The organism is Pseudomonas sp. MYb2, assembly GCF_002979955.1.
GTDB lineage: Bacteria > Pseudomonadota > Gammaproteobacteria > Pseudomonadales > Pseudomonadaceae > Aquipseudomonas.
The window spans coordinates 1-57341 of sequence record NZ_PCQC01000007.1; the positions used below are offsets into that span (position 1 = coordinate 1).

Genomic DNA, 57341 nt, shown 5'->3' on the forward strand with positions numbered 1-57341 from the left:
TGACTTCGATGAACTGAAGCAACCTGCTGCCGAAACCTACATAACTCTTTGAATCTCAAGGAGTTTTCCGTTTCGACTGCGCCGGAAGTGGGGCGAATTATAGACATCTCAAATCTGCCGTCAACCGTTAATTTCAATTTTCTATCGAAACGCCGGAAAAACTGCCGTCATGCCGTCATATAGACAGAACGCCTGAAATCGAGCCGAAACCAAGAGGAGCATCCGGCAGACACTGGAACCCACCATCACCGCATCCGCGCCCAAGAACATCAAGCAGCAAGAACACGAGAAGAGCACCAAAATACTGGCGGGCACTACTAATAGAAGGGGATTCAAACAATAGATGGTGTCCCAGGGCAGGTTCGAACTGCCAACCTTCCCCTTAGGAGGGGGATGCTCTATCCAATTGAGCTACTGAGACACGCGATTGTCGCAAGCAGAAGCAGCGCGACGGACGGCGTGCATGTTAACGGCCAAGTACCGGTTTGTCATGTCATCCGTAGCCATATTAAGTGTAGGCATGCGCACCGGCATGTCGCGGGAAGATTTACCGTGCATTTTGCACTCCCACCAAAAAGCCATCATTGCAGATTGCAACCCAAGCAATTCTATCAAGTCTCTCATATCCTTGTTTTTAAAGGACTTGCCAGCGATTAGACTATTGGCATGACGACTGCTTTGCCTGTTCTATAGAAGAACAATCGGAGCGCGGCCCCATGAACACCACCCTCTTGCTTGCAAATGCGACAGCACTAGCGGTTTTGCTGAGTTTTCACTTTATCCCCGCTAGCACCGCCCCGGAATCGATAGCCCAGCGCATGCCGCACTACCTGCAGGTGCAGAAGCAGCCCCAACTGGCAGTTCTGAGCGATAACAGCAACCTTGTCCCAGGGATCGTCAGCGCCTCTGAACAGGCTTTGCCAATCCAACCTACAGAACGTCTGGTTTTTTGAATTATCTTCAGGAGTACAGCATGTCCAAATCAGCCGCAGGATTTCTGATCCTCGCCTTTTTGAGTGGCGCTATGCATTTTTCGCTTTTCGAGGAAACCACAGTCACCCTGCCCCTGATTGTCTGCGGAGTATTTTCGATGCTGTTTGTCCTGGCGTTGGTTGCCGGACGCAAGATCAAGTTTGATCCAGTCCTGCGCTGAGCCGGATAAGGTCAAGCAACTGGTTCACCGCCCCCGCCAGCTCACCTGAGTTATCGATCATATGTACCGGCCCGTCACTTGACCTGCGGTCTTTAAATAAAGAGTTACGGGCAAGTCGGGCCTCAATCTGCTCAAGCGACTCTCTCCCACGCCTTAGCAGCCGCTTACGTAAAACCTCGTCACTTACCGTAAGCAGTACCGGCACCAGCTCAGGGTAACGGCTCATCGCTTGCCGCAGATTAGCGCGCGAGCCGTTAACCAACACATGGTGCCCCGCTGCCAAAATCCGATCCATTTCGGCCGGGATCCCATATGCAAGACCGTTCGCGTGCCATGCCAGGGAAAAGCCCCCCTCGTGCGCACGTCGCTCGAACTCCTCCGGCGTTACACCAACCGCATCTTCACCCACCGATTCAGCTGATCGCGTAATGACTCGCCGCATTACCTCGCCCCCCATTGCTCGCAGCGGTTCGCGCGCGGCTTCAATCAGGCTGTCTTTCCCTGATCCGGATGGACCCATCAGATAAATAAGCTTGCCATCCATCCTGAAAACGCCTCCACAACAACGTAGCCACTAGTAAATCGGCAATTTGCCACTATCCTTCACAGACAGGGAACAAGGATAGAAAGCCATAAAGCATGCACGCCTTCACGTCTTCAGACATCAACTGATAGCCACCAGGAGGCATACAGCGGTGCAGACCAAGGCAAAGTTTTCAAACCAGTCCGCATTTCTGATGATTGGTGCTGGCATTACGCCTTTACCCGGCTCAATATTTGTCACAGAATTGACGCCAATGATCTGGCAATTTTGAGGCATGATGCCGGCCTCTTAACAATTCAGGTTGAACCATTTGGCGCGGATGCTTGTCCTACCACACATCCTGCGGCCAATCCCGAGAACCGCTCCCCTGAACTAACCGGTTAAATATATGCGCCCATTGAAACAGGCAATTTATTCCAGCCGTACGGCTGACAAGTTCGTCGTACGTCTGCCAGACGGAATGCGTGAACGCATTGCCGAGGTGGCTCGCAATCATCATCGCAGCATGAACTCCGAGATCATTGCGCGCCTTGAGCAGAGTCTTATTCAGGAAGGTGCACTGGGCGAAGAGCTGAGCATGCGCCTGGACAGCCCGGAGCTGTCGCTGCATGAGCGCGAGCTGTTGCAACGATTCCGCCAACTGTCTCACCGCCAACAGAACGCTTTGGTATCCTTGATCGCACACGATGCCGAAATGGCAGCAGACGCGTCCTGAGCCACACCGAACACGTCAAGCCAGCTTAACCGCTGGCTTTTTTTTGCGCGGATTTTGAGTTTTCACAGACAAGAAAAAACCCGCCTAGGCGGGCTTTTTCGATGCAGCGGATCAGAGCAGGAAGATCGTCGCCAGCCCGAGGAAGATGAAGAAGCCGCCACTGTCGGTCATCGCAGTAATCATCACACTCGCCCCCATGGCCGGGTCGCGCCCCATTTTCGCCAGGGTCATCGGGATCAATACTCCCATCAACGCCGCCAGCAGCAAATTGAGCGTCATAGCCGCTGTCATTACCACGCCCAACGACCAACTGCCGTAGAGCAGATAAGCAACCACACCAATTACACCACCCCAGACCAGGCCATTGATCAGGCCTACCGCCAGCTCCTTGCGCATCAGGCGCGAAGTATTGCCGGTGCTGACCTGGTCGAGCGCCATGGCGCGAACAATCATGGTGATCGTCTGGTTACCGGAGTTACCACCAATACCGGCCACGATCGGCATCAGTGCTGCGAGCGCTACCAGTTTCTCGATCGAGCCTTCGAACAGACCGATCACTCGAGAGGCGACGAACGCAGTGATCAGGTTGACCGCCAGCCATGCCCAACGGTTGCGCAAAGACTTCCAGACCGAGGCGAAGATGTCTTCCTCTTCACGCAGACCGGCCATGTTGAGAACTTCGCTCTCACTCTCTTCACGAATCAGGTCGACCATTTCGTCGATGGTCAAACGGCCAATCAACTTGCCGTTCTTGTCGACCACCGGGGCCGAGATCAAGTCATAACGTTCGAACGCCTGAGCGGCGTCATAAGCATCTTCGTCCGGGTGGAAACTCACCGGGTCGCTCGCCATGACTTCGGCAACCTGCTTGTCCGGATCATTGACCAGCAGACGCTTGATCGGCAGCACACCTTTGAGCACACCGTCGTAATCCACCACGAACAGTTTGTCAGTATGGCCCGGAAGCTCCTTGAGGCGACGCAAGTAACGCAGTACCACTTCGAGACTGACATCTTCGCGGATGGTGACCATCTCGAAGTCCATCAGTGCGCCAACCTGCTCCTCGTCATAGGACAGAGCCGAACGCACGCGCTCGCGCTGCTGGTTATCCAGACTCTCCATCAGCTCATGGACGACGTCTCGCGGCAGCTCGGAAGCAAGGTCAGCAAGTTCGTCGGCGTCCATGTCCTTGGCCGCAGCCAGGAGCTCGTGATCATCCATGTCGGCGATCAGCGTTTCACGAACGGAGTCGGATACCTCAAGAAGAATGTCGCCGTCGCGATCGGCCTTGACCAATTGCCAGAGCGTAAGACGATCATCCAGCGGCAAGGCTTCAAGGATGTAGGCGACGTCAGCGGAGTGCAGATCATCGAGCTTGCGTTGCAGCTCGACAAGGTTCTGCCGGTGAACCAGGTTTTCAACCCGGTCGTGATGCGCGCCTTCCTGGCGATGAGTCAGGTCTTCGACGACCCGTTGACGCTGCAGCAGCTCGACGACTTGAGCCAGGCGATCCTGCAGGCTTTCCTGTGTTTTCTTTACTTCGATTTCAGACATAGGCGAACTCCACTCCCAGCAGCGGGGCACGCCGGAAGGATCAATCAGTCAATTCATGATTGGTGAAACTGTTTACTGAGTAACTACTGGGTAAGTCCATGGAGGTTTTCCATAAGCCCCGGCGGGGCTGACGGGCGCAATGATACACCGCCTGACGGTTTTAAACGTTAAAAAATCTCGGCCGAAACAAGTGCTTGCGAAACAAACCTGAGCACTGTCCTGATCCCTGCACATGCGACGACTCATCCTGAAAAGAAAACACACCAGCACTCGAAAATGTAGCGACTACCCTTGAGCGCAGATCGTCATGGAGGACATCGAATGCCATTGAAACCATCCCACCTTGTACTCACCAGCCTGCTCTGCCTGCCGCCGACCGGGGCCGCCCTCACCCTCCATCGCTGCGAAGCCGCCGATGGCAGCATCACCTTCACCTCGATGAGCTGTGCACAAGGCGAACGGCGCTCCGCACAGGAAGTCCACCCCTACTCGCCCGGATCAGTTGTGGCCGTGATGCCAGAGCACAACCATGAACAAACCTCCGGCATGACAGCCGCAGGCCGAGGACCGGGCATCGTTGGCCACACTCAAGACAAATGCGGAGATCTGATTAACGCCAGACAACGTCGCGAAGCAATCATCAATCGACGCATCATTGCCGGCATGAGCCAGAAAGACGTCGAAAGCGCGCTAGGCAAACCGGACAAGGTGAATATTCGAACATCGACGACGAGCTATCGATACGACCTCAAGCGAGGCCGTAGTGCTCAAATAGATTTTGATGAGAGGGGATGCGTGAAGGAAAAAGCCAAATCCCGGACAGCAAAAAGCCCGCGTTAAACGCGGGCTTTTCGGTATATGGTGCACTCGACAGGATTCGAACCTGTGACCGCTCGGTTCGTAGCCGAGTACTCTATCCAGCTGAGCTACGAGTGCATTTTGTGTTTTTAGCCCAGACCACAACTGGATAAAGCCAAGTTATTTGCATTACTGCAATTAACTCTTAAATGGTGCACTCGACAGGATTCGAACCTGTGACCGCTCGGTTCGTAGCCGAGTACTCTATCCAGCTGAGCTACGAGTGCATTTGTGTTTTTAGACCAGATCACATCTGGTTGAAGCCGAGTCATTTACATTGCTGCAACTAACTCTTAAATGGTGCACTCGACAGGATTCGAACCTGTGACCGCTCGGTTCGTAGCCGAGTACTCTATCCAGCTGAGCTACGAGTGCATTTGTTGCGCCGCATTATAGCCCGTCTAATCTCTATTCCAACCACTTTTTCTATTAATTTCAACAACTTACAGAAAAAGCCAGATTACGACGTACTAAGCAAATAATGGCGGAGAACGGGGGATTCGAACCCCCGACACCCTTGTGAGGTGTACTCCCTTAGCAGGGGAGCGCCTTCGGCCACTCGGCCAGCTCTCCGCAACACGGGGCGTATCTTAACCAACCTTTTCCCCGTTTGCAAACATAAAAATCGATAAAAATTAATGGCTTGGTTCTTCGTCCTTCTCTTTCTTTATACGCAGGTAAATTTCCTCACGGTGCACGGCAACCTCTTTCGGGGCATTGACGCCGATACGCACCTGATTTCCTTTAACGCCAAGCACGGTCACGGTGATTTCGCCGTCACCGATAATCAGGCTTTCTGCGCACCGACGGGTCAGAATCAGCATACCTTTCTCCTTACGCAATTCAGTTCAGGGACAACAGTCTGCAAAAAAAAGGCACCCGACCTACAACCGGAGCGATCGTAGCCCTACATGCCTGAGTATTGACCAGCGCGAGCAAAAGAACAGTTCAGGGCTCGCGCCATTCAAAAAATAAAGGGCGCGGTCAGACCGCGCCCTTCAAGAAGCGGAATTACTCGCCTTGACGGGCAGGAGCATCCAGTTCGAAAGCCGTGTGCAGGGCGCGCACAGCCAGTTCCAGGTACTTCTCTTCAATCACCACGGAAACCTTGATTTCCGACGTCGAGATCATCTGGATGTTGATGCTTTCTTTTGCCAGGGATTCGAACATGCGGCTGGCCACGCCTGCGTGGGAACGCATGCCGACGCCGACGATCGAGACCTTGGCAATCTTGGTGTCGCCAACCACTTCACGGGCACCGATCTCGCGAGCGGTGTTTTCCAGCACGGTCTGTGCGGCCTGGTAGTCGTTACGGTGCACGGTGAAGGTGAAGTCGGTGGTGTTATCGTGCGCGACGTTCTGCACGATCATGTCGACTTCGATGTTCGCGGCACTGATCGGGCCGAGAATCTTGAACGCCACGCCCGGGGTGTCTGGCACGCCACGGATGGTCAGCTTGGCTTCATCGCGGTTGAAAGCGATGCCGGAAATGATCGGCTGTTCCATGGTTTCCTCTTCATCAATAGTAATGAGGGTGCCCGGACCCTCCTTGAAGCTGTGCAGTACGCGCAGCGGAACGTTGTACTTGCCGGCGAATTCCACCGCACGGATCTGCAACACCTTGGAACCGAGGCTGGCCATTTCCAGCATCTCTTCGAAGGTGATCTTGTCCAGACGCTGAGCGACCGGCACAACGCGCGGGTCAGTGGTGTAAACACCGTCAACGTCGGTGTAGATCTGGCACTCGTCAGCCTTTAACGCAGCAGCCAGTGCCACGCCGGTGGTGTCGGAACCGCCACGACCCAGGGTGGTAATGTTGCCGTGCTCGTCGACGCCCTGGAAACCGGCGACAACCACCACGCGACCTGCCTTCAGATCACCACGAATCTTCTGGTCATCAATCTGCAAGATACGCGCTTTATTGTGTGCACTGTCCGTCAGGATCCGCACCTGATTACCGGTGTACGACACCGCCGGCACACCGCGCTTGATCAGCGCCATGGCCAACAGGGCAATTGTCACCTGCTCACCGGTGGAGACGATCACATCCAGTTCACGCGGAACCGGTTGGCCATCGCCACTGATTTGCTTGGCCAGATCGATCAGACGGTTGGTTTCGCCGCTCATTGCAGACAATACAACCACCAGGTCATCGCCGGCATCGCGGAATTTCTTAACCTTGTCGGCGACCTGCTCGATTCTCTCGACAGTACCGACCGAGGTGCCTCCAAATTTCTGTACGATCAAAGCCATTTCAAAGCCGCCTCTGCCCATGAAGGGCGCCCAATAATCACTCGAACAGCCGCCGGGCCCGCCACTAGACTGCGGGCCCGACGGGCCGTCTTATAAACCCTGCTCGACGAATGGAACGGTCAGCGCCAATGCGCCATCCAGCGCGCCGGCGTCGACACCGCCGCCCTGCGCCATGTCCGGACGACCACCGCCCTTCCCGCCCACTGCCGCAGCAGCCTGCTTCATCAAATCACCGGCTTTGAGTTGGCCAGTCAGGTCTTTGGTTACGCCTGCAACCAGAACGACCTTTTCCTCATGGACACTGCCGAGCAGGATCACTGCGCGGCCGAGTTTGTTTTTCAGCTGATCGACCAGCGCCAGCAGCGCCTTGGCGTCCTGACCATCCAGACGTGCGGCCAAAACCTTCACGCCTTTGATGTCCAGAGCCGAGGACGACAGATCGTCGCCCGCCGCGCTCGCCGCCTTGGCTTGCAACTGCTCGAGCTGCTTCTCCAGTTGGCGATTGCGCTCGAGCACAGCCGACAGCTTGTCGATCAGGTTGTCGCGGCTGCCCTTGACCAGGCTGGCCGCTTCCTTGAGTTGTTCTTCTGCAGCATTCAAGTAGGCCAGCGCCGCAGCACCGGTGACTGCTTCGATGCGACGCACGCCCGAAGCCACACCGCCTTCGCTGATGATTTTCAGCAGGCCGATGTCGCCGGTACGGCTGGCGTGGATACCGCCGCACAGCTCGACGGAGAAATCACCACCCATGCTCAGCACGCGTACGTTGTCGCCGTACTTCTCGCCGAACAGCGCCATCGCGCCTTTGTTCTTGGCGGTTTCGATGTCGGTTTCTTCGGTTTCAACGGCAGAATTCTTGCGTATCTCGGCGTTGACGATGTCTTCCAGCGCTTTGATTTGCTCAGGCTTGATCGCTTCAAAGTGGCTGAAGTCGAAGCGCAGACGCTGGCTGTCCACCAACGAACCTTTCTGCTGAACGTGCTCGCCCAGTACCTGACGCAGTGCAGCGTGCAGCAAGTGCGTGGCCGAGTGGTTCAGCGAAGTCGCGTGACGCACTTCGGCATCGACATGAGTTTCCACCGGCGCACCAATGGTCAGGCTGCCCGAATCCAAGACGCCGTGGTGCAGGAACGCACCGCCGGTCTTGGTGGTGTCACGCACGTCGAAACGGCTGCTGCCGGCCTGCAGATAACCGCAGTCGCCGATCTGGCCGCCGGATTCCGCGTAGAACGGCGTCTGGTTCAGCACAATCACCGCCTCTTCGCCTTCATTCAAGACGTCGACCGACTGGCCATCTTTATAGATAGCGACGATTTTTGCAGAACCGCTGGTGTCGGTGTAACCGGTGAACTCGGTGGCCACATCAACCTTGACCAGGGTGTTGTAGTCCAGACCGAACGAGCTGGCCGAACGCGCGCGAACTCGCTGGGCTTCCATCTCACGCTCGAAACCGGCTTCATCGACAGTCAGGCTGCGCTCGCGGGCGATGTCTGCAGTCAGGTCCATCGGGAAACCGTAGGTGTCGTAGAGTTTGAACACTACGTCGCCCGGCACCACAGTGCCTTTGAGTTCCAGCAGATCCTGCTCGAGAATCTTCAGGCCGTGCTCCAGGGTCTTGGAGAACTGCTCTTCTTCGGCCTTGAGCACGCGTTCGATGTTGCTCTGCTGCTTCTTCAGTTCCGGGAAGGCTTCGCCCATCTCGGCAACCAGCGCAGCGACGATCTTGTAGAAGAAGCTGCCGGTGGCGCCGAGCTTGTTACCGTGACGGCAGGCGCGACGGATGATCCGGCGCAGCACGTAACCGCGACCTTCGTTGGACGGCAGCACGCCGTCAGCGATCAGGAAACCGCACGAACGGATGTGGTCAGACACCACTTTCAGCGACGACTGGTCGCCGTTTTCGCAACCGATTGCCTCAGCCGAAGCTTTCAGCAGGTTCTTGAACAGGTCAATGTCGTAGTTGGAATTGACGTGCTGCATCACCGCACTGATCCGCTCCAGACCCATGCCGGTGTCGACCGACGGCGCTGGCAACGGATGCAACACGCCGTCGGCGGTGCGGTTGAACTGCATGAACACGTTGTTCCAGATCTCGATGTAACGGTCGCCGTCTTCTTCCGGCGAGCCCGGTGGGCCGCCCCAGATGTGGTCGCCGTGATCGTAGAAAATCTCGGTGCACGGGCCGCACGGGCCGGTATCGCCCATGGTCCAGAAGTTGTCGGAGGCGTACGGCGCGCCTTTGTTGTCGCCGATGCGGATCATGCGCTCGACCGGCACACCGATTTCTTTGGTCCAGATGTCATACGCTTCGTCGTCGGAGGCGTAGACGGTGACCCAGAGTTTTTCCTTCGGCAGTTGCAGAACGCCGGTCAGGAAGGTCCACGCGTAGGTAATCGCGTCCTTCTTGAAATAGTCACCGAAGCTGAAGTTACCGAGCATTTCGAAGAACGTGTGGTGACGAGCGGTATAACCGACGTTTTCCAGGTCGCTGTTCTTGCCACCGGCACGCACGCATTTCTGGCTGCTGGTCGCACGGGTGTACGCACGTTTTTCCTGGCCCAGGAAGCAGTCCTTGAACTGGTTCATCCCCGCGTTAGTGAACAGCAGGGTTGGGTCGTTGCCCGGAATCAAAGAGCTGGAGGCTACACGGGTGTGGCCTTGCTCTTCGAAGAAGCGAAGGAAGGCTTCACGGATTTCTGCGCTTTTCATTAGGTTCTTCCACGGAGGCTGCGGCCAAAGGCCTGTTCGAAACGTCAACAGACGAAGCGACGGCAAAGGGCCGCATTATATCGGCCCTGCGCGCGGGGTACAGCGTGTTTATACGATAGAAACGGTCAATTGGACGGCTAACGCTGTCACTTGCGCGAAAACTCGACGAATGTCGCGATCACTTGCTCGATTTGCGAGCGATTGACGTCCATGTGCGTGACCATGCGCAGGCGTGCGGCGGCGCTCAACTTGATCCCGCGATTGGCAGCAAACGCCTTGATCGCTTCGGCTTTGTCGCCCATTTGCACATAAACCATGTTGGTTTGCACGGGTTCGACGATGAAACCTGCTTCACGCAGACCGTCGGCCAAAAACTGTGCGTTGGCATGGTCGTCGGCCAGACGTTCAACGTTGTGATCCAGGGCGTACAGACCCGCCGCCGCCAACAGCCCGGCCTGGCGCATGCCGCCGCCGACCATTTTGCGCAGACGGCGAGCCTTGCCGATCAGTTGCTCAGAACCGCACAACACCGAGCCGACCGGTGCACCAAGGCCTTTGGACAGACACACCGACACCGAATCGAAATGTTTCGTGATTTCCCGCGCATCAACCCCGAGTTTGACCGCCGCGTTGTAAAGACGCGCGCCATCCAGATGTAACTGCAGGCTGTGCTCTTGGGTAAATTGGCGCGCCCGGGCGAGATATTCCAGCGGCAGCACTTTGCCTTGCATGGTGTTTTCCAGCGCCAGCAATCGAGTGCGGGCGAAGTGGAAGTCATCCGGTTTGATCGCTGCCGCGACCTGATCCAGGTCCAGCGAACCGTCGGCCAGCACTTCCAGCGGTTGCGGCTGGATCGAGCCAAGCACCGCAGCGCCACCGCCCTCGTATTTGTAAGTGTGCGCCTGCTGGCCGACGATGTATTCATCACCACGCTCGCAGTGCGCCATCAATCCCAGCAGGTTGCTCATGGTGCCTGTCGGTACGAACAGCGCTGCGGCGAAACCCAAACGTTTGGCCAGTTCTGCTTCCAGACGATTGACCGTCGGATCTTCGCCGTACACGTCATCACCGGTGTCCGCCGCAGTCATCGCGTCGAGCATGGCGGGGGTCGGTTGGGTGACGGTGTCGCTGCGAAGATCGATAACGCTCATGAACCTGGCCTCAAGTCAGCAGGGGAAATCCCTTTACGAAGTGGGATTACTGCGGTCATCGCATGGATTAATCAAGCCTTGCGCAAGGAAAAGTCGTTTCGAGCCTGCAAAAAATTCGATGACAATCATCAGAAAGGCGCAATGCACAGACACACAATCTGTGATAAAAACGCTGCGCCGCCCGAGAAAGGGCGGCAAAAACGTTCTCAGGGCGGGGTGCAATTCCCCACCGGCGGTAATTGCGCGCAATGCGCATAGCCCGCGAGCGCTTGGCGGCGAACACGACTTCGGTTGTGATCGACGGCAAGGTCAGCAGACCCGGTGTGATTCCGGGGCCGACGGTCATAGTCCGGATGAAGAGAGAACGGGATTAACGCCAAAGGGCCGTCCGCGCGATGTTGTGCGTGTGCGCACCCTTGAATCCCTTTCGATTCATAACGCCCTGTTTTTCACACAAACAGGAGTCAGAACATGCAACCCACCGCTATCGACAGCAAAAGCAAACACCCTCATGGCGAGCGCGTCGCGTTCATCCAGGCCTGCTGGCACAAGGAAATCGTCGACCAAAGCCGTAAAGGCTTCGTCGCCGAAATGATTGCCCTGGGTTATCAGGAATCGGACATCGACATCTTCGAAGTCGGCGGCGCCTTTGAAATGCCCCTGCACGCCAAGTTGCTGGCCAAGACCGGTCGTTATGCCGGCATCGTCGCCGCGGCCCTGGTGGTGGATGGCGGCATCTACCGTCACGAGTTCGTCGCCCAATCGGTGGTCAGTGGCCTGATGCAGGTGCAGCTGGAAACTGAAGTGCCGGTGTTCTCGGTGTCGTTGACGCCGCATCACTTCCATGCTGGCGACGAACATCAGAAGTTCTTCTTTGAGCACTTTGTGCATAAAGGCCAGGAAGCGGCGCGCACTTGCGCGGATACGCTGCGCAAGGTTCGCGCACTGCGCCGCACCGAGCCGCATGCGGTAGCCGTGTAAACACGGAACCAAACCTGTAGGAGTGAGCCTGCTCGCGATAGCGGAGTGTCAGTCGACCACTGTAGTGACTGATACATTGCAATCGCGAGCAGGCTCACTCCTACAGGGGTTTTGCGTAGGGTCAGGCGAGGTTTTCGTCGGTGGTCGGGACGATCAGGATGCCCGCGCGCAAGCCGTTCTTGACCTTGGGATTAGGGAAGATGATCCGTGCGCCCTGCTCTTCGATGATCCAGCGGGTATTGGCCAAGTCTTCAGCCAGGACGTAACCCACCTCCAACTCTGAAAAGTTCTCGATGTCCTGCGGCAGGTTCAAGCGGAACGCATCGCTGTGCTTGATGATTTCCCGCGCGACACTAAATAGCTGCAAACCGTCCAGTTGCGCTTCAGCCATTTCCGGCTCAGTGCCTTCGATGATCTGCTTCAGACGGGTTTCCAGCAGCGAGACATTGACTCCGTCGTTCTGTCCGAATGGCCGCGCCTTGCCCAGTTCCAGCGTGAAAGCCTCGGCACCGAGCTTGTCGTAGGTGTAGGAGCTGAATACGATTGACGGCTTGTTCTGCAGCAGTACGGCTTCCATCCCTGCCGCACGCAGACGTGCCAGTTCAAGGCGCGAATGCTGACGACCGTCCTTCCACGGGTACAGGGCAAACTGCTCGATCTTTGAACCGCGAATGGCGGTATGCAGGTCGTAGTGCAGGCGCTGGCGATCCGGCAGGCTGAAAAAACTCGCCGCCAGCCGTTCCAGCTCACAGGCTCGCAACGCTTCCGAGCCACTGCTTTGTTCATGACGGCCGTTGAATAGCCGATTGACGTCCTGCTCGATAAAACGCTCGCCTTTGCGAATCGCTTCCGGGTTACCGAACAGGAACAGAATGCGTGCGCGTGGCTTCAGATCGCCACGAGCGATGTCATGCAGCAGCCGATCGAGCAACTCGATCGGCGCTGTTTCGTTGCCGTGAATCCCCGCTGAAAGCAGCAGGTCCAGGCCATTGTCGCGCGCTTGCGGTGGCCGGACTTCCAGCGCACCTTCGCTCAACCAGCGCATACGCACGCCTTCGACAGTCAGTTGAGTCTTCTCCGCCGGTTCGCGGCCGGCGAGGGTCAGTTCAAGCAGTTTGCCGAGGGCGAGCATAGAGCGGTTTCCTTAGTGGTCGTGGTTGCAATCCGGGCCGTGCACGTGGTCTTCATCGTCGCCGACGTCAGCCGGTTCCATTTCCAGTTGCAGACTTACCAGATTAGTCGCCAATGGGCGCAGCAGCAGGTTGGCGTACTCGGCGTCACCTTCTTCAACGTCCACGCCGATCAGCAACTGGCCACGGCCGTCCTGCTGGATCCACAGCTCTTTGCCTTGCCACATGACCGCGACGCGGGTGCACGAGGTTTGCAGTTGCGTGCCATCGGTGTCTTCAAGGATCAGCTGCAGGGAATCGCTCATGTTTTTACTCTCTTGGTGAGACAAGCCGCGCGCCGCGTTCGGGCGACGCGCCGGCCATCAATTGATCTGGAATGGATAAACCGCGCCCAGTTTAAGGATTTGCGTCAGTTCATCCAGTGCCGTCCGGCATTCAAGCAGCAATTGCGGGTCCGCCAGATCGGTTTCGCTCAGGCGGTCGCGGTAGTGCTTTTCAACCCATGCGGTCAACGAACCGTACAACGGTGCCGTCATGATAACCCCTGGGTTGACCGCCGCCAGTTCGGTTTCGTTAAGCGCGACGCGAAGACGCAGGCACGCCGGGCCACCGCCGTTCTGCATGCTTTGCTTGAGGTCGAAAACCTTCACTTCGCGGATCAGGCCTCCGGAACTGGTCAGCTCTTGCAGATAAGTCCAGACACGTTCGTTGGCCTGGCACTCTTGCGGCACGATCAGCAACATCGAACCGTCAGGGCGCGACAGCAACTGACTGTTGAACAGGTACGAGCGCACCGCGTCATCGACGGTGACCGCCGAACGCGGCACACACACCGACTGGAAGTTGCCGCCGGCTTTGGCGAGTTTGCTTTGCAGCTCGGCCAGTATCGAGTCGGTGTCGAGGAAGGCGTCCTCGTGATAGAACAGCACCTCGCCATTGCCCACGGCGATCACGTCGTTGTGGAACACGCCCTGATCGATCACGTTCGGGTTTTGCTGGGCGTAGACCACACCTTCGTCACGCAGGCCGTGCAGACGGGCAACGGCTTGCGACGCTTCGAGGGTCTGGCGCGCCGGGTACTTTTGCGGCGCCGGGAAACGGTTGTCGAAGGCACTGCGACCGAACACGAAGAACTCGACGCCCGCCTCGCCATACTCACGACAGAAACGTGTGTGATTGGCCGCACCTTCGTCGCCAAATTGCGCCACTGCCGGCAGAGCAGCGTGATGGGCGAAGTGTTGCTGATTGGCAAACATCGCGCCGAGCACGCGACTGGTGGTCGGGTGCTCGATGCTGCGGTGATATTTGCAATTGAGGTTGGCGGCGGTGAAATGCACGCGGCCGTCAGCAGTGTCGGCACTCGGGCTGACCGTGGCGGCGTTGGCCACCCACATGCTCGACGCTGAGCAACTGGCGACCAGTAGCGGCATGGCTTCCTTGGCAGCGCGCTCGATCACTTGTGCGTCGGTGCCGCTGAAACCCAGACGGCGCAGAGCGCCCACATCCGGACGTTCCTGCGGCGCCAGCACGCCTTGCTGAAAGCCCATTTCCATCAGCGCCTTCATCTTCGCCAGACCTTGTAGCGCCGCTTCCTTCGGATTCGAAGATTGCTGGCTGTTGCTCTGGGAGGCAACGTTGCCGTAGGACAGACCACCGTAGTTATGGGTCGGCCCCACTAGACCGTCAAAATTGACTTCATAGGATTTCATCAGCGAGGCTCCACGAGAATCTGTTGTTATAGGCTTCAGGTAACAATTCAGTCAGACCGCGTCGCGGCTATCGCGAGCAGGCTCACTCCTACAGGTTTAGTGGTGAACACATATGTTGTGTACGACCCAAATCCTGTAGGAGTGAGCCTGCTCGCGATGGCCGTTACACCATCTTCACGCCGGGTGTCAGGGCTGCTGGCAGAGTCAGGCTCGGGGTTTCCAGCGACGCTACCGGGTACGCGCAGTAATCCGCCGCGTAATAAGCGCTGGCGCGATGGTTGCCCGAGGCACCGACACCACCAAACGGCGCGCTGCTCGCAGCACCGGTCAGTTGTTTATTCCAGTTGACGATGCCGGCACGGCTTTCCAGCCAGAACTGCTGATAACGCGCTTCGGAATCCGACAACAAACCTGCGGCCAGACCATAAGCAGTGTCATTCGCTTCAGCGATCGCTGCTTCAAAATCAACGTAGCGGATCACTTGCAGCAACGGGCCGAACAATTCTTCGTCCGGACGCTCGGCAACCTCGGTCACATCAATAATGCCCGGGGTCAGCAATGCGGCTTGTGCCTGCGGCTGGGTCATTTCCAGCAGCGACACCGCGCCGTTGGCCAACAGATGTTCTTGAGCGTCCATCAGCGCTTTCGCGGCGCCAAGGGAAATTACCGAACCCATGAACGGCGCAGGTTGTTGATCGAATGCGCCGACCTCAATGGTCGAACTCACTTCAACCAGACGCTTGAGCAGGCTGTCGCCCCACGCGCCTTGCGGCACCAGCAGACGACGCGCGCAGGTGCAACGCTGACCGGCAGAAATGAACGCCGACTGAATAATCGTGTAAACCGCCGCATCCAGATCCGCGACCTGATCAACCACCAGCGGGTTGTTACCACCCATTTCCAGCGCCAGGATTTTGTCCGGACGCCCGGCGAACTGCTGGTGCAGGTGATTGCCGGTGCGGCTCGAACCGGTGAAAAACAGACCGTCGATACCCGGGTTCGCCGCCAGCGCGATGCCAGTTTCGCGAGCGCCTTGCAGCAGGTTCAGAACACCTGCCGGCAGACCGGCTTCGACCCAGCACTTGACCGTCAGCTCGGCGACTTTCGGGGTCAGTTCGCTTGGCTTGAACAGCACGCTGTTACCCGCCAGCAATGCCGGCACGATGTGACCGTTCGGCAAGTGGCCGGGGAAGTTGTAAGGGCCGAACACCGCGACCACGCCGTGCGGCTTGTGGCGCAACACGGCAGTGGCGTCGCCCAACGGGCCGCTCTTCTCGCCGGTACGTTCGCGGTAGCTTTGCACCGAGATCGCGATCTTGTTGACCATGCTGGTCACTTCGGTCGCGGCTTCCCACAGCGGTTTGCCGGTCTCTTCACCAATGGTGCGAGCCAGTTCGTCAGCGTGGTTTTTCAGCGACGCGGCGAAAGCCTCAAGCACGCTGATGCGCTCGTCCAGCGTACGACGTGCCCAGCCTGGGAACGCCTGACGCGCAGCCTGCACAGCCGATTCAACCTGAGCAGCCGTGGCGCCCTCCCCCGTCCACAGCACTTGCTGGGTCACCGGGTTCAGCGATTGGAAAGCTTCGCCCTGACCGGCCAGCCACTCACCTGCGATGTATAGCGAATTCATTATTTCGACTCCCGTGCAGCGGACAACGCCACGGCGCGTACTTGATCGCCCGCGTTGAGTTGAAGACGTTTGGCGGTCTGCGGATCAACCACCAGCGTGCCGGCAGCGAGACGCGCCGGCGCAGCGGTGATGCGGCAGTCTTCGCGCTTGCGGTTATGAATGATGAACGGCGTGGCGTCATCGCCCGGCGTGCCCACGGCCAACACCAGCGCCTCACTGTCACGCACCGCGCGGATCTTGCCGGTTTCGCATTCGATGGCAGGCCCTGCGTCGAAAATGTCGACGTAACCCTGATAGCTGAAGCCTTCGCCCTTGAGCATCGACAATGCCGGCTCGGTATCGGGGTGAACCTGACCGATCACAGTGCGCGCATCCGGCGAGAGGAAACAGGTGTACAACGGGAATTTCGGCATCAGCTCAGCGATGAAAGCCTTGTTGCCGACACCCGTCAGGTAATCAGCCTGGCTGAACTCCATCTTGAAGAAGTGCCGACCGAGGCTTTCCCAGAACGGTGAACGGCCGGCGTCATCGGAGACACCGCGCATTTCGGCAATGATCTTGTTGCCAAACAGCTCCGGGAATTCAGCAATGAACAGCATCCGCGCCTTCGACAGCATGCGACCGTTGAGACCGCTGCGGTAATCGGCGTGCAGGAACAGCGAGCACAGCTCGGAATTACCAGTCAGGTCGTTGGCCAGAAACAGCGTCGGAATCTCGCGATAGATGTTCAGCTCTTGCGAAGCGCTGACGGTCAGGCCGACACGGAAGTTGTACCAAGGCTCACGCATGCCGACAGCGCCGGCAATGGCGGAAATCCCCACCACGCGACCGTCGTCGTCCTCGAGCACGAACAGGTAGTCCGCATCACCGCGACCGGCTTCGCCGCGAAAGGTCTTCTCGGCCCAGCCGACCCGATGGGCCAGACGTTCTTCATTGGCCGGCAAGGTGGTCAGGCCGGTACCGGTGCTGCGGGCCAGGTCGATCAGAGCGGCTAAATCGCTGCTGCGTACGGGACGAACAATCATGCTATCTCCTCAAACGGGCCGCCTTCGCCACCCGTGAAACTCGCTAAGGCGTTAAACCGCCACCAGGCGCACGCTGGCACCTTCACCGACGCCCAGGGCTTCGGCTGCTTCAAGATCCAGAGTCACCGGTTTGCCCGGCGCGTAATCCAGCTCCAGCAACACCGCGCGGTAATCCTGCAACTGCGCGTTGGCCACCAGATACTGGCGCCCGGCACCTTTCACCGGCTCGCCGATCTTCACCGGCACCACGCGGCTCTGGGCGATCGAACGGATCCCCGAAACGCGCGCATGCAGGGTCGGGCCACCGTCGAAAATGTCGATGTAGTGATCAGTCTCGAAGCCTTCGCGCATCAGGATGTCGAAGGTGATCTGCGCACGCGGGTGCACCTGGCCCATCGCCTCTTGGGCGGAATCCGGCAGCAGCGGTACGTAGATCGGGTAATGCGGCATCAGCTCGGCGAGGAACGTACGGCTTTTCAGCCCGCACAGGCGCTCGGCTTCGGCGTAGTTGAGGTCAAAGAAGTTGCGCCCGATCGCATCCCAGAATGGCGAGTCGCCGTTTTCATCGCTGTAACCGACAATCTCGGTCACTACCGAGTCGGCGAAACGCTCCGGGTGACTGGCGACGAACAGCAGTCGGCCACGGGAGTTGAGTTCCGACCACGGCGAACCGACCAGCTCGCGCTGCACGTAGAAACTGGTGAGCAAGCTGTTGCCGGTCAGGTCGTGGCACTGCGAGAGCACGTGAATCTTGTTGTGGATCTTCAGCTCGCGCGAGGCGTGGACGAAGGTCTCGTTGCGGAAGCTGTAGAACGGCTCCGAGTAACCGGCCGAAGCAACAATCGCCGAGCAGCCGACCAGCTTGCCAGTCGCGGAATCTTCGAGGACGAAGAAATAACTCTCTTCGCCGTTGAAGCTCACTTCGGCAGCAAACGAGGCTTCGCTCGCGGCGATCTTGTCGCTCAGACGTTCCACGTCATCCGGCAAGGAAGTGACACCAATCGGGCTGTCCGCAGCCAGACGCTGTACCTCGCCCAGATCAGCCATTTGCGCGGGGCGCATCACCAGCATGGTGTCACTCCTTAATCTCAGAACTTACAGAAGAAATAACCGGGCCTACATGGAGATCAATGTAGGAGTGAGCCTGCTCGCGATTGCGGTCTGTCAGAAACCAATGAGTCGACTGACATACCGCAATCGCGAGCAGGCTCACTCCTACAGTTGATCTGGTCCGGCATAAAATTTTGATCGACGCCTGAAAAACTCCAGGCGTCGAAGGGTCTATCAGGCTTGCGTCAGTGCTGCGGCAGCGCGCTCGAAACGATCCAGGCCAGCATCGATATCGGCGTCTTCCACCACCAGGCTCGGGGCGAAACGGATCACGTCCGGACCGGCTTGCAGAATCATCAAGCCTTCTTTTTCAGCGGCGTTGAAGATGTCTTTGGCTTTGCCTTTCCAGGCATCGTTCAGCACGCAACCGATCAGCAGACCGAGGCCACGCACCTGAGTGAACAGGCCGTACTTCTCGCCGATCTGCTCAAGGCGCGCCTTGAACTTGTCGTGCTTGGCGTTCACACCGTTCAGCACTTCTGGCGTGTTGATTACGTCGATCACCGCTTCAGCGACCGCGCACGCCAGCGGGTTGCCGCCGTAAGTGGTGCCGTGGGTACCGACGACCAGATGTTTGGCCAGCGCTTCGGTGGTCAGCATCGCCGCGATCGGGAAACCGCCGCCCAGGCTCTTGGCGCTGGTGAGGATGTCCGGGGTCACGCCGTAATGCTGATAGGCAAACAGCTTGCCGCTGCGGCCCATGCCGGTTTGCACTTCGTCGAACACCAGCAGCGCGTTGTTCGCGTCGCAGAGTTCGCGGGCACCTTGCAGGTAAGCCAGCTCGGCCGGCAGCACGCCGCCCTCACCCTGGATCGGTTCCAGCACGACCGCGCAGGTCTTCTCGGAAACGGCGGCTTTCAGCGCTGCCAGGTCGTTGTAAGGGACGTGGGTGATGCCGGTGATTTTCGGGCCGAAACCGTCGGAATACTTCGACTGGCCACCGACGTTGACGGTGAACAGGGTACGGCCGTGGAAGCTGTTCAGCGCGGCGATGATTTCGTACTTCTCAGTGCCGAAACGGTCGAATGCAACACGACGGGCCAGCTTGAACGCGGCCTCGTTGGCTTCAGCGCCGGAGTTGCAGAAGAACACGCGCTCGGCGAACGTGGCGTCGATCAGTTTGTGCGCCAGACGCAGGGCCGGCTCGTTGGTGAACACGTTGGATACGTGCCACAACTTGTTCGCTTGCTCGGTCAGTGCACCGACCAGCGCCGGATGCGCGTGGCCCAATACGTTAACGGCAATCCCGCCGGCGAAGTCGATCAGCTCGCGGCCGGCCTGATCCCAGACGCGGGAACCGGCGCCACGCACCGGAATGAAAGCGGCAGGCGCGTAGTTGGGAACCATTACCTGGTCGAAATCGGCGCGTTGTACCGCAGCGTGCTCAACGGACATCGGAGTCTCCTGATGAGAAGCACTCGCCTGAAACTGGCGAGCTTGGTGAGGATTGTAAGGACAGTTTTCAGCCCGGCCTTGCCGCCAAGCGACAACTTCTTATAGCGCAAACCCCGGATTTTCCCGGGTTTACGGCAATGCGACATATAGCGTCGCAAAGGCGCAGTTTAAACTGCACGCCGCCGTTTGCGCAGGACTGCTGGAGATCTTACTCAAGAGTGTTTTTCGTTGTGCGGTATATATGTACCGCACATCGATGCGTTTCCCAGGGTTTGCTATGGAACTTTCCAAGGCAAACGGCCGCTCTTATGACTGATGAAAATCCAGCCCTCCACGCATCGCCATCCGACTCAGCGTTGCTGCCCAAGCCCGACAGGCACTATCAACCTCTGCTCGATGCCATTGCGCCGTGGCTCAGCCAGGCGCCGACCCACAGGCGCGACGCGCTGAAAAAAACCACGCCACAACTTTCCGCCCCGCTCCTGCAAGCACCACGCAAAGAGCACGAGAAATTGCGCGCGCTCAATGCATTGCAGTGGGCTGCGCAAAACCGCGTCGAGCAAAACCTCGCACGCCTGCTGGATGCCCGGTCCTTCGCCGAACTATTGCTGGGTGTCGAGATAGAAAAACATTTCGGGCTGAACCTCGATGTCAGGCAAATCTTCATGCGCCTTTACATCCCTGCGCATGCGCCGTTGCCTGGGCTCAAGTCGGGCGCCGCGCGCACCTGGACGGTCGCCTTGGTGGACGCCGCACTGCATAACTTTGAAAGCCGCGAAACCACGGACGACGCCTTCGAAACCACCTCCGCCTATATCAGCCGCCCTACACCCGAGGGACAGTTCAGCGCGTTGCCAAAGATTCGCGAAAAAATGCCTATCCCGGCCTTTACGAAACTGTGCCGTGATCTGGACATTGGCCAGCGCTACAAAATTTATCTGGAAGACAATCTCGGCATCAGCAATCCCGTAGTCGCAGCGATCCTGCAAACCAATGTCAAAGCCAGTGACAAAGCGGCCCTGATAACGGCGCTGCAAATGGCCTACATGCAAAAACTGCTGAGCGGCGATATCCACCGGCTGATTCTCGGCTTGCTCGATGGCTTGAAGTATCTGCGCCTGAATCGCCAGTCCTGGCAATGTCATGCGCTGACAATCATGAACGCCCGACTGACCGGTATCGTGCTGTTCGCTCCCAACCTCGAGAGTGCGGACACGACATCAAGAGTGGTGGCCTACATTCCGGATGACCCGGAGCATCCGATCAGGGAATACCCCAGCACCGGCGAGTTTGCCCGGCACCTGACACAACGCCTGCGAGATCAGGACTATCAATCTTTTTTCAGTCGGTTCATCAATCATGAGGATCGTGGGCATTTCTTCGGCCAGTTGAACAATCGCCTTCTGCCGATCACCTGGCAACCGGTTTCCAACGGTGATCCGCGCCCCACCTGGCGCGAGAATCCAGTCGAACCCGCGCCTCTGCAAATGGCCGCAACAACGATCAAAGGCGACTTGTGGGTTTATCTCTACCAACGAAAACTCGACAAAATTCTCAACGATGCACGGGTTGTCTCCGTCTCCACGGCAGCGGTCGACTGTCAGGCTCGCTGGGCGCTCTGGGATTCGTTCAGCGAAGTGGCTGCGTCCCTGCTCAACATTGTCGCCTTCATCGCGTTGCCATTCGTGCCATTTCTCGGCGAGCTGATGTTGGCGTATACCGCCTATCAACTGCTCGACGAAACCTTTGAAGGCATCGTCGATTGGGCGCAAGGCGCGTCCCGCGAGGCATTCGAACACTTCATGGACGCTGTGGAATCCGTCGTCCAGGTCGGTGCTTTCGCAGCAGGCGGAGTCATCGCGGCAAGCCAGTTTCGCGCGCTACTGCCGGAATCAGTGATTGCGTTCATTGACCGGCTCACCCCGGCAAAACTGCCGAATGGCACCTCACGGTACTGGCAACCCGACCTGCACCTTTACGAGCAGACCACCTCCCTGCCCAAAGATGCAAAACCCGATGCGCTGGGCTTGCATGCTCATCAAGGTAAAACCCTGCTGGCTCTGGAAGACAAACTTTACGCGGTCAGCCAGGACAGCCCGTCAGCGCAATACCGCATCGACCACCCCGTTCGCCCCGAAGCCTATAAACCCGAACTCAAGCACAACCAGGCCGGAGTCTGGCAAACCGAACTCGATCAGCCGCTGGACTGGGAACGAAAGACGCTGCTGAGCCGCAGCGATCCGCACATGCGCCAACTGCCGCTCAGTCTGCAGGAGCGCCTGCTGGACATCAGTGGCTGCGAGGAAAATGCCTTGCGCAAAATGCACGTCGAACTTGGGCAGATGCCGCCTCTGCTGGCCGACACCTTGCTGCGCTGGCATCTGGACGCGGACATTCAGACATTCATCGAGCAGATCGGTAGCGAACGCGCCGAAGATTACCTCCAGGCCGATCCGGTCATCCAACTGAAACTGCTACATGAGAGCGGCGACTGGCCTGCCGACAAAGGTGTGCGCCTGGTTGGTCGCAAAGGAAAGGTACTTTGGCAAACACCCACGGTGGACGTCCCGCTTCTACAGATTGATGCCTCAAGACTCGACGCCGGTAATCTGCTCAAGACCTGTCTGCTGCGCTTGTCGGAAGTCGATGCAAAAACGTTACTGGGCGAAAAACCCCATACCTCGCCGCCGACGCTTGAGAGCCGCACCCGGACTTTGCGCCGACGGATTGCTGAACTGGCGCACCGCAAAAGGCAAAGCCTGTTCGAGGATAAATATCGCAGCCTGCAACGCAACGCCGCCCCCTTGGTTCAGGTGCTGATGGATGCCGAACCGGGGCTGCCAAAGACCCTCGCGCAATCCATTCTTGAAACGACTAGCGATTTCGAACGCGAACAGCTCCAGCACACAGTACTGCCCCGCCGGCTCGCCGAGCTTACCCGCGAGATCGGCCTGCAGGTGCGTGCGACGCGTGCTTTGGAGGGGCTGGAGCTAAAAGCCACGCAGGACAATCTGGATACTGATCGACTGATAATGCACTCGCTGCCGAGGCTGCCAGGCTGGTCGCAATCATTGCGCCTGGAAGTCAGACACTACGCACACTCCGGCCCCCTGATCGACAGCATTGGCCCGCTGGACGCCACCACTCGCAAAGTGTTGGTGCTGACCGAACAGGGACAATACCAACCCTTTGACGATGCTGGTGAACAGCTTAGTGCTCCCGGCCCCCTGCTTTTCAATCTGCTGCAAGCCTTGCCTGATGCCGAGCGGCTGGCACTGAACGTTGGCATCGGCGAAAGTGAAAAACTCAATCTGCTGATTCGCCAACACTCCCTGAACCGAGACGAACTGCTGACCCTGCTCTCGCAAAACCCGAACCGCAAACCCGCCTACGACCCAAGCGTTATGCGCCTGCTCGGCGGCACTACCGGTTTCCGACGCATGCCCACCAACACTCCGACTTTGCAATCCCATGCTCACCGGCTGCTGCCGCATCTGTTGCCCGAAGAACTGGAGGCTTTTGTCGAGCGCTTGCAACGTCATCCAAGCGGGCCACGTGGGGAATTGAACCGATTGTTTATCGAACGAGGTCGGCTCGACGAGGTTCTGAATCCCTGGGTGAATGCGATCCCTGTTGTCCACCCCGAAACCGGCGCCCCACTCACTACCGAGCAATATGCCATTCAGCGAATTCGGCGCCGGCAGATGCGGGTCGACTTACTGGATTGCTGGAAACAGCAAGTCTCGCTGCCGATGGACTCCGAGCACATGATCGATTTGCGCCTGGCTCAACCGATCATCGGCGAACTGCCGGCGCTCGAAGTCAACTTCAGCCATGTCGACCACCTGACCATGGAGGGCGCCGAGAACACTCAAGGCCTGCATCAATTCCTCCGCTGCTTTACGGATCTGCATCGACTGGCCCTGCGCGGCTTTCGCCTCGGCAACCTGCCGGAGGCAATCAATCAGTCGCCTCAGCTGCAAGAACTCATCCTCTCCGATTGCGGCATAACTCTTACACCGCAAAGCCTGGAAAGCCTGAGCAAACTGACGAAGTTGACAACTATCGACCTGTTCCGGAACCCGCTCGGACTCACACCCAATGTAGAACGGATGCCCGGACTGAATTACATCGACGTCTCGGAAACCGGCATTTCCGAACTGCCCAGCGGCCTGCTGAGCCGCCCAAAATTGCAAACCGCCTTGCTCAATGACAACCAGATTCACGCGCTGCCCGCAGCGCTCTTCGAACTGCCCGACAGTACGTCGGACGGCTTCGATCTTGGCGGCAATCCGATCAGTGTGACCGACCGCGAACGAATCAAACGTCGCTTCAACGAAACACGGCAGGACTTGGGCGTTTTGGCCGAACCGGCCGACCTGCAACGCGTGCAAGCTTTGTACACGCACCTGGATCAGGAGCAGGCCAGCGAGTTCTTTTACCTGTTGCCCGGGACGCTGGCCGAAGGACGAAACGAAATTGCGCGCCTTGAGAACGAATTCAGCAGCTTGAGCTCCGGACTCGCGACTTGGGTAACCGACCTGCCTGCACTCCACCCGATCAGTGGTGAACCCTTCACGCTTGAAGAAGTGCTGAGCGAGCACGCGTCGCGACATGAATTCAAAAGCCTTCTGGAACAGAGCTGGCGACGCGAGCTGGATGAAGATGACTTCGATCAGGACAACGAACCGACCCACGACTTGAACCTGACCTCCACCATCAACGGCGAACTGCCCGAACTCGACGCCGACTTCAGCCATGTATCACATCTCTACATGACAAGCAGACCGGGACGGACATCCGGCATCGAGAGATTTCTACAGACGTTTCCCAAACTAAAAGGCCTGACAGTTCGCCAGTACCAACTCGAGCAGATCCCCGACGCGGTATTTCGAATGGCCGATCTGACTCATCTGTCGCTCTCGGAGTGCCACATCACGCTCACGCCACAGGCCGTTGTCGAGCTTGCGCAGATGCATCGGCTGGAACATCTCGACCTGAGCGACAACCCCTTGGGCGAAGCACCGGACGTCAGTCAGATGACGGAAATGACCCGACTGCTGCTCGACAACACCGGGATCACCACGCTGCCATCGGGCCTGCTGCAGCTTGAGCAATTGGACCTGGCGGCACTGAACGACAACGCAATCACTGACGTCCCCAGTGACATCCTCGAACTGCCAGCGGAACGCGGCGAGAAGATCAATCTGCGCAACAACCCATTCTCCGAAGCGAGCGTGCAGCGCCTGCTCGCTTACTTCCGGAACTATCGTGTGGACTTTGGGGTGGAGGTGGTCATCAACCGGGCAGAACTCGAAGTGTCGACGTCGGAAGATTCCGAGATCGACGAGTGATCAACCTGCTCGCCGAGCAAGGCCTGTCAACCGCGCTCTGGCGGTACCGACGACAATTCGAACGGGCTGCTGCTGCGCCGCTGGTTGCGATCTTCCCGCGGCGTGGCGCCGAAGAAGTTGCGATAGGCGCTGGAGAAGTGCGGCCCCGAAGAGAAGCCACACGAGAGGCCGATCTGGATGATCGACTTGCTGGTTTGCATCAACATCTGCCGGGCCTTGTTCAGGCGCAATTCCAGGTAGTACTGGCTCGGCACACGGTTGAGGTATTGCTTGAAGATCCGCTCCAACTGACGACGGGACACGCACACGTGCTGGGCGATTTCGTCGGTGGTCAGCGGTTCTTCGATGTTGGCTTCCATCAGCAATACCGCCTGGGTGAGCTTCGGATGGCTAGAGCCGAGACGATTCTGCAACGGGATACGCTGGCGCTCGCCACCTTCGCGGATGCGCTCGACCACCAGTTCTTCCGACACTGCGCCGGCCAGTTCCGCACCGTGATCGCGGGCCAGCACCGCCAGCAACAGATCGAGGACGGACATGCCGCCGCACGCGGTCAGGCGATCGCGATCCCAGTCGAACAGATGACTGGTGGCGATGACTTTGGGGAAACGCTCGGCGAAATCGTCCTGCCAGCGCCAGTGCACGGCAGCGCGATAGCCGTCGAGCAAGCCGAGTTGGGCCAACGGGTACACACCAGCGGACAGACCGCCGATCACGCAACCGGCACGCACCAGTTGCTTGAGTGCGCTGCTGAGTGCCGGCGCCAGCGTGGTCGGCGGCTCGTCAGCGAGCAGGAACAGTTTCTGGAAATTTTCGAGCTTGCCGGTCCACGCTTCACCGGGCAATTGCCAGGCACCTTCGGCCGGCGGCTCGGCCTGCAGGAAGGACAATTCGTAGACCACGTCCGGATGCACACGCTGAGCAACACGCAAGGCCTCCTCCGCCAGCGCCAGCGTCAACGCTTTAGTGCTGGGCCAAATCAGGAAACCAATTCGATGGGCAGTCATGGGCGGGCAATCCGAAGCGAAGAACAGTGATGAAGGCAAGGGCCAATGCTAGCCCGAAAATGAACACAAATCTTGAGCCTGACGCAGATCCACCATCGGGACTGGAATACTTATCCCAATGTAGGAGCTGACGAGTAAAACGAGGCTGCGATCTTTTGATCCTCAAAAACAGATCAAAAGATCGCAGCCTTCGGCAGCTCCTACAGTGGAATGGAGCCAGCCTTCAGGTTGCGAAGCATGCACTATTCCGGTGCATACCGGCAGCCCTGAATTACTTGAGACTGCCCGAGAGGAATTGCTGCAAACGTTCTGATTGCGGATTGACCAGCACTTCGCGCGGGTTGCCGCTCTCTTCAACCACACCTTTGTGCAGGAACACCAGTTGATTCGACACTTCACGGGCAAAGCCCATTTCGTGCGTCACCACGACCATGGTGCGACCTTCCTGAGCCAGCGCCTGCATGACTTTCAGCACGTCGCCCACCAGCTCTGGGTCGAGGGCCGAAGTCGGCTCGTCGAACAGCATCACCTCAGGTTCCATCGCCAGCGCACGGGCGATCGCCACACGCTGCTGTTCACCACCGGACATGTGCCCCGGGAACGCATCTTTACGATGGGCCACGCCGACCTTGTTCAGGTAGTGCTCGGCTTTCTCGCGGGCTTCGGCCTTGGACACGCCAAGCACATGCACCGGCGCTTCCATGATGTTTTCCAGCGCAGTCATGTGCGACCACAGGTTGAAATGCTGGAACACCATCGACAGGCGCGAACGCATGCGTTGCAGCTGCTTCGGATCAGCGGCTTTCAGCGCACCGTCCTTGTTCGCCACCAGTTTCAGCTCTTCGTTGTTGAGCAGAATCTTGCCCGCGTGCGGCTGCTCGAGCAGGTTGATGCAGCGCAGGAAAGTACTTTTGCCGGAGCCACTGGAGCCGATGATGCTGATCACATCGCCGGCTGCCGCTTTCAGGGACACGCCCTTGAGCACTTCGTGACTGCCATAGCGTTTATGCAGGTCTTGGACTTCAAGTTTGTACATGCGGTCGGTTCTCACAAAAACAGTCAGTCAGTCGTTGAGCAAGCGCCCGTGACGCAGCGCTTCGCGCCCCGCCACCTTGGCCAGCCAGAAACCGGGTTGGGCATAACGCAGCCGTTCAATGGCAAACAGCACCCCGGAGGTACCAGCACACACCGTGCTGACCCGATCGGACAGAGGATCAATCACTTCAAAAATCTCGTCGCCCGCCTCGACCCATTCGCCGGGCTTGCGCAGAAAACTCACGACGCCCGGATGCGGCGCGAACAGCAACTCGGTACCTTCGAAAGGCATGCCTTCACAGGCTTCGTGCGCCGGATTCGGCCACTCGCCGGTAATCAAACCTTGCTCAGCGAGGAACGCGAGAATGCCTTCAGCATACGCACAGGCTTCGGCGCGACCGGTGTCGGCCTGACCGCCCAGCTCAATGGTCGTCGCCAGACACGCCAGTGGAATCTGCGCATCAGGGAACTGCCGCGACAGGCGCAGCCACGGCAACGAGCAAGCCTCGTCAAATGAACTGCCGCCGGAATCTTCCGCGAGCAATCCGACCTTCACATTCAGATGCGCCGCCAGCGAACGCCACTGCGGCCAATGCTGCGGCAACGCGTACATGTGCAGCGCGGCTTCAGCATCGCAGTGCAAATCCAACACCACATCGGCGGTGCAGGCATGGCTGAGCAACACGCGCTGCATGCCTTGCAACTGGCTGCTCGCTTCCGGCAATGCCGCCAGGTGATCAGCCATGGCCTGACGGATCAGGCGCACATTGGCGTGCGGATCATCACCGAGGCTCTCAGCCAAAGCGGCCGCAACCGGCGCGCTCAGCTCAACGAAATCACGATTGAAATTCTTGCCGCTACCGGCCTCGAAACGGCCCTGGTGATTGCCTTGCAGCAACTGCCCAAGCCCCAACGGATTGGCGACTGGCACCAGCTCGACGACACCATTGAGCAAGCCTTTGGCTTCGAGTTCGCCGAGGCGCTTTTTCAGTTCCCAGGCGGTGCGCATGCCCGGCAATTCGTCAGCGTGGAGGCTGGCCTGAATGTAGGCCTTGCGCTCGCCATGCCCGAAGCGGAACACGGAAATCTTGCGCTCGCTGCCCAGATGGCTCCACGGCAATACGTGGTCGATGCGTTCCATATCAGTGCTTCCGCGGGGCCAGGTAGCTCAACCAGCGACGCTCGGCCAGTTTGAACAGTTTGACCAGAATGAAGGTGAGGCACAGGTAGAACACGCCAGCGGTGATGTACGCCTCGAACGGCAGATAGAACTGCGCGTTGACCGTGCGCGCCGCGCCAGTGATGTCGATCAAGGTCACGATGGAAGCCAGACTGGTGGTCTGCAACATCATGATCACTTCGTTGCTGTACTGCGGCAGTGCGCGGCGCAGGGCCGACGGCAGCAGGATGCGCTTGTACAGTTTGAAGCGCGACATGCCCATGGCCTTGGCCGCTTCGATCTCACCGTTCGGCGTGGCCTTGAGGCTGCCGGCGATGATTTCAGCGGTGTAGGCGCTGGTGTTGACCGCAAAGGCCAGGCACGCACAGAACGTTGCGCTGGACAGCCACGGCCAGAAGATACTTTCGCGTACCGCTTCGAACTGCGCCAGACCGTAGTAGATCAGGAACAGTTGCACCAGCATCGGCGTGCCACGGATCACGTAGGTGTAAAGCCACGCGGCACCGTTGACGACCGGGTTCTTCGAGACGCGCATCAGCCCCAGCGGCAGGGCCGCGAGCAGACCGAAAAACAGCGACAGCGCGAGCAGTTTGAGGGTGGTCAGCAGGCCGCCGAGGTACAGCGGCATGGCCTCCCAAATGACGTTGTAGTCGAAGATCATAGATCAGCCGCCCTTACGCCTACCGAGTAGCGCTTCTCAAGGTGACGCAATGCCAGCAACGAAACACTGGTGATCACCAGGTACATTGCCGCCACAGCGAGGAAGAAGGTGAAAGGCTCGCGGGTGGCATCTGCCGCCTGCTTGGCCTTGAACATCATGTCTTGCAGACCGACCACGGAAATCAGCGCGGTGGCCTTGGTCAATACCAGCCAGTTGTTGGTGAAGCCCGGAATCGCCAGGCGAATCATCTGCGGCACCATCACCCGGAAGAACACCTGAAAACTGCTCATGCCGTACGCCATGCCCGCTTCGGCCTGACCTTTCGGAATGGCCATGAACGCGCCACGGAAGGTTTCCGACAGGTACGCACCGAAGATGAAACCGAGGGTGCCGATACCGGCGGCCAATGGATTCAGGTCGATGTAATCGTCATAGCCGAGCATCGGCGCCACGCGGTTGAGCAAGTCCTGACCGCCGTAGAAGATCAGCAGGATCAGCACCAGATCGGGAATCCCGCGGATCACCGTGGAATACAGATCGCCCAGCCAGGCCAGCCAGCGCACCGGCGACAGGCGCAACGCGACACCGATCAGCCCGAGAACGATGGCCAGAGCCATGGACGACAAGGCGAGCTGAAGCGTCAGCCATGCGCCATCGAGGATGACAGCCCCGTAGCCTTTCAACATGATTCAGGTCCTCGAAAGTTGGGATGAAAAAATGGCGCAAACCGCAGAGATCCTGTTGCTTGCGCCATTTCGGACTTGTCGCAGAGACGTGTTACTTGCCGTAGATATCGAAGGCGAAGTACTTGTCCTGGATTGCCTTGTATTTGCCGTTTTCGCGGATGGCCGCGATGGCAGTGTTGATCTTGTCTTTCAGGGCGTCGCCCTTACGCACAGCGATGCCCACGCCGTCGCCGAAGTATTTGACGTCGGTGAACGCCGGGCCTGCGAACGCGAAGCCTTTGCCAGCGTCGGTGTTGAGGAAGCCGTCTTGCAACAGGGTAGCGTCAGCCACGGTACCGTCGAGGCGACCGGCAGCTACGTCCAGGTAGATTTCGTTCTGCGAGCCGTATGGCTTGATCTCGGCACCCAGTGGCGCCAGGACTTCGCGGGCGAAACGCTCGTGGATCGAGCCACGTTGCACGCCGATGTTCTTGCCCTTCAGCTCAGCCAGACCTTCGCTGACCTGAGTACCGGCCTTCATGACCAGACGTGCCGGGGTGTTGTAGTACTTGTTGGTGAAGTCGACCGACTTCTTGCGATCTTCAGTGATCGACATGGACGACAGGATCGCGTCGATCTTGCGCACTTTCAGTGCCGGGATCAGACCGTCGAACTCTTGCTCGACCCACACACATTTGACCTGCATCTGCTCACACAGAGCGTTGCCGATGTCGTAGTCGAAACCGACGATGCTGCCATCCGGCGCTTTCGAAGCGAACGGAGGGTAAGCCGCTTCGATACCGATCTTCAGAGGTTTTTCGTCAGCGAAGGCATTCATCGACAGCACGGACAGTGCCAGGGCGCCAAGCAGCACAAGTTTCTTCATCTTGGGACTCCATCGGTAAAGGGCAAAAACGGCAGAGTGAGCGACAGCCCAATATGCGAATGGGTGAATCGGGAAATCGGTTGCTGCATCGGTGGGAAATTTCCCATTGAAACCGTCGCAGGTTTCAACGTCAGCCACGATGAGCGAGTGATCGGCATTCTAACGACAGGCCCGAAGCCGATATTTCTTCAATGCGACAACTAATTACAGATGCACAGAGAAAGCGACTTTGGCACATTGACAGCCCTGCAATTTCATGCAAGAGCGAAAGACAGTGAACCGATCTATGCTGCAAATTGCGGGCCTATTATTCGCAAACCCTTCTAATCCGGCAAGCGCAGCGTTGGGTCTTATTTTTCAGCGGGGCTTTTGAGGCTCTAAAACGGGGCGATGCGTTTCCCTACGCCCCGTCGCGGGGCGGGCGGTTACACATTCGGTTACGTGGAATGCGGCGGGTAACAGTGGGAAATGCCTTACGGGGGAGATCGATAATTATTGGTTGGTCGGGTCTGCGTTCCGACAGCGGACTACACCAGCGCCTGACAAATTGCCTTCGCGAGCAGGCTCGCTCCCACAGGGATCTGCATTTTGCCTGAAGGTACTCGGTCAAACTGTGGGAGCGAGCCTGCTCGCGAAGAGGCCAGCCCAACCACCACAAAACCCCCAGACACAAAAAAGCCCCGCCCGGCAAAACCGGACGGGGCTTTCTTCTTCTCAGACCTGCTACTTAAGCAACATTCATAGTCTTGTGCGTATCAATCAAATGCTGCACCACACCCGGATCCGCCAGCGTCGAGATATCCCCCAAGCCATCGTATTCCGCCGTGGCAATCTTGCGCAGAATGCGGCGCATGATCTTGCCCGAACGCGTCTTCGGCAGCCCCGGCGCCCACTGGATCACGTCCGGCGAAGCAATCGGCCCGATCTCCTTGCGCACCCAGTTCTTCAGCTCCAGACGCAGTTGCTCGGTCGGCTCCTCGCCATTCTTCAACGTGACATAGACATAAATGCCCTGCCCCTTGATGTCATGTGGCACCCCGACCACCGCTGCCTCAGCGACTTTCGGATGCGCAACCATCGCGCTTTCGATCTCGGCCGTGCCCATACGGTGGCCGGACACGTTGAGCACGTCATCGACACGCCCGGTGATCCAGTAATAACCATCGGCATCACGACGCGCGCCGTCACCGGTGAAATACATGCCACGGAACGTCTTGAAGTAGGTATCAACGAAACGATCGTGATCGCCATACAGCGTGCGCGCCTGACCTGGCCACGAATCGAGAATCACCAGATTGCCTTCAGCCTCGCCCTCGATGATGTTACCGAGGTTGTCGACCAGCGCCGGCACCACACCAAAGAACGGACGTGCCGCCGAACCCGGCTTCAGCGCGTGCGCACCCGGCAACGGACTCATCATGTTGCCGCCGGTTTCGGTCTGCCACCAGGTATCAACGATCGGGCAACGCGACTTGCCGACATTCTTGTAGTACCAATCCCACGCTTCCGGGTTGATTGGCTCACCCACGGAACCGAGCAGACGCAGACTGCTGCCATCCGCGCCTTCAACCGCAGCCTGACCCGAGGCCATCATCGCGCGGATCGCGGTCGGTGCGGTGTAGAGGATGTTGACCTTGTGCTTGTCGACGATCTTCGCCACCCGGGTGATGTCCGGGTAGTTCGGCACGCCTTCGAACAGCAGCGTGGTCGCGCCGTTGGCCAGCGGGCCGTAGACGATGTAGCTGTGGCCGGTAACCCAGCCGACGTCGGCGGTGCACCAGTAAACCTCGCCCGGACGGTAGTCGAACACGCGCTCATGGGTCATCGCCGCGTACAGCAGATAACCGCCAGTGGTGTGCTGCACGCCCTTCGGCTTGCCGGTCGAACCGGAGGTATAAAGGATGAACAGCGCTTCTTCGGCGCCCATCTCTTTTGGCGCGCAGACAGTGCCCGCCACTTTCATCAGGTCTTCGTACCAGATGTCGCGATGCTGGTTCCACTTGATGTCGCCACCGGTGCGCTTGCAGACGATGACTTTCTGGATGCTGCTGGTTTCCGGGTTGGTCAGCGCGTCGTCGACGTTGGCCTTGAGGGAAATTTTCTTGCCGGCACGAATGCCTTCGTCAGCGGTGATCACCACTTTTGATTTGCAGTCGATGATGCGACCGGCCAGGGCTTCCGGCGAGAAACCGCCGAACACCACCGAGTGAATCGCGCCGATCCGGGTGCAGGCCAGCATGGCGACCACGGCTTCGGGAATCATCGGCATATAAATGGTCACCACGTCGCCGCGGTGTACGTCCTGACCACGCAGGGCGTTGGCGAGTTTGCACACTTGTTCGTGCAGTTCGCGGTAGGTGATGTTGCGGCTCTCGGAAGGGTCGTCGCCTTCCCAGATGATCGCGACTTGATCGCCGCGCTCGGCCAGGTGACGGTCGAGGCAGTTGTAGGAAACGTTCAGGGTGCCGTCGGCAAACCACTTGATGTCGACATGGTGATCGTCGAACGAGGTCTGTTTCACCGTGGTGAAAGGTTTGATCCAGTCGAGACGCTGGGCTTGCTCGCGCCAGAAGCCGTCAGGGTTGACGACCGACTGCTGGTACATGGCTTTGTAGGTCGCCTCGTCAGTCAGCGTGTTAGCCAGAACCTCGGGACGAACGGGATACAGAGAAGCCGCACTCATCTTTCCTACCTCGGTGTAATAGTTGTTTTTGTATGACCCTGTTGTAACGGGGCGGGGGCCATAGAACCATTCGACGATGGTAGTAACAACCCCCTACAAGTCGTGGCGATACCGAGCCATATCCCCCAACCCCAAGCGCCACGCCCCCTGTAGGAGCTGCCGAAGGCTGCGATCTTTTGACCTTTCAGGCGATTGTTACCAAATCTGCCAAAGGTGTTTATCAAAACCCGCTCTGTTTACCCCCGCCCCATCCCCCTAAAATTCACCTCGCCAACAAGGCAAACGCGATTAACAACGATACAGCCCCCACGAAGGCCGTTAATCCAGCTCTCAAGTAACAACCGCAAACGATGAAGTTACACACGCAACCCCATAAAGGTTGCGTGACCCCACTCGACCTCAAAAAGGTAAATCTGAAATGAAAGCTTTATTGGTTCTGGCCCTCAGCAGTCTGTGCGCAACCGCCATGGCAGATGAGGTCCCGACTGATGTCGCACAGCAACAACCGGTGATCGAGGAATACACTTACTCCACACACCTGGACATCGCCAACGTTGTATCGATGAGTGAAATTCCGAACGTCTGCGAAGTAGTACCAGCGAAAATGGAGTACGACGACTCCAAAGGTCAGCGCCACATCCTGCGTTACAGCGTCATGGGCAACGGCTGCACCAATTAATGATTGCAGACTGCACCGAATTGGATCTCTCAGCGCTTCATTGAGGGTCGATTCCAGCCCGGCTTCGGTCGGGCTCAGTTGTGTTTGAAACCGTCAGAAATGCTTGCAAAACACTAGATGTAGTGAAAACCGCCGTTTTTAGTTCGTTTTTTGAGCAAATTCACAATGGCGAGATTTTTACGAAAAAAAATCTTCCCCCGGCAAAGCCCTGTAAACCCTCACTCTCGTCGAAAAACCACCCTCCTCGACCGCTCCATGCGCGGATTCGCCTCAGCACAGCCGTGTTTTTTTCCCTATAATGCCGCCCCATACGGGTCAGCAATATTCCCTTACAGGGAGCAAAAGCCATTCTGAAGCCCCGCAGCAGCGTTCAACGCTGATTGCGCCCATCAGAGGCTCTCGGAACCCGTCAAAATTTCTGTTTATTTGCCTGCGTGCATCGCTGCAAAAAACGACATCCAACGCGGTCTGTACGACCGTGTGAAAAACCAACCAATCAGGTTTCACACGGGGCGACAGGCCCTCACGCAGGAGACGACACGTCATGCTGAGCTGGGACGAATTCGACAAAGAAGACAGTGAAGTAGCAGCAGTGAAAGGCGCCAACGCCGGCCACGCTACTGAAGCCAACATGGACCGCCTCGACAACGCTGGCGGTGCCGCCGCGATCGAAGCCCGCGCCGTGACCGCCGACGACTCGGCCGCTGTCGCCCGCGCCAAGGCTGCACTGAACTCCCTCGACGTCGCCGAAGGCCTCGCCGAACTCGAAGGCGCCTCCGCCCGTGTCGCCGTTGACGAAAAGCGCATGATCAACTGCCGCGCCGACCTCAACCAACTCGTGCCATTCAAGTACGACTGGGCCTGGCAGAAGTATCTGGACGGTTGCGCAAACCACTGGATGCCGCAAGAAGTCAACATGACCGCCGACATCGCCCTCTGGAAAGACCCGGAAGGCCTGACCGACGACGAGCGCCGCATCGTCATGCGCAACCTCGGCTTCTTCTCCACCGCCGACTCCCTGGTTGCCAACAACCTGGTACTGGCGGTGTACCGCCTGATCACCAACCCGGAATGCCGCCAGTACATCCTGCGCCAGGCTTTCGAAGAAGCGATCCACACCCACGCCTACCAGTACTGCATCGAATCGCTGGCCATGGATGAAGGCGAAATCTTCAACATGTACCACGAGATCCCATCGGTCGCTAAAAAAGCAGCCTGGGGCCTGAAGTACACCCGCTCGATCTCCGATCCGAAGTTCGAAACCGGCACCCCGGACACCGACAAAGAATTGCTGCGCAACCTGATCGCCTACTACTGCGTTCTGGAAGGCATCTTCTTCTACTGCGGCTTCACCCAAATCCTCTCCATGGGCCGCCGCAATAAAATGACCGGCGTCGCCGAGCAGTTCCAATACATCCTGCGCGACGAATCCATGCACCTGAACTTCGGCATCGACGTGATCAACCAGATCAAAATCGAAAACCCGCACCTGTGGGATGCCGAAATGAAGGAAGAAGCGACCCAGATGATTCTGCAGGGTACGCAGCTGGAGATCGAATACGCGCGTGACACCATGCCTCGCGGCGTACTGGGCATGAACGCGGCGATGATGGAGGACTATCTGAAGTTCATCGCTAACCGTCGTTTGTCGCAGATTGGTTTGAAAGAGGAATATCCAGGGACGACTAACCCGTTCCCTTGGATGAGCGAGATTATGGACTTGAAGAAAGAGAAGAATTTCTTTGAGACTCGCGTGATCGAATACCAAACTGGTGGTGCGTTGAGCTGGGACTAATAGTCTCGCTCGGCATGATTTGACGATTGCGGTTTGAGTCGGCAAGTCGAGAAAGCAAAAAGCCCCGATCTGATCGGGGCTTTTTATTGGGTGGTTTTTTGTAATGCGTGATTTGAATGTTCTGAGTTTTCAGAATGCACCATCGAATGAAGTGGAAACCCCTCAGGAGCCCCAACTAGTACGCCACGCTCCATATCAAACGGCAACACCCAAAGCTTAAGTTGCGGAGCAAATTCAAACACTTCTAGCGGCACATCAAACGCTGAACGCCTTGGATAGACCAGCATCAACTCTCCGTCGCCCCCAAGGTATTTATGACCATACGCAAACAATTGGTAAAAATCGGATTGTTTCAAACCGTAGTTTTTTCCTTCTGCAAAAGAGCCCACCCTTTTCCATTTTGTATCTAGCACCCATTTTTTTTGTTGAGAGCCAACTATTAGATCTGGCTTTAGTTTGAAGAAGCTCCTTCCCCTGTGCTGGCACATGTACTCGCTTTGGGCCTGAGACTGAAGATGGGCATCTGGAAGTAAATCAGCGTAAAGGCTAGCAGCAACATAGCGTTCAAACAGCTTTTCCATAGGAAATAACAGGCTCATGCCATGCCACTCTCCAGCAACCGCCAACGGTACATGTTGATTAATAATCAGCTCACACCATGGTTTTACTGGAACGTAGTGAGCCATCAACCGTTCTCCACTCCATTTCTTGAAATCCTGCCGAGCGTCGCAACTTGCAGGGATTTCTAACAAAGCATTTCTTAGCTCTTGTGCCAGACGCCAGCTACCTGCATCCTTTGTAACTTTGCAAACTTGATCTAACGCAAATTTGAGCAATCGATTCTCCGGACGATCAGGTGAATAGATATCATGTCGAATTTGGAATCGATGTTTGCGGCCGGGTGGCTGGCGCATTTGTTTGACAAAATCCAACTGCCCACGCAAGAACCGTTGTTCCTCTTCCACATGCAAATAGTCAAAACGCAAACCTCGTTTAACTAAATGTTCCAAAGCTAATAGAAACTGGCTAATGATCCATTCACTCAGTGGCGCATCGAAATACTGTAGATCTGCCGCACCGACTTCCCGAGTTGGTAATTTCAATGATATCTGAATCATCCGACGAAGCAACGCTCTGCTCTGAATGATGCAGTCTTCACTCTCAAAATGTTTTGGAAGTATTTCGATAACTGTCCCGCAAGGCGTTTCCAATACACCGACAAAGTTATCGAGCATCAGTAAACAACGGTTTTCCAGCTGAATCAGTGACGCACCCGCGCGACTCAAATTAGCATTCAAATCGCACAGCCAGTCAAAAGCAGATACCGATACTTGAGCGAGATCCAACGTGGGTTCAGCAATTGCATCCGTTGTAAGCCTTGCGTATTCACGGACAGTGATGACGGATTTCACACCCTCTCACCTTTCAATGCTCCGATTACGGCTACACCCAGATGCCGAGTATTGAATTCACGACCACTTGCATGGTGCGTTGTTAACCCATGCGCTGCAGCAAGCTCACGCAGAATGGGCTTAGATGGACTAACGATCTTCCCAGATTTCAAAACCTCGATCGACCCGCTCTCCAATTGACGAACCAGAATATCGTCATTTTCTGCTTCGATACCTTCCTGGATTTTAGGAGGTATCGATTGGTGATCGATGATTCCCCAAAAAGACTCAATACGAGCAAACGCATCCTCGTTAATATTCCAATGGTTATTCTTGCTATTCAGTGTAACTTGATCGCCAAAAATAGAATTAGAACTGATTGATGGCTGTTGAATAAAACAATTCTCAAAAGCCTTGCGATGATCATTGAGAACCCACTGAATACGCTGCCAGTCTTCGAAAAAATACTCTTGCAACAACGGCACGATCTGCTCGCGAAAGATCTGCCCCAGCCGTTCCACTGTCGAGTCTTTTTCTAGCGACATGAAATACGCATGTCCCAAACAATGATCTCGATCTAGAAGCAGTTCGACCCGCTGATTCATCACGTCCAGAAGCTGACCTACGTTGATCCCTTCCACCACAATATTTTTCAATAACTCTGGTTTTGGCGTCATTTCTCGGAATGTAAAACGTCGGCGCAAAGCGATGTCTAAACCTGCCAAGGAACGATCGGTTGTATTCATAGTGCCTATTAGATAGACATTACCAGGAACACTGAATCTCTCTTTAGAATAAGGAAGCGTAATCTCAAGACTTTCTTCCGCCCCCAAACGCTTGGACGGCTCAATAAGCGTAATTAGCTCACCAAAAATCCGCGAAATATTTCCACGATTTATTTCATCAACAATCAACACTCGCGCACTATTATGCTGAGCCATCTCGATAGAATTTACTTCATTATGCGGCCTGCTCAAAACACGCTCGACCAAAGAAGGGAGTATATTGTTGTAGCCGTTGACGAGATATGGTTCAAGTTTCGTCTCGGGAATCTTGTCAAATACCGATTTGATATTAATATCAGCAATTGTCAATCTGCCGGCACGCACATATTCAGCCAAGGTATTGAGAATACTCATCCCGATTGGAAGCTGTTTCCCATTGGGTTTAATTAAGCTTAGCAATTCATTAGAGGAACTTTCGACAACGTAGCCTCTGCCAAATGACTCACCTTTCGAAAAGCATTGGCCCAGTGCGCCGCCTGCGTTGGAATCTCGAAAAGGTAAGCCTAGTAATTTTGCAGCGGAAGATGGATCCCGCGAGGAGTCAGCACTCGCAGCAGAGCACAAGTTTTTGAACACTCCGTCAGCAACTTCATAACGAAGTTGCCCATCTTCACCACTCACTGCTCGAAGTCCCTCAACAAAGTCCTCGTAGCTAAAGCTCTGATGAAAAGTGACAAACTCGACGTGACCGTCTGCGGCTAGCTCATCAAAACGTTTTTTGAGGGTCGCGCGGTCGTCTCTATTGGACTGAAGAAAACTTGGATCCAGAATCTCCAGCGCGGCTTCGATGGTCGCGTACGTTTTGCCAGTTCCCGGAGGGCCGAACAAAATTTGGTTGAGTGCAGGCGAAGTCATCGAAGCGCTTTCCTTGCTGTTAGCAGAATGTGTGGAGATTGAACCAAGACCTTTGGTGATCTAACCGCTTGAAAAAGCGGCGTTCATCGTAGGAAATAGCTCACGACTTATGGAAACTATTCCTACAACGGTACCCACATTGCTATCACGGGTAAAGCACGTGAGCCTCACAAGGAATCCGCCAGAGTTGATGCCACCAATCCCCAGAAGGTTGACTCCCACCGATTCCGCATCATCCTGGAAAACAATCAGTGCAACCCGCGCCGCCTCCCGCTATTAATACCCCTCCCCCACTCAAGGATCCGAGCCCCACCATGAAATTCGATCTCGCCTACTGCCTCAGCCTCGACGACAAGTTGTCGATCTATGACGTTCGCGATCTCAATTTCGATGAGACGGTGGCGTTTGACTCTGCGAAGGAACAATTCCAGTGCCCCAACGATGCCTGTCGTTCGGCGTTCGAGGCTTCCAATGAGTTGGGTACGTTCAACGCCAAGAACGTGAATTACGTGCGCACGCCGCACTTCAAGAATCTGCCCACTACGCAGCATGTGGCGGGTTGTCCGTATGTGAGTTTGAAGGCTTCGGCATCTGGCGTTGAGACGGCGGATGGCGCGGTGGATGACGGGCGTGAGGAACACTTCCCATCGGAGTTGTTACTGACCCGCCGTGAGTATGTGCGCAAGCCTGTCGCGCCAGCGGGGGCGGCGGATGTGTTGCGCGATGATCCGGTTCGGGTGGCGGCGGACGGTGGTAAAGAGTCGGCGGGTCGTGAATCGGCGCCGGACAAGACCAGTGTGTTTGCGCATCCGGTGGAGTGTTTTGTTTCCAACTTCGCGGACAAGGAGTTGCTCAAGCGGATGCCGTTGAAGGTCGGTGAGCATTCGGCGCCGTACAGTTCGTTCTTCAAGAAGATCGAGTATCTGACGGACAACAAGGGGCTGATTTACTGGGGGCGGATCAAGAAGATCGAGGACTTCCACAGTGCCAGTTTTCGTATCGATTTCGAGGACAAGGTCTGGTTCAAGAAGCCCGAGGACAGCAAGAAGAAGCCGTATCCGGTCAGTGTTTATCTGAACAAGAAGCTGATCGACAACTACCGCAAGCGCAAGGCGTTTCTGGAAGAGATCAAGCACGCGGTGGATAGCGACAAGGCGTTGTTCTGTTTCTTTTATGGGGTGACGCCGGAGTTGAAGCAGGTGCCCGGCAAGAAGAACCCCGAAAAGCCTTTCGAGGTCTTCAATGCCAATATCGAGAACCTGGATCACTTCATTATTCGTGAAGCGCCGAGTCTGGAGTGACGGTTAGCCCTGGGGTAGTTGCAGGTTGACGGCGCCGGGGTGTTGTTTGACGAGGGAGTACGGCAGGATCGACCAGTCGGGTCTATCGCAGGAGCGTTGCACGCGAGCGAAGTAGGCGCCGAGGTACAAGCCCTTCTCGGTGAAGTACCAAGGTGAAGTCCCCCAGATACTCTCATCCTGGAAGTTGCAGTCGTCATCTCCCGTCGGTGTCTTCATTTCTGTGGGGTACAGGGCGGTGAATTGCTTGATCACCCAAGGTACCAACTCTTTGCTTTCATACTGATAACGCGCGTCACTTTCGGCCTTGCTAAGAGGTTTGTCGCCCAGGCTGTCGCGCTCAGCATGCAAAATCGGCGTGCCCTTACCTACCCAAAAGACATCTTCGAGTGACAATGGATGACCGGTTTTTACATCAATGTTGAGGGGTGAATCGCCAAAATCAGGATGCGCGCCGCCACAGTAATAACTGGTCGAGATGTTCAGGCTGACCACGGCAGGCGAGATCATTTTCGGCTCTGCCTGCTGCATGAATTCGACGTTTTCGCCGCCCTGCAACTGGCAGCTGTGGTAACTGATGACTTCATTCCAGAGGCGTCCGAGTAACTGCTGGTTAACCCGTTGCTGATCATCTTTCGATAATCCAGACTCCACGCTGAACAGCGAAATCTTTGTCTCAGGCTCCGTCCACCATTGCAGGTCGTAGCCCATGAAGTTTTCTTTCTTCGCCGGTTTGAGCTTGAGTCCCTGCAGGCGCAAATACTCGTAAGGCTCGCCGTATGGCAGTGCGGCAATGAAAGGTAAAGTTGCTGAGGTGGGCGCGGGAAGTCTGGCCTCGGTGAGTTTCACTGGCAACTTCTTGCCCTGCGGACTTTGCCATTCGCCCTGCCAGCCGCTGCCGGTTTCTTCCAGCTTCAAGGTTGGCAGCGGCTTGTCGTCACCGTAGCGGTTATTGCCTTCGACGAGGTTCAACGTGCTGTCTTGTAGCGAGCCGCTGAGGGCTAGGTCACGGTGATATTTCTCGTAGAAATAGCGGCCGGTGACTTCGTCCTGCTGTGTGGTGTCGAGTTCAACAACAATCGCCGTCTTGCCCAATGTGCCGGTAAATACGCGACGGCCATCTTCGGCATGGGCAGTGGAAATCAGTGTGAACAGCGCCGCGGCATATGGCGCCAGGCGCATCAGTCCCTTGAGCATGAATCAATCCTTGAAGGAGTCGGAGAACGCGTCGGCACATAGGCGCCGGCGCTAAAAATACGCTGCGGATTATGGCCGGCGCCGCTTAACTATTCGAGTTTTCTTGCTCGTACTTTTTAAGCCAGGCTTCGTGCTCCAGCGCCGCAATTTCCCGAGCCATTTGTTGGCGACGTTCCTTGGCAGCATGAAGCTGGACGTCATCAAGAAAGCAGTAATGACGCAGCCAGTGAAGCGCCATTTCCTCATCCGGAAAGTAGTAAGACTTGGCGCCCTTGCTGTTCCTGGGCGTGTCATTCATTTGCTCGTCGAATACCATCGCAGTAACTTCATCCGGTGGCAAAGTCCCCGTATGGGCGACCTTGTCCTGGAAATTCCATGCAATCTCATCAATGTGTTTTTGCGCGCTGCGATGGCTACGTCGATAGAACCGTTGATGCTCACAAGTTTGTTTCAGCCGCGCCAACATCAACTCAGGGTTAAGCCACTGCCCGAGGCCATGATGATGGGCGTTGATCACTATCCCCTTGACCCAACGATCCACGAATCGATCAACAAAGTCTTCTGTGTCAGCCTTTTTCGCATCAGCGAAAATCAGGCAATAGCGGGTTTTTATGTGAATGGCCAGCAGCACGTGCTTGCGTTGTACCGTTATCGCGTGCACCAGCCACTGCTCGTCAGCGCCGTTCGACGCATCATCTTCAATGATTGGGAACGGCGGATTAGCGTCCACCGGCGTGATCTTTTTGCCCTTGTGAACACGGCTGAAGAATTTGCTGGCGGCTTCGGTGCAATTGAAGATCAACATCCTGGTTCTCTGGTCATTGCTGGAGGACAGCGTTCGGTTATCAATTTTGATTTCTTCCGCTGTAGCCTGGCAATGGTTCATTTAAGCGAAATGCACAGCAGCACAATAATCAGCAACCCGATATAGACCCAGGCATGTACCCGATCCGGAATCCGCCCAATCCATGGCGCAGCCAATCGAATCCCGATGAGCGCCCCCACCGTCAGCACCGCAAACGCCAGCAAATCCACATACCCGACAAACCACGCGCCCAGGTCAGCCTGACTGAACCCGGCCAACGCCATGAACGTCAGCGTCCCGGCTAACGCCACCGGCACACTCAACGGATTGGCCATGGACGTCGCTTGCGACATGCTCAAGCCACAACGGCGCAACAGCGGCACGGTCATGACGCTGCCTCCTACACCGAGAAACGTGGCGATGGCGCCGATGCCTACACCGCCTGCGGAAGTTTCCGTAGCACCAAGTCGGCGTAGGATGACGTCTGCGTTTTGCGTGAGAAAGCCGCGTCGCAGCAGGCAGTCGACGATGGTCACGCCGAGGTAGCCGATGAATGCGTAGCGAATCACGTCGCCGCTGACCCACACCGCCGCCATTGCACCCGCGATTGCACCCAGGCCGATAAACCCACCCAACGGCCACAGGTAATGACGGATCAGGTTGCCGGCGCGGCGGTGTTTGTCGGTGGCGATCAGGGCGTTGACGATCATCACGCAGGTCGAAGTGGCGACGGCGATGTGCATCGCCGATTGGCCGATCGGGTCATCGGCGCCGTGGCTGGCGGTGAGCAGGCGATACAGCAGCGGCACGACGACAAAACCGCCGCCGAAGCCGAACAGCACGGCGGTAATGCCGGTCAGGCAACCGAAGAGGGTCAGCAGTAAATAGAACATGTCGAGGCGTCCGTGTAGGGAGAACGGTCGACGATAGAGCGGCAGCGCTTGGCCTGCTTCAGCAAGTCAGACAATAATGTTTGCGTTTACGCCAACCACTGGGAAACGCCTGATGCGCAATGTTTCGATCAATCTGCTGGATGACACGCCGCGCGCGGTGGTGGCGATCGGTACGGATTATTCCCACGGTCACTTGCTGCCTTTTCACACGCATCGGCGGGCGCAGTTGTTGTACGGCGCGACCGGGGTGATGCAGGTCAGCACCCATGACGGCAATTGGGTGGTGCCGCCGCAGCGCGCGGTATGGATTCCGCCGGGGGTGGCGCACGAGGTGTTGATGCTTGGGGTCAGCACGCGCAGCTTGTACATCGAACCCGGTGCAGTGGATTTGGGGGAGCGCTGCCAGGTGATCAGTGTGTCGCCGCTGATGCGGCATTTGCTGATGGAGTCGGTGGAGTTACCGCTGACCTATGACTTGGGCGGACGCGACGGCGTGTTGATCGATCTGTTGCTGCATGAACTGACGCGCAGTGCGCCGCTGCCGTTGCACATCCCGCTACCAACCGACGGAAAGCTCCTGTCTCTGTGTCAGAACTTTCTGCATCAGCCGTACGCCCACCAAGCGCCACAGCAGTGGGCCGACCAATTACACATAAGCTTGCGCACCTTCAACAGACTGTTTCGCCAACAAACCGGGCTGAGCTTCAGACAATGGCGGCAGCAGGCTTGCGTGGTTCTGGCGCTGGCACGCTTGGCCTCGGGTGAAGCGGTGACGCGCATCGCGCTGGACTTCGGTTATGAAAGCCCGGCGGCGTTCTCGACGATGTTCCGGCGGATCCTCGGGCAGGCACCGTCCGTCTGGTTGCAGGCGTCGAACTAGGGCAAATCGAAAATTGCGTTTGATCCCGGCCGAAAACAACTGTACAAAAACACAGTACATTTTCAATCAGCACTCTTGAGCCCGGAGCACACCATGGCCTCTCTTGCGATGAACCACATCCTCGAACGCATTGCCCTTTTCCAGTTCACCCCGACGCACTGCGTCCAGGCCCGAGCGATGCTGGGCTGGAGCGTGGAACAGCTATCGCGGGAGGCTGAGGTTTCGGTTGAAGACATTTATCGCTTTGAAGCGCAGCAGGATGTCGCGGATGCGGCGCGACTGGCGCTGGCTTACCGGTTTGAGGCGCAGGGGCTGGTGTTTTTTCCCGGGTTTGCGCCGGGGCGTAGTGCGAGTGTTCAGGGCGTGTCGGCGGATGCTATGGGGCGTGGGGATTTTGCGATGGCTGAGTAAGGATAAAAACATGAGCGAGATCGAAGAAAGCACAGGCAATGTTTATCAAGATTTAGAGCTTGAGCATGCAGGCGAGATGCTGCTCAAGTCCGAGTACGCGACCAAATTGATCTCGCTCATCGAGTCCACCGACATAAGCGAATCTGAAGCCGCACAAAGACTGGGAATACCTCTGGAGAACCTGCAGCAATTACTTCGTGGAAAATTTCGAGAAGTGTCGGTTACTACTATGGCTGATTACAGCCGTAAGATTTCAGGGCTTGTTTCTGGAGCAACCGGTTCGCCCCCTTAGGCGCGAACCGTCTTCATCTGATCAGGCGTTCTGCACCACACCCTCACTCTCCCCTTCAACCGCCAACCACCACGTCTCCCCGCGTTGCGGTTGAGCGATGTTAAACGCCTCACCCATTTGCGGCGTGGTAATGGAAATACTGCGTTCCCACGCCAGTGCCAGAATCCGGTCAAATGGTTCGTGCCAGGCGTGCATCGCCAGGTCGAAGGTGCCGTTGTGGATCGGGAAGAGCCAGCGGCCTTTGAGGTCGATGTGCGCTTGCAGGGTTTCTTCGGGCTGCATGTGCACGTGCGGCCATTCGACGTTGTAGGCGCCGGTTTCCATCAGGGTCAGGTCGAACGGGCCGTATTGTTCGCCGATGCGTTTGAAGCCGTCGAAGTAGCCGCTGTCGCCGCTGAAGAAGATTCGGGTGTCGCCGTCGATCATCACCCAGGACGCCCAAAGGGAGCTGTTGCCATCGAACAGACCACGGCCGGAAAAGTGCTGAGACGGTGTGGCGACGAAACGGATGCCGGCAATCTCGGCGCCCTGCCACCAGTCGTACTGGCGGACCTTGCTGGCATCGATGCCCCATTTGACCAGGGTGTCGCCAACGCCCAGCGGGGTCAGGAAGTAAGTGGTCTTGGCCGCGAGTTTGAGCACCGCCGCGTAATCGAGGTGGTCGTAGTGGTTGTGCGACAGAATCACCGCTTCGATCGGCGGCAACTGATCGATGCTGATCGGTGGCTGGTGGAAACGTTTCGGCCCGGCCCATTGCACTGGCGAAGCACGCTCAGCGAAGACCGGGTCGGTGATGAAGAATTTGTCGCGCAGTTTCAGCAACAAGGTCGAGTGGCCGAGTCGATAGACGCTGTGATTGGGCGCTGCCAGCAGTTCTTCCCGGGTCAATGCCTGCACCGGAATAGGCGCGGCGGGCCGGGTGTTGCGCGGTTTGTGGAAAATCATGTTCCACATGATCCGCAGCATCTTGCGCAGGCCTTCGCGTTGCACAGGTGCGTGGTTGCGAAACAGCCCCTGATTCTGCCGCGAGGCTTCAGGCGTGGATGTGTTATCCGGGATCGAAACTGGATTGGCCATGACTGAATGACTCCAGAAAAACCGCGCAATTCACGGTTTTTCCACGATGGGACGATAAATGGCCAAAGCTGCACGCATAGGCCGAACTGTCTGGTTTTTAGATTGCGAGGATTAACGCAACATTACACTGACCGGTGTAGTTTCTAGGTTGCATCAAAGCGGATGACAAGTAAACTGCCAAGTGTAATTTCATCTTTTCTCTGCCGAAGCGTACTTATGACAGCTCCACAGCGCCTCACCGACCGTAAACGCGAAGCCATTATCCAGGCGGCGATTGTCGAATTCCGTGCCCACGGATTCGAGATCACCAGCATGGACAAAATTGCCGCTACCGCCGGTGTATCCAAGCGCACGGTGTATAACCATTTCCCCAGCAAAGAAGAGCTGTTCGCCGAAATTCTCAACCAGTTATGGACACGGATCAGCGCCGAGCAAACGGTCGCCTATAACCGCGATCAGCCACTGAGCGAGCAGTTACGGCAAATGCTCCAGGCCAAAGTGCAACTGATGGCCGACGAGAACTTTCTAACCCTGGCACGAGTGGCGATTGCCGCCACCATCCATTCGCCGGAGCGCGCGCAGAACATGGTCGAGCGCATGGGCGAGCGCGAGGAAGGTCTGACCGTATGGATTCGTGCCGCACAGGCCGATGGCCGCTTGAAACCGGTCGATCCGGAGTTTGCCGCGCACCAGTTGCAAGGGCTGCTGAAGACTTTTGGCTTCTGGCCGCAAATGTCGATGGGCCGCGCCGCGCTCGATGCCGATATGCAGCACACCGTCGCCGAATCGGCGCTGGAGATGTTTTTGGCGCGTTATCAGCTCTAACTCGCCTTTCTCCTGCACACGTCCTCGATTAAATGGCTCGGAAGGACACTGATTATTCGCGTTGGAATAAATGACAATGTCCGACAATCGACCGACGGACGGTCTGCCTGAAAAAATACTGCAAAGTATTTCAGGATGAATTTCGCGCAGGGCATCATGGAAAACCAACGCGGCAAAGGCTTGTCATTCGCCCGGCGCATTTACCTTCCCCGGGCCATCGGTCTGGGGATCGGTTTTTTCAGCGTCGGGGCTGCGTTGTATCCGCTGAACATGCCCGGCTGGGTTTGGGCGCTGTTGTTGTTCAACGGGTTCGCCTGGCCACATCTGGCTTATCAGATTTCTACTCGCTCGGCGTTCCCGTATCAGGCTGAACGCCGCAACCTGGTGTATGACTCGCTGTGCGGTGGATTCTGGGCGGCATGTTTTCAGTTCAGTCCGCTGACCACCGTGACCATCCTGTCGATGATGACCATGAACAACGTCGCCGCCGGTGGCTATCGATTGTTCGTGTTCGGCGCCCTCGCCCAACTCGCCGGCGTATTGCTGGGCTGGATGATCTTTGGTGTCCAATTCAGCCTGACGATGACACAGGAGCAAGTCTGGGCCTGCCTGCCGATGCTCACCCTGTATCCGCTGGCGCTGGGCATGGTCTGTTATCGCCTGGCGATCAAACTCTCCCAACACAAACGCGCACTGAGCGCCCTCAGCCGTACCGACAGCCTCACCGGCCTGCTCAACCACGGTGCCTGGAAAGACCTGCTGCACCTGAAATTTCAGCAGTGCCGCCAACACAACAGCCAAGCCACGCTGGCGTTGATCGACATTGATCACTTCAAGGCAATCAACGACAGCTTCGGGCACATCGTCGGCGATGCGGTGCTGCGGCAATTGAGTCACGACCTCAAACGCCTGCTCGATCAGCACCAGTTGGCCGGGCGCTACGGTGGTGACGAGTTCTGTGTGATCCTGCCGGCACTGCCGCTGAACAAGGCTGAAGCGCTGATGGAGCAATTGCGCCAGGCATTGCAGCAGTATCGTCATCCGCAGGTGCCAGACTTGCGAGTGGGTCTGAGTATCGGTCTGGCGCGGTATCAGCCCTTGTACAAGGATGCCCTCGACTGGCTGGACGATGCCGACAAAGCGCTGTACACCGCCAAACATAAGGGCCGCAACACTATCAACGTAGCCTTGAGCCGTACCGAGACGGACAACGCCGGCGCCTAAAAAGTTATACAAAATTACAAATAATTACTTTCTTGTACAACTTTATGAAGTTTTGTATAAGTAGCCATCTGCCAGTTAAGGAATGCTGGCATTGAGCAGTCACCGCCGAATGCCGTCCGCGCATTCGGTCTGCCAGCGCGGAAATAGGGACTGAATCCTCGATCTTCCCCTTCTTCCAGAGTACTGCGAGCATGTTCTTCAATCGCCACAAAGCCGTCGTCGACGACCTTCAGCGCACCCTCACCGAACAAGCCGGCCTGCTCGACGCGATCAATCGCTCGATGGCGGTGATCGAGTTCGACCTTGATGGCGTGGTGCTGCGCGCCAATGACAACTTTCTCAAGACCATGGGTTACACCGCCGAACAAGCGATCGGCCAACCGCATCGGCGCTTTTGCACACCAGAGTTCGGCCGTAGTGCTCAGTACACCGATTTGTGGTCTCGCCTGAAAAACGGCCAGTTTCAGTCCGGTACGTTTGAACGGGTCGACGGCAAGGGTCAGCCGATCTGGCTGGAAGCCAGTTACAACCCGATCAAGGATGCCTCGGGCCGTGTGGTGAAAGTGGTCAAGTACGCCATGGACGTGACCGCCAAGGTGCAGCAGGAAAGTGAGGCCAACGCCAAGTTGCAGGCGATTGACCGGGCAATGGCGGTCATCGAATTCAACCTCGACGGCAGTATTCTCACGGCCAATCAGAATTTTCTGACGCGCATGGGTTACACCCTCGCCGAGCTGAAAGGCAAACATCACCGTTTGTTCTGCACCCCGGCACTGGTCAACAGCAGTGCTTATGAGGATTTCTGGCGGCGCTTGAACCAGGGAGAGCTTTTCCAGGGTCAGTTCGAACGCGTGGATAAACGCGGGCAAACCGTGTGGCTTGAGGCCAACTACAACCCGGTTTACGACGCCGCCGGGCGCTTGTGCAAAGTGGTGAAGTTCGCTTCTGATGTGACCGCCCGCGTCGAGCAACACGAGCAGGACGCACGCAGTGCCAGCGCGGCGTATCACATCTCGGTGGCGACGCGAAAAGTCGCCGAGCAAGGTACGCAGGTGATCCAGCAAGCCGCCAGTGAAATGCGCGAAATCGCCGAGGACATTGCCGAATCGTCGACGTTGATTGCGCAATTGGGTGAGCGCTCCGAGCAGATCACCGCCATCGTCAACACGATCCGCGCGATTGCCGACCAGACTAATTTGTTGGCGCTCAATGCCGCGATTGAAGCCGCGCGTGCCGGCGAACAGGGGCGCGGATTTGCCGTGGTTGCCGACGAGGTGCGATTGCTCGCGGGGCGTACCAGCGGCTCGACGGCAGAAATTTCCAGCATGATCAGCCTGATCCAGAACGAGACCCGGCAGGCCATCAAGAGCATGGAGGGCACCCGGGGTCGCGCGGCTGAAGGGGTCGAGTTGGCGAATCAGGCGGGGACGGTGATTCTGCAGATTCGCGATGGCGCCAGTGAGGCGGTGGATGCGGTGAGTATGTTTGCCAATGAGCGGGCGCCGGGTTAAGCCTTGTGCAAAGCAGTTAGACCGCGTCGTCGCCTTCGCGAGCAGGCTCGCTCCCACAGGGGTTAGGTTGATCACAATGTTTGTGAACGCCCCGAATACCTGTGGGAGCGAGCCTGCTCGCGAAAGGGCCGGTCGCCACAACGCAGGGCTATAGTGACTACACGTCCCACGCCCTGCCGAGTGCACCATGACCACTGAAAAACCCGTATCGCCTGAAATAGCTCCCGTCGATCACCTGCTCTTCCACCGCCCCCAAGCCCACCTCAACACCACTTTCGGCAACGATACCTTCGCCCTGCGCGCCGAGGCGTTTGCGCGGTTCTTCGGCACGCCAATGTTCCTCGGCGCGCAAACCTTGATTGTGCTGTTGTGGGTCTGCCTGAACGTGTTTGGCGTGACCACCTTCGACGTTTACCCGTTCATCCTGTTGAACCTCGCCTTCAGTCTGCAATCGGCCTACGCCGCGCCGCTGATTCTGCTCGCACAAACCCGTCAGGCCGCGCGCGACAAGGCGCAGGCGGATGCCGATGCGCAACACCGTGAAGCCTTGGCACAAGCCAACACCGAGCGTCAGGCCCAAGCGGCGAAGAACACCGCGCAACTGCTTGAACTGCTGGAGCAGAACACCCGCCTCACCGAGATGACCAAAAACCTCACCGAACGTATCGCCAGCCTGACCAGCGAGCTGCACGATCACATGCGCCAGAACCCGCAGCGCTGATCACGATAAACGCAGCGCCCGCCCCAACTCATCGAACAGTGTCACCACCGAGCGCAACGCCCGGCAATCCGGGCGCGTCAGCAGCCAAAGCGCGGTGTCGTAACCGTGCAGCGGTTCACTTAATGCCTGCAAACCGTCGGTGATCAGAAAGTCCGGTAACGCCGCCACGCCGAGGCCTGCGCGAACCAGTTCGGTGACCGACAGCATACTGTTGCAGCGATAGCCCGGAGTCACACCGGGCAGGTGTTGCCGACGCCAGGCGATGGTTGGGTGATCGGGGAGAAAGTCGTCCGGGGCGATCCAGGTCAGCGCGGCCAGATCCGACGCATCGACGTTCTGCAGATAACGCGAACTGGCACAGACCCGGTAGGAAATCTTCGCCAGTTGCCGTCCGACCAGATGCTCGGGCGGTGTCCGCGTCAGGCGCAGGGCGATGTCAGCATCGCGACGGCTGAGGTTGGCGAAATCGTTGGAGGTGCTCAGTTCGATAGTCAGCGCTGGGTATTGGGGCATGAACTTCGCCAGCGCCGGCAGCAGCAAACCCTGCAACACCGAATCGGTACAGGTCAGACGCACCGTGCCGCTGACCACTTCGCCGCCCTGCTCCACACCAACGCGCGCGGCCTCCAATGCCTGTTCAGCGCGTTCGGCTTGCTCGGCCAGCGTCTGCGCGAGGGTTGTCGGCAGATACCCGGCGCGGCTTTTTTCGAACAGTTGCTGGCCGAGTGCAGCTTCGAGACGGCGCACGGCACGAAACACCGTCGACACATCGACTTTCAACAACTGCGAAGCCCGAGCCAGAGAGCCGCCACGCACCAAGGCCAGAATCAGGGCCAGGTCGGGGTAGTCGAGTTGATAGTGCGTGGCTGCATTGATCACTTGGGGAAACGCCCATATTGAGTGCGTGAACGCCAATCTATAGTGAGTGCGATCAATCAACAAGCGCAGGGAACCCCCATGGAAAACAGCGCCATCCGTATCGCCCTGATCGGCGATTACGACCCGCAGGTCACCGCACACCAAGCCATTCCCGTCGCCCTCGGGCTGGTCGCTGAACACCTCAACCGGACCGTGCAATTCGAATGGCTGCCCACCGAGCAGATCCACGCCGATACGCCACTCGGCGAGTTCGACGGTTTCTGGTGCGTACCCGCCAGTCCTTACAAAAGTGAAGCCGGCGCATTGCGCGCGATCCGTTTTGCCCGCGAACAGCGGCGCCCTTTCCTCGGCACCTGCGGCGGTTTTCAGCATGCGGTGCTGGAATTTTCCCGTAACGTGCTGGGCTGGGTGGATGCGGTACACGGTGAAACATCGCCCGAGTCTGAACGCGCGGTACTCACGCCGTTGACGTGTTCGCTGGTCGAAGCGGTGGACAGCATTTACCTGGTGCCCGGTTCGTTGATCGCCAAGGCGTACGAAACGTCGCAAATTCGTGAAGGTTATCGCTGCCGCTTCGGTGTGAATCCGCTGTTCGAACAGCAACTGCTGAGCGATCGGCTACATGCTGTCGGTCATGATTCGTCAGGGGATTTACGCGCGATTGAACTCAAGGATCACCGGTTCTTTGTCGCCACGCTGTTTCAGCCTGAACGCGCCGCGCTCAAAGGGCAGATGCCGCCGCTGGTGCGGGCGTTTGTTGAAGCTTGCATGGAGCCGCGTTGATGGCTGATTGCTTTGCGGTCATTTTTACGTCGACCCGAACCGAAGGTGACAACGGCTATGCCGAGGCGGCTGAGCGCATGGCTGCGTTGGTCAGTGAGCAGCCGGGGTTTCTTGGGGTGGAGTCGGTTCGAGGGGCCGATGGCGTCGGGATTACGGTGTCGTATTGGCAGAGCGAAGCGGCGATTCTGGCGTGGCGGCAGAACCCCGAGCATCGGCTGATTCAAGCGCGTGGGCGTTCGCAATGGTATTCGGCGTTTCATACGCGAGTGTGTCGGGTTGAGCGTGAGTATCGGTTCGGGCAATAAAATGGCGGCGCATTGACGGCCGCTTTCGCGAGCAGGCTCGCTCCCACAGGGGATTTGTGAACACCACGGTTCCCATGTGGGAGCGAGCCTGCTCGCGAAGAGGCCCTCACCCTCACAGCATAACTTCAGCCACGCACCAGACTGCGCAACGCGACAATCTCCGGCACTTCAACCTTGCTCATATAAACGCGCAACGGCTCGGTGATGTTGATCCGGTCATCGATATGCTGATCCAGCAACAACTGAATCAAGTCGCGTTTGAGCGTCATGGTCTGCGCCGTCGCCGGCGCCCAGACGAATTCATTCACAGGAATAATGCCGTCATCGGCCACGTCCATGCCAAACGAATCTTCGCTGAAACGCACGATGTACCGACCGGTCTTGCGATTGAGGCCGACAAAACCCTTGAGGTCGTCGGCTGCCTGGCAGATGAGTTGGGAGGTGATGCGCATGGTAAACCTCACGAAAAATGATCAATGGTTTACACGCAGGGCAACGGAGCGGCGCGCCCTCTGCCGGAGCGTCTGCCGTGGGCAAGCGTACTGCAAACCGCGCCACAAAAGTGCAGGAAAAATCGCTTTTAATACGTTTATGTCGGTCCTGCGATAGCACGCAATCGATTCAGTTGTTAAAAGGTACGTCTTTGAAAATGCCCTGCGAAAGGAACTCGAACATGCCCGCCACTTTCACCAAAAGCGCTCTGGTCCTGAGCCTGCTGCTCGGCCTCGGTCAGGCGCACGCCGCGACTCAGACGGACCCCGAAGCAGTCGCTGCAACGCACGGTATTCCGCACCCAGCGGTAATCGCCCACCGTGGCGCTTCCTTCGATGCACCGGAATCTACCGCTGCGTCCTACCGACTGGCCCGGGATCTGGGCGCCGATTATCTGGAAATGGATTTGCAGCGCAGCAAGGACGGCGTGCTCTTCGCCTTGCATGACGACAACCTGCAACGCACCACCGACGTCGCCACCAAGTTCCCTGAGCGCAAGGACAGCCCGGCCACGGCCTTCACCATGGCCGAACTGAAAACCCTCGACGCCGGCAGTTGGTTCAACACCAAATACCCGGACCGCGCCCGCCCGTCCTACGCTGGGCTGAAAATTCTCACCCTCGATGAAATCATCGACATCGCCCAGGCCAATCCACAACACAAGCCGGGCCTGTACATCGAGACCAAAGAGCCGCAACTGTTCCCGGGTATCGAACATGACCTGAAAGAAAAACTGCAGGATCGCGGCTGGCTGAGTCCGGCCGGTTCGAAACTGGCGAAGAGCGCGCTGGGCGTGGGTCAGGGCAAAGGCAAGGTGATCCTGCAGACCTTCGAGAAAAACAGCCTCGAACTGCTGCAAAAGGAAATGCCGCAAGTGCCGAAGATCCTGTTGCTGTGGGTGGGCGCCGGCAGCATCGAGCCGAAATCCAAGGTGACGTTTGCCGAGTCCGGCGAGAAGGACAAAAACGTTTTCTACGGCAAGCAGGAGCCGAAGTCCGAAGCTGAGTTCAAGCAATGGGTGGATTACGCCAAGGCCCAGGGTGCAATCGGCACCGGCCCTTCGGCGAAGCTGACCCATGACGGCGATCAGAGCTATTCGGATCTGGTGCAACCGTGGATGAACAAATACACCCATGATCAGGGCATGCTGGTGCACGTCTACACCGTCGACGAGCCAGTGGACTTCGAGAAAGTCATGGCCGCAGGCGTTGACGGCATCTTCACCAACCGCGCCAGCGAGCTGTTGAAGTTCTATAAACGCCCGGTATCGGCCAGTGTTGATCAGGTGTTGAAGAACAACGGTTTCTGATCTGAAATCGAGGCGCCTTCATCGCGGGCAAGCTACGCTCCCACAGGTTCTGTGCCGGTGCATGGCTTGCCCGTTTTGTTTGGGTGCAGGGTTTTAAGGGTGAGTTAAGTTGCGCTGGTTAACCTGAGGCCACTTAAACGAATCAACCAAGGAATGAACCGATGAAAACTTTGACTGCCCTGTTTACCGCCGCTGCCCTGACTCTTACCGCTGGCCTGGCCCAGGCTGATGTTCGCGTTGACCAGATTCCTGAACTGGTTAAGTCGGGCAAGATCAAGTCGCTGGAGTCGATGAACGCCGAAGCGCTGAAACTGCATCCGGGTGCGACCATCACTGACACGGATCTGGATAACCACTTCAATGGTTATGAGTACGAAGTTGAGCTGAAGACAGCTGATGGCAAAGAGTTCGATGTGGACTTTGATGCAACCACTGGCAAGGTGTTGAGCAACAAGCAAGACACTTGATTGAACGCACCACCAAAAGCCGCACGATTGAAAAATCGTGCGGCTTTTTTGTGTCTGGTGTTTGGCATGGTTGATGTGTTGTCAGTGAGATTTTCTCCCCCTCACCCCAGCCCTCCCGAAACGTCGGACCGCCCCCAAGGGGGCGAGGGGAAAGGGAGCCGATCGGGGTCCTTTCAAAGCCCCAGTGCGCCTCGATATTTCAGGTTGGCGTACCTCAAATAGTCATCACGGTCAGTCCCCTCTCCCTCTGGGAGAGGGCTAGGGTGAGGGAATAGAAAGCCGATCGGGGGCCATTCAAGGCCTGAGTTCGACTCGCAAACTTGCAGCCGACAAGAAAACACCAAGGACCTGAATGCGCCTCGATATTTCAAGTCGGCGTAACTCGAATAGTCACCACGGTCAGTCCCCTCTCCCTTGGGAGAGGGCTAGGGTGAGGGGAAAGGGCATCACGCCGAGGTGCTGACCAGCGAACCCGAGGTGCTCGAGTCGGAGTCCTGCAACGCCTGCAACAGCGAGGCGGTAGCAGTTGACAGGGACGCCGAGGTGGCGGTGATCTGCGCTTGTGCGGCAGCCACTTCGGCGACCTTCGCATCAGAATTTTCCTGCTTCGCCTGCGCCGCTTGCAACGCTTGCTGCTCCTCCTGCAATTGCTTCTGCAGCTCGGCGATCTGCTTGCGCAGTTCTTTCACCGAATCCGATTCTTCACTGCTGGAATCGCTGTCACCCGTCGGCGCTGCACCACCGCCCGCAGCGACTTTGCTGGTGTCCGCTTTCACGCCAGTGCTGGCGGCTGCCGTGGTCGAGGTATCGTCACCGACGTCGCTGATCGCGGTTTTGCTCGAAGGTGTGGTGACGGTCTGATTGATCGAAACAGAAGTGATGCTGACCATGGAAAGGCTCCAATGCCGGTTATAGATAACCGGTCATCGACCACAGCAGCTTCAATTTGAGATCGACTGTGTACCGACTCGGTATCCGAACCGGTACACGGTCAGTAGCGTCAGGCGCTCAGGCGTGCAGTGACTTCGTTCAGTTGCCCGGACAGGCCATGCAGGTTCTGGCTGGCGCTTTCGGTGCGCTGCACATTGTCGAGGTTGGTGCTGGCGATCGAGGTGATCTCGGTGAGGTTGCGCGAAATGTCTTCGGCAACCGACGTCTGCTCTTCGGCAGCCGTGGCGATCTGCCGGTTCATGTCGCGAATCGCCTCCACCGCGTGAGTGATGCGCTCCAGCATCGCGCCGGCCTGAGTCACTTGCTCAACGCTTTCATCGCTGCGCGTCTGGCCGCTGTCGATGGCTTGCGCCGCGTCCACCGCGCCGGTCTGCACGCTCTGAATGATCTGGTTGATCTCGATGATCGACTCGGCGGTGCGCTGCGCGAGGTTGCGCACTTCATCGGCGACCACCGCAAAACCACGCCCGGCCTCGCCGGCGCGCGCCGCTTCGATCGCAGCGTTGAGCGCCAGCAGGTTGGTCTGTTCGGCAATGCCGCGAATCACTTCCAGCACTTTGCCGATACGACCGCTGTCGGCTTCCAGACGACGAATCACCGTGGCGGTGTTGGCGATTTCGCCGCGCATCTGCGTGATCGAGTGGATGGTGCTCTGCATGACCTTCTCACCTTGTTGGGCGGACTGGTCGGCATCGTCGGCCGCCCGTGCGGCATCGGCGGCATGACGCGCCACTTCCTGGGCAGTGGCGGACATTTCGTTCATCGCCGTGGCCACTTGATCGGTACGGTTGAACTGCTCGTTGGTACCACCGGCCATGGTCGTCGCGATGGCGTTAAGCTCGCCGCTGGCGCTGTCCAGATCCGCCGCGCTGCGCTGCAGACGAGTGAAGGTTTCGGCGAGAAAATCACGCAAGGTATTGGCGGCGGCAGCGAGGTTGCCCAGCTCATCCTGACGGTCGCTGACCACGCGTTCAGCCAGTTTGCCGCGACTCAACTGAGTGACGTAATCGATCAGCTTGCGGATCGGCTCGACCAGATTGCGGTTGACCAGCCACAGGCTCAACAGGCCAATCAACAGGGCCGACGCGAGCATCACCAGCAGCCCCAGCCACACGGTGCGATCAGCCTCGGCACTGATCAGCGCCGACTGCGCGGTGCCTTGCTTGCGCAATTCGGCGACCAGTTCGCTCATCTGATCACTCGCGGCACGGTCAACACCTTTGACCGCTGCATCACCCGCCGCCGGATCACCACCGGCAGCCACGTAGGCATCGCGGCCCTTCTGATAAGCGCTACCCAATTGACGGTGCTCTTCGCGCAGGCGTTCGATGCGTGATTTCAGGCTCGGTTCGATGCCTTTCTGGCTGGCCAGTTCACCGAGAATGGTCTGCACATCACGCTGGCGGTCTTCGAACTGACCCCAGTATTTGCTCAGATCCGCCGGTTGCTTGCCGCGCAGCAGAACGTTTTTCCATTCCTGCACCTGCACCTTGAATTGCAGGTTGGCTTCGTCGATCAGTTGCGAGGTGTGCAACGGACCGGCAATCAACTGGCTGTAGCTTTGCACGCCGTTGGAGAGGAAATGAAAACAGGCCAGAGCGATCAACAGCATCGCCAGCAGACTGCCGCTCAGCAGGGCGAGAATTTGCGCTCTCAGGGATTTTTGCAGCATCGAAAGATACTCAGGACAAGGATGAGGCACGCCCGGTGAGGCGTGAAATTTTGCCGGACATCCATGTCGGCGAGCCTTGGTTCATGGCCAATGGCGCGCAACCTAACGCACCTGTGATCGGCGCGCCAGAGCGCTTCTTGAAGAAAATCCGACTGCCGGTAAGTCGCTGATTTGACGTCACTTTGCTGTCACATAAACGTCATGTGACAGTGCGATGATGCGGCTCAGTGAACCTGCCATTTGCGCGACCGACGCACCCTCCTCGCAGCGAGCCGCCATGAACCACAGCCTCGACATCAGCCATCGCGATCCTGACCTGTTTGGCTTGCTCTACGGTTTTCGTTTTTTGCCTGGCGAGCGTGGCCGCGAAGTCGATTCGGCGACTGCCCTGCGTTGCCTGCAAGACGATAACGAGAACGGGGAGTTTCTCTGGCTGCATCTCAATCTGGCGCACGC

At 57.5% G+C, this 57341-nt stretch carries 51 protein-coding genes, 5 tRNA genes, 3 pseudogenes and 1 riboswitch (1 of these 60 running past the window's edge); of the genes and pseudogenes, 23 read left to right on the plus strand and 36 right to left on the minus strand.

Features of this window, described 5'->3' with window-relative positions; translation table 11 throughout:
- Positions 1 to 344: 344 nt before the first annotated feature.
- Positions 345 to 421: transfer RNA gene (locus CQ009_RS13475), tRNA-Arg, on the minus strand.
- A 295-nt stretch (positions 422 to 716) separates the two neighbouring features.
- Here CQ009_RS13475 and CQ009_RS13485 point away from each other — a divergent pair.
- A complete protein-coding gene (locus CQ009_RS13485) occupies positions 717 to 953 on the plus strand; it encodes a hypothetical protein (protein ID WP_105706854.1) in 237 nt (78 codons plus the stop codon).
- Between the two features lie 20 nt (positions 954 to 973).
- Positions 974 to 1153: a PA3371 family protein gene (locus tag CQ009_RS13490; RefSeq protein WP_064387574.1), complete on the plus strand. Its 180-nt coding sequence runs from the start codon at positions 974 to 976 to the stop codon at positions 1151 to 1153.
- Here CQ009_RS13490 and phnN read toward each other — a convergent pair.
- On the minus strand, positions 1128 to 1697 hold the full coding sequence (gene phnN / locus CQ009_RS13495; RefSeq protein ID WP_105706856.1) for a phosphonate metabolism protein/1,5-bisphosphokinase (PRPP-forming) PhnN: 570 nt from the start codon (positions 1695 to 1697) through the stop codon (positions 1128 to 1130). The genes CQ009_RS13490 and phnN overlap by 26 nt on opposite strands.
- 388 nt (positions 1698 to 2085) lie before the next feature.
- Between phnN and CQ009_RS13500 the strand changes: the two genes are divergently transcribed.
- A complete protein-coding gene (locus CQ009_RS13500) occupies positions 2086 to 2412 on the plus strand; it encodes an Arc family DNA-binding protein (RefSeq protein WP_003178899.1) in 327 nt (108 codons plus the stop codon).
- A 111-nt stretch (positions 2413 to 2523) separates the two neighbouring features.
- Here the strand turns inward: CQ009_RS13500 and mgtE are convergent, their stop codons facing one another.
- Complete coding sequence (gene mgtE / locus CQ009_RS13505) at positions 2524 to 3966, minus strand: magnesium transporter (protein WP_034153320.1); 1443 nt, start codon at positions 3964 to 3966, stop codon at positions 2524 to 2526.
- Positions 3967 to 4287: 321 nt separating this feature from the next.
- Here mgtE and CQ009_RS13510 point away from each other — a divergent pair, with 321 nt between their 5' ends.
- The gene (locus CQ009_RS13510; RefSeq protein ID WP_064387576.1) at positions 4288 to 4806 is read left to right on the plus strand and encodes a hypothetical protein; all 519 of its coding nucleotides are present in this window, start codon (positions 4288 to 4290) and stop codon (positions 4804 to 4806) included.
- 19 nt (positions 4807 to 4825) lie between these two features.
- Here the strand turns inward: CQ009_RS13510 and CQ009_RS13515 are convergent.
- From CQ009_RS13515 to ltaE, 8 genes are all read right to left on the minus strand, one after another.
- Positions 4826 to 4902, minus strand: a tRNA-Arg gene (locus CQ009_RS13515).
- A 72-nt stretch (positions 4903 to 4974) separates the two neighbouring features.
- Positions 4975 to 5051: transfer RNA gene (locus tag CQ009_RS13520), tRNA-Arg, on the minus strand.
- A gap of 71 nt (positions 5052 to 5122) precedes the next feature.
- Positions 5123 to 5199: transfer RNA gene (locus tag CQ009_RS13525), tRNA-Arg, on the minus strand.
- Positions 5200 to 5306: 107 nt separating this feature from the next.
- Positions 5307 to 5397 (minus strand) — tRNA-Ser (locus CQ009_RS13530).
- A 62-nt stretch (positions 5398 to 5459) separates the two neighbouring features.
- Positions 5460 to 5648, minus strand: coding sequence for a carbon storage regulator CsrA (csrA, locus tag CQ009_RS13535; RefSeq protein ID WP_002554426.1), 189 nt, complete (start codon positions 5646 to 5648; stop codon positions 5460 to 5462).
- Between the two features lie 187 nt (positions 5649 to 5835).
- Positions 5836 to 7077 (minus strand): aspartate kinase, encoded by a 1242-nt coding sequence (locus CQ009_RS13540; RefSeq protein WP_008086083.1) that lies wholly within the window; start codon positions 7075 to 7077, stop codon positions 5836 to 5838.
- 90 nt (positions 7078 to 7167) lie between these two features.
- The gene (gene alaS, locus CQ009_RS13545; RefSeq protein WP_105706858.1) at positions 7168 to 9786 is read right to left on the minus strand and encodes an alanine--tRNA ligase; all 2619 of its coding nucleotides are present in this window, start codon (positions 9784 to 9786) and stop codon (positions 7168 to 7170) included.
- Between the two features lie 146 nt (positions 9787 to 9932).
- Complete coding sequence (gene ltaE / locus CQ009_RS13550; protein WP_105706860.1) at positions 9933 to 10937, minus strand: low-specificity L-threonine aldolase; 1005 nt, start codon at positions 10935 to 10937, stop codon at positions 9933 to 9935.
- 198 nt (positions 10938 to 11135) lie between these two features.
- Positions 11136 to 11307, plus strand: a riboswitch (FMN riboswitch).
- 101 nt (positions 11308 to 11408) lie between these two features.
- Here ltaE and CQ009_RS13555 point away from each other — a divergent pair.
- Positions 11409 to 11918: a 6,7-dimethyl-8-ribityllumazine synthase gene (locus tag CQ009_RS13555; protein WP_007919335.1), complete on the plus strand. Its 510-nt coding sequence runs from the start codon at positions 11409 to 11411 to the stop codon at positions 11916 to 11918.
- 121 nt (positions 11919 to 12039) lie between these two features.
- On the opposite strand, the gene astE is transcribed toward CQ009_RS13555, so the two are convergent.
- The 7 genes from astE to CQ009_RS13595 form a co-directional block, all read right to left on the minus strand.
- Positions 12040 to 13050, minus strand: a complete 1011-nt coding sequence (astE, locus tag CQ009_RS13565) for a succinylglutamate desuccinylase (protein ID WP_064387579.1) — start codon at positions 13048 to 13050, stop codon at positions 12040 to 12042.
- Positions 13051 to 13062: 12 nt separating this feature from the next.
- A complete protein-coding gene (locus CQ009_RS13570) occupies positions 13063 to 13353 on the minus strand; it encodes a hypothetical protein (protein ID WP_016983958.1) in 291 nt (96 codons plus the stop codon).
- A 57-nt stretch (positions 13354 to 13410) separates the two neighbouring features.
- Positions 13411 to 14757, minus strand: a complete 1347-nt coding sequence (gene astB / locus CQ009_RS13575) for an N-succinylarginine dihydrolase (protein WP_064387580.1) — start codon at positions 14755 to 14757, stop codon at positions 13411 to 13413.
- 163 nt (positions 14758 to 14920) lie between these two features.
- A complete protein-coding gene (astD, locus tag CQ009_RS13580; protein WP_177430998.1) occupies positions 14921 to 16390 on the minus strand; it encodes a succinylglutamate-semialdehyde dehydrogenase in 1470 nt (489 codons plus the stop codon).
- Positions 16387 to 17412: an arginine N-succinyltransferase gene (astA, locus tag CQ009_RS13585; protein ID WP_064387582.1), complete on the minus strand. Its 1026-nt coding sequence runs from the start codon at positions 17410 to 17412 to the stop codon at positions 16387 to 16389. The genes astD and astA overlap by 4 nt, the downstream gene beginning before the upstream one ends.
- A 51-nt stretch (positions 17413 to 17463) precedes the next feature.
- Entirely contained in the window at positions 17464 to 18483 is a 1020-nt protein-coding gene (aruF, locus tag CQ009_RS13590; RefSeq protein WP_016983955.1) for an arginine/ornithine succinyltransferase subunit alpha, read from the minus strand.
- Positions 18484 to 18696: 213 nt separating this feature from the next.
- Positions 18697 to 19917 (minus strand): aspartate aminotransferase family protein, encoded by a 1221-nt coding sequence (locus CQ009_RS13595; RefSeq protein WP_064387583.1) that lies wholly within the window; start codon positions 19915 to 19917, stop codon positions 18697 to 18699.
- Between the two features lie 308 nt (positions 19918 to 20225).
- Here CQ009_RS13595 and CQ009_RS13600 point away from each other — a divergent pair, with 308 nt between their 5' ends.
- Positions 20226 to 25271: a dermonecrotic toxin domain-containing protein gene (locus CQ009_RS13600; RefSeq protein ID WP_105706864.1), complete on the plus strand. Its 5046-nt coding sequence runs from the start codon at positions 20226 to 20228 to the stop codon at positions 25269 to 25271.
- Positions 25272 to 25297: 26 nt separating this feature from the next.
- Here the strand turns inward: CQ009_RS13600 and argR are convergent, their stop codons facing one another.
- From argR to acs, 7 genes are all read right to left on the minus strand, one after another.
- Entirely contained in the window at positions 25298 to 26278 is a 981-nt protein-coding gene (argR, locus tag CQ009_RS13605) for a transcriptional regulator ArgR (RefSeq protein WP_064387585.1), read from the minus strand.
- 271 nt (positions 26279 to 26549) lie between these two features.
- On the minus strand, positions 26550 to 27314 hold the full coding sequence (locus CQ009_RS13610; protein ID WP_003227281.1) for an ABC transporter ATP-binding protein: 765 nt from the start codon (positions 27312 to 27314) through the stop codon (positions 26550 to 26552).
- A 27-nt stretch (positions 27315 to 27341) separates the two neighbouring features.
- The gene (locus tag CQ009_RS13615; protein WP_105706866.1) at positions 27342 to 28454 is read right to left on the minus strand and encodes a M14 family metallopeptidase; all 1113 of its coding nucleotides are present in this window, start codon (positions 28452 to 28454) and stop codon (positions 27342 to 27344) included.
- 1 nt (position 28455) lies between these two features.
- Positions 28456 to 29154 (minus strand): ABC transporter permease, encoded by a 699-nt coding sequence (locus CQ009_RS13620; RefSeq protein WP_105706868.1) that lies wholly within the window; start codon positions 29152 to 29154, stop codon positions 28456 to 28458.
- Entirely contained in the window at positions 29151 to 29840 is a 690-nt protein-coding gene (locus tag CQ009_RS13625; protein WP_016773583.1) for an ABC transporter permease, read from the minus strand. The genes CQ009_RS13620 and CQ009_RS13625 overlap by 4 nt, the downstream gene beginning before the upstream one ends.
- A 91-nt stretch (positions 29841 to 29931) precedes the next feature.
- On the minus strand, positions 29932 to 30705 hold the full coding sequence (locus CQ009_RS13630; RefSeq protein WP_105706870.1) for an ABC transporter substrate-binding protein: 774 nt from the start codon (positions 30703 to 30705) through the stop codon (positions 29932 to 29934).
- A gap of 727 nt (positions 30706 to 31432) precedes the next feature.
- Entirely contained in the window at positions 31433 to 33388 is a 1956-nt protein-coding gene (gene acs / locus CQ009_RS13635; RefSeq protein WP_034153332.1) for an acetate--CoA ligase, read from the minus strand.
- A 418-nt stretch (positions 33389 to 33806) separates the two neighbouring features.
- Here acs and CQ009_RS13640 point away from each other — a divergent pair, with 418 nt between their 5' ends.
- Complete coding sequence (locus CQ009_RS13640) at positions 33807 to 34067, plus strand: DUF2790 domain-containing protein (RefSeq protein WP_008084846.1); 261 nt, start codon at positions 33807 to 33809, stop codon at positions 34065 to 34067.
- 544 nt (positions 34068 to 34611) lie between these two features.
- Entirely contained in the window at positions 34612 to 35862 is a 1251-nt protein-coding gene (locus CQ009_RS13645) for a ribonucleotide-diphosphate reductase subunit beta (RefSeq protein WP_064119947.1), read from the plus strand.
- 83 nt (positions 35863 to 35945) lie between these two features.
- On the opposite strand, the gene CQ009_RS13650 is transcribed toward CQ009_RS13645, so the two are convergent.
- Together CQ009_RS13650 and CQ009_RS13655 are read right to left on the minus strand one after the other, a co-directional pair.
- A complete protein-coding gene (locus CQ009_RS13650; RefSeq protein WP_105706872.1) occupies positions 35946 to 37274 on the minus strand; it encodes an McrC family protein in 1329 nt (442 codons plus the stop codon).
- Positions 37271 to 38893 (minus strand): McrB family protein, encoded by a 1623-nt coding sequence (locus CQ009_RS13655; protein WP_105706875.1) that lies wholly within the window; start codon positions 38891 to 38893, stop codon positions 37271 to 37273. Before CQ009_RS13655 ends, CQ009_RS13650 begins: the two co-directional genes overlap by 4 nt.
- A gap of 314 nt (positions 38894 to 39207) precedes the next feature.
- On the opposite strand from CQ009_RS13655, the gene CQ009_RS13660 reads away from it, so the two are divergent.
- Positions 39208 to 40194, plus strand: coding sequence for a hypothetical protein (locus tag CQ009_RS13660; RefSeq protein ID WP_105706878.1), 987 nt, complete (start codon positions 39208 to 39210; stop codon positions 40192 to 40194).
- Positions 40195 to 40197: 3 nt separating this feature from the next.
- On the opposite strand, the gene CQ009_RS13665 is transcribed toward CQ009_RS13660, so the two are convergent.
- From CQ009_RS13665 to CQ009_RS13675, 3 genes are all read right to left on the minus strand, one after another.
- Entirely contained in the window at positions 40198 to 41388 is a 1191-nt protein-coding gene (locus CQ009_RS13665; RefSeq protein WP_105706881.1) for a hypothetical protein, read from the minus strand.
- Positions 41389 to 41473: 85 nt separating this feature from the next.
- Complete coding sequence (locus CQ009_RS13670; protein WP_105706884.1) at positions 41474 to 42193, minus strand: hypothetical protein; 720 nt, start codon at positions 42191 to 42193, stop codon at positions 41474 to 41476.
- Between the two features lie 77 nt (positions 42194 to 42270).
- A complete protein-coding gene (locus CQ009_RS13675; protein ID WP_105706887.1) occupies positions 42271 to 43086 on the minus strand; it encodes a sulfite exporter TauE/SafE family protein in 816 nt (271 codons plus the stop codon).
- A gap of 112 nt (positions 43087 to 43198) precedes the next feature.
- On the opposite strand from CQ009_RS13675, the gene CQ009_RS13680 reads away from it, so the two are divergent.
- From CQ009_RS13680 to CQ009_RS13690, 3 genes are all read left to right on the plus strand, one after another.
- Positions 43199 to 43966, plus strand: coding sequence for a helix-turn-helix domain-containing protein (locus CQ009_RS13680; protein WP_105706890.1), 768 nt, complete (start codon positions 43199 to 43201; stop codon positions 43964 to 43966).
- Positions 43967 to 44059: 93 nt separating this feature from the next.
- A complete protein-coding gene (locus tag CQ009_RS13685; RefSeq protein WP_105706893.1) occupies positions 44060 to 44377 on the plus strand; it encodes a hypothetical protein in 318 nt (105 codons plus the stop codon).
- A 10-nt stretch (positions 44378 to 44387) separates the two neighbouring features.
- Positions 44388 to 44669, plus strand: a complete 282-nt coding sequence (locus tag CQ009_RS13690) for a helix-turn-helix domain-containing protein (RefSeq protein WP_064387601.1) — start codon at positions 44388 to 44390, stop codon at positions 44667 to 44669.
- A 21-nt stretch (positions 44670 to 44690) separates the two neighbouring features.
- Here the strand turns inward: CQ009_RS13690 and CQ009_RS13695 are convergent, their stop codons facing one another.
- On the minus strand, positions 44691 to 45746 hold the full coding sequence (locus CQ009_RS13695; RefSeq protein ID WP_105706898.1) for an MBL fold metallo-hydrolase: 1056 nt from the start codon (positions 45744 to 45746) through the stop codon (positions 44691 to 44693).
- A 216-nt stretch (positions 45747 to 45962) separates the two neighbouring features.
- Here CQ009_RS13695 and CQ009_RS13700 point away from each other — a divergent pair, with 216 nt between their 5' ends.
- The 5 genes and pseudogenes from CQ009_RS13700 to CQ009_RS13715 all read left to right on the plus strand — a co-directional run bounded on the left by CQ009_RS13700 (position 45963) and on the right by CQ009_RS13715 (position 50027).
- The gene (locus CQ009_RS13700; protein WP_105706902.1) at positions 45963 to 46571 is read left to right on the plus strand and encodes a TetR/AcrR family transcriptional regulator; all 609 of its coding nucleotides are present in this window, start codon (positions 45963 to 45965) and stop codon (positions 46569 to 46571) included.
- A gap of 156 nt (positions 46572 to 46727) precedes the next feature.
- Positions 46728 to 47795 (plus strand): diguanylate cyclase, encoded by a 1068-nt coding sequence (locus CQ009_RS13705; protein WP_105707248.1) that lies wholly within the window; start codon positions 46728 to 46730, stop codon positions 47793 to 47795.
- A 281-nt stretch (positions 47796 to 48076) separates the two neighbouring features.
- Positions 48077 to 48760 (plus strand): annotated as a pseudogene (locus CQ009_RS30400) (PAS domain-containing protein); the annotation flags it as partial.
- A gap of 108 nt (positions 48761 to 48868) precedes the next feature.
- Positions 48869 to 49306 (plus strand): annotated as a pseudogene (locus CQ009_RS30405) (methyl-accepting chemotaxis protein); the annotation flags it as partial.
- Positions 49307 to 49493: 187 nt separating this feature from the next.
- Entirely contained in the window at positions 49494 to 50027 is a 534-nt protein-coding gene (locus CQ009_RS13715) for a DUF1003 domain-containing protein (protein ID WP_105706907.1), read from the plus strand.
- On the opposite strand, the gene CQ009_RS13720 is transcribed toward CQ009_RS13715, so the two are convergent.
- Entirely contained in the window at positions 50028 to 50969 is a 942-nt protein-coding gene (locus CQ009_RS13720; protein WP_105706909.1) for a LysR family transcriptional regulator, read from the minus strand.
- A gap of 15 nt (positions 50970 to 50984) precedes the next feature.
- On the opposite strand from CQ009_RS13720, the gene CQ009_RS13725 reads away from it, so the two are divergent.
- Entirely contained in the window at positions 50985 to 51689 is a 705-nt protein-coding gene (locus tag CQ009_RS13725; RefSeq protein WP_105706911.1) for a CTP synthase, read from the plus strand.
- Positions 51689 to 51994: an antibiotic biosynthesis monooxygenase gene (locus CQ009_RS13730; protein WP_105706913.1), complete on the plus strand. Its 306-nt coding sequence runs from the start codon at positions 51689 to 51691 to the stop codon at positions 51992 to 51994. The genes CQ009_RS13725 and CQ009_RS13730 overlap by 1 nt, the downstream gene beginning before the upstream one ends.
- Before the next feature lie 125 nt (positions 51995 to 52119).
- Here CQ009_RS13730 and CQ009_RS13735 read toward each other — a convergent pair whose 3' ends face one another.
- Positions 52120 to 52446 carry a DUF2025 family protein gene (locus CQ009_RS13735; protein WP_105706915.1) on the minus strand — a complete coding sequence of 109 codons (327 nt, stop codon included), beginning with the start codon at positions 52444 to 52446 and terminating at the stop codon, positions 52120 to 52122.
- 221 nt (positions 52447 to 52667) lie between these two features.
- Between CQ009_RS13735 and CQ009_RS13740 the strand changes: the two genes are divergently transcribed.
- Both CQ009_RS13740 and CQ009_RS13745 read left to right on the plus strand, forming a co-directional pair.
- Positions 52668 to 53795, plus strand: coding sequence for a glycerophosphodiester phosphodiesterase (locus CQ009_RS13740; protein WP_105706917.1), 1128 nt, complete (start codon positions 52668 to 52670; stop codon positions 53793 to 53795).
- A 161-nt stretch (positions 53796 to 53956) separates the two neighbouring features.
- A complete protein-coding gene (locus CQ009_RS13745; protein ID WP_007917758.1) occupies positions 53957 to 54262 on the plus strand; it encodes a PepSY domain-containing protein in 306 nt (101 codons plus the stop codon).
- Between the two features lie 446 nt (positions 54263 to 54708).
- Here CQ009_RS13745 and CQ009_RS13750 read toward each other — a convergent pair whose 3' ends face one another.
- The 3 genes and pseudogenes from CQ009_RS13750 to CQ009_RS30415 all read right to left on the minus strand — a co-directional run.
- Positions 54709 to 55152, minus strand: coding sequence for a hypothetical protein (locus CQ009_RS13750; RefSeq protein WP_105706919.1), 444 nt, complete (start codon positions 55150 to 55152; stop codon positions 54709 to 54711).
- 110 nt (positions 55153 to 55262) lie between these two features.
- A complete protein-coding gene (locus CQ009_RS30410; RefSeq protein ID WP_371920191.1) occupies positions 55263 to 56030 on the minus strand; it encodes a methyl-accepting chemotaxis protein in 768 nt (255 codons plus the stop codon).
- Positions 56031 to 56195: 165 nt separating this feature from the next.
- Positions 56196 to 56885 (minus strand): annotated as a pseudogene (locus CQ009_RS30415) (methyl-accepting chemotaxis protein); the annotation flags it as partial.
- Positions 56886 to 56920: 35 nt separating this feature from the next.
- On the opposite strand from CQ009_RS30415, the gene CQ009_RS30220 reads away from it, so the two are divergent.
- The gene (locus CQ009_RS30220; RefSeq protein WP_256585424.1) at positions 56921 to 57055 is read left to right on the plus strand and encodes a hypothetical protein; all 135 of its coding nucleotides are present in this window, start codon (positions 56921 to 56923) and stop codon (positions 57053 to 57055) included.
- Between the two features lie 107 nt (positions 57056 to 57162).
- A protein-coding gene (locus tag CQ009_RS13760) for a transporter (protein ID WP_105706924.1) crosses the window boundary here: on the plus strand, positions 57163 to 57341 show its 5' end (the start). It continues 844 nt past the right edge of the window; only the first 179 of its 1023 coding nucleotides appear in the window; the start codon lies at positions 57163 to 57165; its stop codon lies off the right edge, out of view.

Bases quoted from the DNA above. Each gene is read 5' to 3' on its own strand.
- CQ009_RS13485 (WP_105706854.1), top strand. From the start codon at position 717: ATGAACACCACCCTCTTGCTTGCAAATGCGACAGCACTAGCGGTTTTG.
- CQ009_RS13490 (WP_064387574.1), top strand. From the start codon at position 974: ATGTCCAAATCAGCCGCAGGATTTCTGATCCTCGCCTTTTTGAGTGGC.
- phnN (WP_105706856.1), bottom strand. From the start codon at position 1,697: ATGGATGGCAAGCTTATTTATCTGATGGGTCCATCCGGATCAGGGAAA.
- CQ009_RS13500 (WP_003178899.1), top strand. From the start codon at position 2,086: ATGCGCCCATTGAAACAGGCAATTTATTCCAGCCGTACGGCTGACAAG.
- mgtE (WP_034153320.1), bottom strand. From the start codon at position 3,966: ATGTCTGAAATCGAAGTAAAGAAAACACAGGAAAGCCTGCAGGATCGC.
- CQ009_RS13510 (WP_064387576.1), top strand. From the start codon at position 4,288: ATGCCATTGAAACCATCCCACCTTGTACTCACCAGCCTGCTCTGCCTG.
- csrA (WP_002554426.1), bottom strand. From the start codon at position 5,648: ATGCTGATTCTGACCCGTCGGTGCGCAGAAAGCCTGATTATCGGTGAC.
- CQ009_RS13540 (WP_008086083.1), bottom strand. From the start codon at position 7,077: ATGGCTTTGATCGTACAGAAATTTGGAGGCACCTCGGTCGGTACTGTC.
- alaS (WP_105706858.1), bottom strand. From the start codon at position 9,786: ATGAAAAGCGCAGAAATCCGTGAAGCCTTCCTTCGCTTCTTCGAAGAG.
- ltaE (WP_105706860.1), bottom strand. From the start codon at position 10,937: ATGAGCGTTATCGATCTTCGCAGCGACACCGTCACCCAACCGACCCCC.
- CQ009_RS13555 (WP_007919335.1), top strand. From the start codon at position 11,409: ATGCAACCCACCGCTATCGACAGCAAAAGCAAACACCCTCATGGCGAG.
- astE (WP_064387579.1), bottom strand. From the start codon at position 13,050: ATGCTCGCCCTCGGCAAACTGCTTGAACTGACCCTCGCCGGCCGCGAA.
- CQ009_RS13570 (WP_016983958.1), bottom strand. From the start codon at position 13,353: ATGAGCGATTCCCTGCAGCTGATCCTTGAAGACACCGATGGCACGCAA.
- astB (WP_064387580.1), bottom strand. From the start codon at position 14,757: ATGAAATCCTATGAAGTCAATTTTGACGGTCTAGTGGGGCCGACCCAT.
- astA (WP_064387582.1), bottom strand. From the start codon at position 17,412: ATGATTGTTCGTCCCGTACGCAGCAGCGATTTAGCCGCTCTGATCGAC.
- aruF (WP_016983955.1), bottom strand. From the start codon at position 18,483: ATGCTGGTGATGCGCCCCGCGCAAATGGCTGATCTGGGCGAGGTACAG.
- CQ009_RS13595 (WP_064387583.1), bottom strand. From the start codon at position 19,917: ATGTCCGTTGAGCACGCTGCGGTACAACGCGCCGATTTCGACCAGGTA.
- CQ009_RS13600 (WP_105706864.1), top strand. From the start codon at position 20,226: ATGACTGATGAAAATCCAGCCCTCCACGCATCGCCATCCGACTCAGCG.
- argR (WP_064387585.1), bottom strand. From the start codon at position 26,278: ATGACTGCCCATCGAATTGGTTTCCTGATTTGGCCCAGCACTAAAGCG.
- CQ009_RS13610 (WP_003227281.1), bottom strand. From the start codon at position 27,314: ATGTACAAACTTGAAGTCCAAGACCTGCATAAACGCTATGGCAGTCAC.
- CQ009_RS13615 (WP_105706866.1), bottom strand. From the start codon at position 28,454: ATGGAACGCATCGACCACGTATTGCCGTGGAGCCATCTGGGCAGCGAG.
- CQ009_RS13620 (WP_105706868.1), bottom strand. From the start codon at position 29,154: ATGATCTTCGACTACAACGTCATTTGGGAGGCCATGCCGCTGTACCTC.
- CQ009_RS13625 (WP_016773583.1), bottom strand. From the start codon at position 29,840: ATGTTGAAAGGCTACGGGGCTGTCATCCTCGATGGCGCATGGCTGACG.
- CQ009_RS13630 (WP_105706870.1), bottom strand. From the start codon at position 30,705: ATGAAGAAACTTGTGCTGCTTGGCGCCCTGGCACTGTCCGTGCTGTCG.
- acs (WP_034153332.1), bottom strand. From the start codon at position 33,388: ATGAGTGCGGCTTCTCTGTATCCCGTTCGTCCCGAGGTTCTGGCTAAC.
- CQ009_RS13640 (WP_008084846.1), top strand. From the start codon at position 33,807: ATGAAAGCTTTATTGGTTCTGGCCCTCAGCAGTCTGTGCGCAACCGCC.
- CQ009_RS13645 (WP_064119947.1), top strand. From the start codon at position 34,612: ATGCTGAGCTGGGACGAATTCGACAAAGAAGACAGTGAAGTAGCAGCA.
- CQ009_RS13655 (WP_105706875.1), bottom strand. From the start codon at position 38,893: ATGACTTCGCCTGCACTCAACCAAATTTTGTTCGGCCCTCCGGGAACT.
- CQ009_RS13660 (WP_105706878.1), top strand. From the start codon at position 39,208: ATGAAATTCGATCTCGCCTACTGCCTCAGCCTCGACGACAAGTTGTCG.
- CQ009_RS13665 (WP_105706881.1), bottom strand. From the start codon at position 41,388: ATGCTCAAGGGACTGATGCGCCTGGCGCCATATGCCGCGGCGCTGTTC.
- CQ009_RS13670 (WP_105706884.1), bottom strand. From the start codon at position 42,193: ATGTTGATCTTCAATTGCACCGAAGCCGCCAGCAAATTCTTCAGCCGT.
- CQ009_RS13675 (WP_105706887.1), bottom strand. From the start codon at position 43,086: ATGTTCTATTTACTGCTGACCCTCTTCGGTTGCCTGACCGGCATTACC.
- CQ009_RS13680 (WP_105706890.1), top strand. From the start codon at position 43,199: ATGCGCAATGTTTCGATCAATCTGCTGGATGACACGCCGCGCGCGGTG.
- CQ009_RS13685 (WP_105706893.1), top strand. From the start codon at position 44,060: ATGGCCTCTCTTGCGATGAACCACATCCTCGAACGCATTGCCCTTTTC.
- CQ009_RS13690 (WP_064387601.1), top strand. From the start codon at position 44,388: ATGAGCGAGATCGAAGAAAGCACAGGCAATGTTTATCAAGATTTAGAG.
- CQ009_RS13695 (WP_105706898.1), bottom strand. From the start codon at position 45,746: ATGGCCAATCCAGTTTCGATCCCGGATAACACATCCACGCCTGAAGCC.
- CQ009_RS13700 (WP_105706902.1), top strand. From the start codon at position 45,963: ATGACAGCTCCACAGCGCCTCACCGACCGTAAACGCGAAGCCATTATC.
- CQ009_RS13705 (WP_105707248.1), top strand. From the start codon at position 46,728: ATGGAAAACCAACGCGGCAAAGGCTTGTCATTCGCCCGGCGCATTTAC.
- CQ009_RS13715 (WP_105706907.1), top strand. From the start codon at position 49,494: ATGACCACTGAAAAACCCGTATCGCCTGAAATAGCTCCCGTCGATCAC.
- CQ009_RS13725 (WP_105706911.1), top strand. From the start codon at position 50,985: ATGGAAAACAGCGCCATCCGTATCGCCCTGATCGGCGATTACGACCCG.
- CQ009_RS13730 (WP_105706913.1), top strand. From the start codon at position 51,689: ATGGCTGATTGCTTTGCGGTCATTTTTACGTCGACCCGAACCGAAGGT.
- CQ009_RS13735 (WP_105706915.1), bottom strand. From the start codon at position 52,446: ATGCGCATCACCTCCCAACTCATCTGCCAGGCAGCCGACGACCTCAAG.
- CQ009_RS13740 (WP_105706917.1), top strand. From the start codon at position 52,668: ATGCCCGCCACTTTCACCAAAAGCGCTCTGGTCCTGAGCCTGCTGCTC.
- CQ009_RS13745 (WP_007917758.1), top strand. From the start codon at position 53,957: ATGAAAACTTTGACTGCCCTGTTTACCGCCGCTGCCCTGACTCTTACC.
- CQ009_RS13750 (WP_105706919.1), bottom strand. From the start codon at position 55,152: ATGGTCAGCATCACTTCTGTTTCGATCAATCAGACCGTCACCACACCT.
- CQ009_RS30410 (WP_371920191.1), bottom strand. From the start codon at position 56,030: ATGGCCGGTGGTACCAACGAGCAGTTCAACCGTACCGATCAAGTGGCC.